Origin of the sequence: Leptospira wolbachii serovar Codice str. CDC (genome assembly GCF_000332515.2) — a bacterium.
GTDB lineage: Bacteria > Spirochaetota > Leptospiria > Leptospirales > Leptospiraceae > Leptospira_A > Leptospira_A wolbachii.
Genome location: NZ_AOGZ02000014.1, coordinates 1,739,395 through 1,797,065 on the forward strand (window position 1 = coordinate 1,739,395; position 57,671 = coordinate 1,797,065).

General features: G+C 38.0%; 53 protein-coding genes and 1 other RNA gene (1 of these 54 running past the window's edge). 26 read left to right on the forward strand and 28 right to left on the reverse strand.

Annotated elements, in window-relative coordinates; genetic code table 11:
- Positions 1 to 194 precede the first annotated feature (194 nt).
- The 4 genes from LEP1GSC195_RS13575 (at position 195) to LEP1GSC195_RS13590 (ending at position 2,615) form a co-directional block, all read left to right on the forward strand.
- The gene (locus tag LEP1GSC195_RS13575; RefSeq protein WP_015681081.1) at positions 195 to 665 is read left to right on the forward strand and encodes a hypothetical protein; all 471 of its coding nucleotides are present in this window, start codon (positions 195 to 197) and stop codon (positions 663 to 665) included.
- Between the two features lie 3 nt (positions 666 to 668).
- Complete coding sequence (locus LEP1GSC195_RS13580; protein ID WP_015681331.1) at positions 669 to 1,250, forward strand: DJ-1/PfpI family protein; 582 nt, start codon at positions 669 to 671, stop codon at positions 1,248 to 1,250.
- A gap of 367 nt (positions 1,251 to 1,617) precedes the next feature.
- Positions 1,618 to 2,070: a hypothetical protein gene (locus tag LEP1GSC195_RS13585; RefSeq protein WP_232227795.1), complete on the forward strand. Its 453-nt coding sequence runs from the start codon at positions 1,618 to 1,620 to the stop codon at positions 2,068 to 2,070.
- Positions 2,067 to 2,615 carry a hypothetical protein gene (locus tag LEP1GSC195_RS13590; protein ID WP_015680652.1) on the forward strand — a complete coding sequence of 183 codons (549 nt, stop codon included), beginning with the start codon at positions 2,067 to 2,069 and terminating at the stop codon, positions 2,613 to 2,615. The genes LEP1GSC195_RS13585 and LEP1GSC195_RS13590 overlap by 4 nt, the downstream gene beginning before the upstream one ends.
- A gap of 92 nt (positions 2,616 to 2,707) precedes the next feature.
- On the opposite strand, the gene LEP1GSC195_RS20295 is transcribed toward LEP1GSC195_RS13590, so the two are convergent.
- From LEP1GSC195_RS20295 to LEP1GSC195_RS13610, 4 genes are read right to left on the reverse strand one after another with little or no spacing between them, the layout of a single operon-like run.
- A complete protein-coding gene (locus LEP1GSC195_RS20295) occupies positions 2,708 to 3,280 on the reverse strand; it encodes an LA_2478/LA_2722/LA_4182 family protein (protein ID WP_040506745.1) in 573 nt (190 codons plus the stop codon).
- 23 nt (positions 3,281 to 3,303) lie between these two features.
- Entirely contained in the window at positions 3,304 to 4,041 is a 738-nt protein-coding gene (locus tag LEP1GSC195_RS13600; RefSeq protein WP_015681606.1) for a flagellar motor protein MotB, read from the reverse strand.
- Positions 4,038 to 4,691 carry an FFLEELY motif protein gene (locus LEP1GSC195_RS13605; protein WP_015681110.1) on the reverse strand — a complete coding sequence of 218 codons (654 nt, stop codon included), beginning with the start codon at positions 4,689 to 4,691 and terminating at the stop codon, positions 4,038 to 4,040. The genes LEP1GSC195_RS13600 and LEP1GSC195_RS13605 overlap by 4 nt, the downstream gene beginning before the upstream one ends.
- A 6-nt stretch (positions 4,692 to 4,697) precedes the next feature.
- Positions 4,698 to 5,834, reverse strand: coding sequence for an LIC13341 family surface-exposed protein (locus LEP1GSC195_RS13610; protein WP_015681989.1), 1,137 nt, complete (start codon positions 5,832 to 5,834; stop codon positions 4,698 to 4,700).
- A 97-nt stretch (positions 5,835 to 5,931) separates the two neighbouring features.
- On the opposite strand from LEP1GSC195_RS13610, the gene ssrA reads away from it, so the two are divergent.
- Both ssrA and LEP1GSC195_RS13615 read left to right on the forward strand, forming a co-directional pair.
- Positions 5,932 to 6,283, forward strand: a transfer-messenger RNA (tmRNA) gene (gene ssrA, locus LEP1GSC195_RS19575).
- Positions 6,284 to 6,549: 266 nt separating this feature from the next.
- Positions 6,550 to 6,909, forward strand: a complete 360-nt coding sequence (locus LEP1GSC195_RS13615) for an MliC family protein (RefSeq protein ID WP_040506748.1) — start codon at positions 6,550 to 6,552, stop codon at positions 6,907 to 6,909.
- A 46-nt stretch (positions 6,910 to 6,955) separates the two neighbouring features.
- On the opposite strand, the gene LEP1GSC195_RS13620 is transcribed toward LEP1GSC195_RS13615, so the two are convergent.
- The 5 genes from LEP1GSC195_RS13620 to LEP1GSC195_RS13640 form a co-directional block, all read right to left on the reverse strand.
- Positions 6,956 to 7,333: a hypothetical protein gene (locus LEP1GSC195_RS13620; RefSeq protein ID WP_015682374.1), complete on the reverse strand. Its 378-nt coding sequence runs from the start codon at positions 7,331 to 7,333 to the stop codon at positions 6,956 to 6,958.
- 33 nt (positions 7,334 to 7,366) lie between these two features.
- Positions 7,367 to 8,029, reverse strand: a complete 663-nt coding sequence (locus LEP1GSC195_RS13625; RefSeq protein ID WP_015680937.1) for a DUF1554 domain-containing protein — start codon at positions 8,027 to 8,029, stop codon at positions 7,367 to 7,369.
- Positions 8,030 to 8,405: 376 nt separating this feature from the next.
- Positions 8,406 to 11,459 carry a chitobiase/beta-hexosaminidase C-terminal domain-containing protein gene (locus LEP1GSC195_RS13630; RefSeq protein WP_015682309.1) on the reverse strand — a complete coding sequence of 1,018 codons (3,054 nt, stop codon included), beginning with the start codon at positions 11,457 to 11,459 and terminating at the stop codon, positions 8,406 to 8,408.
- A gap of 161 nt (positions 11,460 to 11,620) precedes the next feature.
- On the reverse strand, positions 11,621 to 13,039 hold the full coding sequence (locus LEP1GSC195_RS13635) for an OmpP1/FadL family transporter (protein ID WP_015680535.1): 1,419 nt from the start codon (positions 13,037 to 13,039) through the stop codon (positions 11,621 to 11,623).
- Between the two features lie 242 nt (positions 13,040 to 13,281).
- Entirely contained in the window at positions 13,282 to 14,145 is an 864-nt protein-coding gene (locus tag LEP1GSC195_RS13640; RefSeq protein WP_015681045.1) for an AraC family transcriptional regulator, read from the reverse strand.
- Positions 14,146 to 14,357: 212 nt separating this feature from the next.
- On the opposite strand from LEP1GSC195_RS13640, the gene LEP1GSC195_RS13645 reads away from it, so the two are divergent.
- Both LEP1GSC195_RS13645 and LEP1GSC195_RS13650 read left to right on the forward strand, forming a co-directional pair.
- Positions 14,358 to 15,113 (forward strand): SDR family NAD(P)-dependent oxidoreductase, encoded by a 756-nt coding sequence (locus LEP1GSC195_RS13645; RefSeq protein ID WP_015682592.1) that lies wholly within the window; start codon positions 14,358 to 14,360, stop codon positions 15,111 to 15,113.
- Between the two features lie 261 nt (positions 15,114 to 15,374).
- Complete coding sequence (locus LEP1GSC195_RS13650; RefSeq protein WP_015682446.1) at positions 15,375 to 15,875, forward strand: DUF1579 domain-containing protein; 501 nt, start codon at positions 15,375 to 15,377, stop codon at positions 15,873 to 15,875.
- A gap of 162 nt (positions 15,876 to 16,037) precedes the next feature.
- Here LEP1GSC195_RS13650 and LEP1GSC195_RS13655 read toward each other — a convergent pair whose 3' ends face one another.
- Together LEP1GSC195_RS13655 and LEP1GSC195_RS13660 are read right to left on the reverse strand one after the other, a co-directional pair.
- Positions 16,038 to 17,048, reverse strand: a complete 1,011-nt coding sequence (locus LEP1GSC195_RS13655) for a type I restriction enzyme HsdR N-terminal domain-containing protein (RefSeq protein ID WP_015681644.1) — start codon at positions 17,046 to 17,048, stop codon at positions 16,038 to 16,040.
- Between the two features lie 276 nt (positions 17,049 to 17,324).
- On the reverse strand, positions 17,325 to 17,903 hold the full coding sequence (locus LEP1GSC195_RS13660; protein WP_015681584.1) for a hypothetical protein: 579 nt from the start codon (positions 17,901 to 17,903) through the stop codon (positions 17,325 to 17,327).
- A gap of 124 nt (positions 17,904 to 18,027) precedes the next feature.
- On the opposite strand from LEP1GSC195_RS13660, the gene LEP1GSC195_RS13665 reads away from it, so the two are divergent.
- Positions 18,028 to 18,624: a TetR/AcrR family transcriptional regulator gene (locus LEP1GSC195_RS13665; RefSeq protein ID WP_015681166.1), complete on the forward strand. Its 597-nt coding sequence runs from the start codon at positions 18,028 to 18,030 to the stop codon at positions 18,622 to 18,624.
- Positions 18,625 to 18,653: 29 nt separating this feature from the next.
- Positions 18,654 to 19,514 (forward strand): alpha/beta hydrolase, encoded by an 861-nt coding sequence (locus LEP1GSC195_RS13670; protein ID WP_015681683.1) that lies wholly within the window; start codon positions 18,654 to 18,656, stop codon positions 19,512 to 19,514.
- A 24-nt stretch (positions 19,515 to 19,538) separates the two neighbouring features.
- Here the strand turns inward: LEP1GSC195_RS13670 and LEP1GSC195_RS13675 are convergent, their stop codons facing one another.
- Complete coding sequence (locus LEP1GSC195_RS13675; protein ID WP_015681964.1) at positions 19,539 to 21,104, reverse strand: methyl-accepting chemotaxis protein; 1,566 nt, start codon at positions 21,102 to 21,104, stop codon at positions 19,539 to 19,541.
- A 195-nt stretch (positions 21,105 to 21,299) separates the two neighbouring features.
- Here LEP1GSC195_RS13675 and LEP1GSC195_RS13680 point away from each other — a divergent pair, with 195 nt between their 5' ends.
- The 8 genes from LEP1GSC195_RS13680 (at position 21,300) to LEP1GSC195_RS13715 (ending at position 31,620) form a co-directional block, all read left to right on the forward strand.
- Positions 21,300 to 21,710: a hypothetical protein gene (locus tag LEP1GSC195_RS13680; protein ID WP_015680974.1), complete on the forward strand. Its 411-nt coding sequence runs from the start codon at positions 21,300 to 21,302 to the stop codon at positions 21,708 to 21,710.
- 306 nt (positions 21,711 to 22,016) lie between these two features.
- The gene (locus tag LEP1GSC195_RS13685; protein ID WP_015681611.1) at positions 22,017 to 24,008 is read left to right on the forward strand and encodes a methyl-accepting chemotaxis protein; all 1,992 of its coding nucleotides are present in this window, start codon (positions 22,017 to 22,019) and stop codon (positions 24,006 to 24,008) included.
- A 317-nt stretch (positions 24,009 to 24,325) separates the two neighbouring features.
- Positions 24,326 to 26,026: a porin gene (locus LEP1GSC195_RS13690; RefSeq protein WP_015681673.1), complete on the forward strand. Its 1,701-nt coding sequence runs from the start codon at positions 24,326 to 24,328 to the stop codon at positions 26,024 to 26,026.
- Positions 26,027 to 26,035: 9 nt separating this feature from the next.
- Complete coding sequence (locus tag LEP1GSC195_RS13695) at positions 26,036 to 26,515, forward strand: LA_3150 family lipoprotein (RefSeq protein WP_015682277.1); 480 nt, start codon at positions 26,036 to 26,038, stop codon at positions 26,513 to 26,515.
- A 276-nt stretch (positions 26,516 to 26,791) separates the two neighbouring features.
- Positions 26,792 to 27,685 (forward strand): bile acid:sodium symporter family protein, encoded by an 894-nt coding sequence (locus LEP1GSC195_RS13700; protein WP_015681322.1) that lies wholly within the window; start codon positions 26,792 to 26,794, stop codon positions 27,683 to 27,685.
- A gap of 2 nt (positions 27,686 to 27,687) precedes the next feature.
- Entirely contained in the window at positions 27,688 to 28,653 is a 966-nt protein-coding gene (locus tag LEP1GSC195_RS13705) for an NAD-dependent epimerase/dehydratase family protein (protein ID WP_015682752.1), read from the forward strand.
- Positions 28,643 to 30,424, forward strand: a complete 1,782-nt coding sequence (locus LEP1GSC195_RS13710; protein WP_015682105.1) for a Vgb family protein — start codon at positions 28,643 to 28,645, stop codon at positions 30,422 to 30,424. Before LEP1GSC195_RS13705 ends, LEP1GSC195_RS13710 begins: the two co-directional genes overlap by 11 nt.
- Positions 30,421 to 31,620, forward strand: coding sequence for an MFS transporter (locus LEP1GSC195_RS13715; protein ID WP_015680604.1), 1,200 nt, complete (start codon positions 30,421 to 30,423; stop codon positions 31,618 to 31,620). Before LEP1GSC195_RS13710 ends, LEP1GSC195_RS13715 begins: the two co-directional genes overlap by 4 nt.
- 4 nt (positions 31,621 to 31,624) lie before the next feature.
- Here LEP1GSC195_RS13715 and LEP1GSC195_RS13720 read toward each other — a convergent pair whose 3' ends face one another.
- From LEP1GSC195_RS13720 to LEP1GSC195_RS13765, 10 genes are read right to left on the reverse strand one after another with little or no spacing between them, the layout of a single operon-like run.
- Complete coding sequence (locus LEP1GSC195_RS13720; protein ID WP_015682263.1) at positions 31,625 to 32,854, reverse strand: DUF2804 domain-containing protein; 1,230 nt, start codon at positions 32,852 to 32,854, stop codon at positions 31,625 to 31,627.
- 29 nt (positions 32,855 to 32,883) lie between these two features.
- A complete protein-coding gene (locus LEP1GSC195_RS13725; protein ID WP_015681573.1) occupies positions 32,884 to 34,446 on the reverse strand; it encodes a methyl-accepting chemotaxis protein in 1,563 nt (520 codons plus the stop codon).
- Positions 34,447 to 34,448: 2 nt separating this feature from the next.
- Entirely contained in the window at positions 34,449 to 35,234 is a 786-nt protein-coding gene (locus LEP1GSC195_RS13730) for an enoyl-CoA hydratase/isomerase family protein (protein ID WP_015680929.1), read from the reverse strand.
- Positions 35,235 to 35,245: 11 nt separating this feature from the next.
- On the reverse strand, positions 35,246 to 37,171 hold the full coding sequence (locus LEP1GSC195_RS13735) for an AMP-dependent synthetase/ligase (protein WP_015680903.1): 1,926 nt from the start codon (positions 37,169 to 37,171) through the stop codon (positions 35,246 to 35,248).
- Positions 37,172 to 37,179: 8 nt separating this feature from the next.
- Positions 37,180 to 38,010, reverse strand: a complete 831-nt coding sequence (locus LEP1GSC195_RS13740; RefSeq protein ID WP_015682713.1) for an SDR family NAD(P)-dependent oxidoreductase — start codon at positions 38,008 to 38,010, stop codon at positions 37,180 to 37,182.
- Positions 38,003 to 38,992, reverse strand: coding sequence for an NAD-dependent epimerase/dehydratase family protein (locus tag LEP1GSC195_RS13745; protein WP_015681799.1), 990 nt, complete (start codon positions 38,990 to 38,992; stop codon positions 38,003 to 38,005). Before LEP1GSC195_RS13745 ends, LEP1GSC195_RS13740 begins: the two co-directional genes overlap by 8 nt.
- Position 38,993: 1 nt before the next feature.
- Positions 38,994 to 40,121: an acyl-CoA dehydrogenase family protein gene (locus LEP1GSC195_RS13750; RefSeq protein WP_015681305.1), complete on the reverse strand. Its 1,128-nt coding sequence runs from the start codon at positions 40,119 to 40,121 to the stop codon at positions 38,994 to 38,996.
- Positions 40,118 to 40,999: a bile acid:sodium symporter gene (locus LEP1GSC195_RS13755; RefSeq protein WP_015680551.1), complete on the reverse strand. Its 882-nt coding sequence runs from the start codon at positions 40,997 to 40,999 to the stop codon at positions 40,118 to 40,120. Before LEP1GSC195_RS13755 ends, LEP1GSC195_RS13750 begins: the two co-directional genes overlap by 4 nt.
- A 7-nt stretch (positions 41,000 to 41,006) precedes the next feature.
- Complete coding sequence (locus LEP1GSC195_RS13760; RefSeq protein WP_015681179.1) at positions 41,007 to 42,545, reverse strand: GMC family oxidoreductase; 1,539 nt, start codon at positions 42,543 to 42,545, stop codon at positions 41,007 to 41,009.
- Positions 42,538 to 43,101 (reverse strand): hypothetical protein, encoded by a 564-nt coding sequence (locus LEP1GSC195_RS13765; RefSeq protein WP_015681490.1) that lies wholly within the window; start codon positions 43,099 to 43,101, stop codon positions 42,538 to 42,540. The genes LEP1GSC195_RS13760 and LEP1GSC195_RS13765 overlap by 8 nt, the downstream gene beginning before the upstream one ends.
- A 168-nt stretch (positions 43,102 to 43,269) precedes the next feature.
- On the opposite strand from LEP1GSC195_RS13765, the gene LEP1GSC195_RS13770 reads away from it, so the two are divergent.
- The gene (locus LEP1GSC195_RS13770) at positions 43,270 to 43,851 is read left to right on the forward strand and encodes a TetR/AcrR family transcriptional regulator (protein ID WP_015682550.1); all 582 of its coding nucleotides are present in this window, start codon (positions 43,270 to 43,272) and stop codon (positions 43,849 to 43,851) included.
- 3 nt (positions 43,852 to 43,854) lie between these two features.
- On the opposite strand, the gene LEP1GSC195_RS13775 is transcribed toward LEP1GSC195_RS13770, so the two are convergent.
- Positions 43,855 to 45,051, reverse strand: a complete 1,197-nt coding sequence (locus LEP1GSC195_RS13775) for an EAL domain-containing protein (RefSeq protein WP_015680814.1) — start codon at positions 45,049 to 45,051, stop codon at positions 43,855 to 43,857.
- Positions 45,052 to 45,204: 153 nt separating this feature from the next.
- Here LEP1GSC195_RS13775 and LEP1GSC195_RS13780 point away from each other — a divergent pair, with 153 nt between their 5' ends.
- The 3 genes from LEP1GSC195_RS13780 to LEP1GSC195_RS13790 are packed head-to-tail and all read left to right on the forward strand — an operon-like array spanning position 45,205 to position 47,927.
- A complete protein-coding gene (locus LEP1GSC195_RS13780; protein ID WP_015682204.1) occupies positions 45,205 to 46,533 on the forward strand; it encodes a hypothetical protein in 1,329 nt (442 codons plus the stop codon).
- A gap of 49 nt (positions 46,534 to 46,582) precedes the next feature.
- Positions 46,583 to 47,296: an RluA family pseudouridine synthase gene (locus LEP1GSC195_RS13785; protein ID WP_015680521.1), complete on the forward strand. Its 714-nt coding sequence runs from the start codon at positions 46,583 to 46,585 to the stop codon at positions 47,294 to 47,296.
- Positions 47,286 to 47,927: an HAD family hydrolase gene (locus LEP1GSC195_RS13790; RefSeq protein WP_015680892.1), complete on the forward strand. Its 642-nt coding sequence runs from the start codon at positions 47,286 to 47,288 to the stop codon at positions 47,925 to 47,927. Before LEP1GSC195_RS13785 ends, LEP1GSC195_RS13790 begins: the two co-directional genes overlap by 11 nt.
- A 7-nt stretch (positions 47,928 to 47,934) precedes the next feature.
- Here LEP1GSC195_RS13790 and LEP1GSC195_RS13795 read toward each other — a convergent pair whose 3' ends face one another.
- Together LEP1GSC195_RS13795 and LEP1GSC195_RS13800 are read right to left on the reverse strand one after the other, a co-directional pair.
- A complete protein-coding gene (locus tag LEP1GSC195_RS13795) occupies positions 47,935 to 48,864 on the reverse strand; it encodes a response regulator (RefSeq protein WP_040506751.1) in 930 nt (309 codons plus the stop codon).
- Entirely contained in the window at positions 48,861 to 50,477 is a 1,617-nt protein-coding gene (locus tag LEP1GSC195_RS13800) for a sensor histidine kinase (protein ID WP_015682573.1), read from the reverse strand. The genes LEP1GSC195_RS13795 and LEP1GSC195_RS13800 overlap by 4 nt, the downstream gene beginning before the upstream one ends.
- Before the next feature lie 101 nt (positions 50,478 to 50,578).
- Between LEP1GSC195_RS13800 and LEP1GSC195_RS13805 the strand changes: the two genes are divergently transcribed.
- A complete protein-coding gene (locus tag LEP1GSC195_RS13805; RefSeq protein WP_015681034.1) occupies positions 50,579 to 51,652 on the forward strand; it encodes a quinone-dependent dihydroorotate dehydrogenase in 1,074 nt (357 codons plus the stop codon).
- Positions 51,649 to 52,869, forward strand: a complete 1,221-nt coding sequence (rlmD, locus tag LEP1GSC195_RS13810) for a 23S rRNA (uracil(1939)-C(5))-methyltransferase RlmD (RefSeq protein ID WP_015681755.1) — start codon at positions 51,649 to 51,651, stop codon at positions 52,867 to 52,869. The genes LEP1GSC195_RS13805 and rlmD overlap by 4 nt, the downstream gene beginning before the upstream one ends.
- Here the strand turns inward: rlmD and LEP1GSC195_RS13815 are convergent.
- From LEP1GSC195_RS13815 to LEP1GSC195_RS13825, 3 genes are read right to left on the reverse strand one after another with little or no spacing between them, the layout of a single operon-like run.
- A complete protein-coding gene (locus LEP1GSC195_RS13815) occupies positions 52,862 to 54,415 on the reverse strand; it encodes an FAD-dependent oxidoreductase (protein ID WP_015681543.1) in 1,554 nt (517 codons plus the stop codon). The two genes, rlmD and LEP1GSC195_RS13815, sit on opposite strands and share 8 nt — an antisense overlap.
- 1 nt (position 54,416) lies before the next feature.
- Positions 54,417 to 54,944, reverse strand: coding sequence for a hypothetical protein (locus LEP1GSC195_RS13820; protein ID WP_015682257.1), 528 nt, complete (start codon positions 54,942 to 54,944; stop codon positions 54,417 to 54,419).
- Complete coding sequence (locus tag LEP1GSC195_RS13825) at positions 54,928 to 56,076, reverse strand: carbon-nitrogen hydrolase family protein (protein ID WP_015680718.1); 1,149 nt, start codon at positions 56,074 to 56,076, stop codon at positions 54,928 to 54,930. Before LEP1GSC195_RS13825 ends, LEP1GSC195_RS13820 begins: the two co-directional genes overlap by 17 nt.
- A gap of 81 nt (positions 56,077 to 56,157) precedes the next feature.
- Here LEP1GSC195_RS13825 and LEP1GSC195_RS13830 point away from each other — a divergent pair, with 81 nt between their 5' ends.
- The gene (locus LEP1GSC195_RS13830) at positions 56,158 to 57,366 is read left to right on the forward strand and encodes an argininosuccinate synthase (RefSeq protein ID WP_015682288.1); all 1,209 of its coding nucleotides are present in this window, start codon (positions 56,158 to 56,160) and stop codon (positions 57,364 to 57,366) included.
- Between the two features lies 1 nt (position 57,367).
- A protein-coding gene (gene coaD, locus LEP1GSC195_RS13835) for a pantetheine-phosphate adenylyltransferase (RefSeq protein WP_015680748.1) crosses the window boundary here: on the forward strand, positions 57,368 to 57,671 show its 5' portion. It continues 179 nt past the right edge of the window; the window shows 304 of its 483 coding nt (coding positions 1-304); its start codon is at positions 57,368 to 57,370; its stop codon lies beyond the right edge, outside the window.

Consider the following 57,671-nt stretch of genomic DNA (forward strand, 5'->3'; position numbering starts at 1 on the left):
TTTATTTTGAGATTCAATGGAAAAAGAATTTAGGTTGGAGCCCAATTCCTAAAGCAATGAATTACATTCGGGATAATAAACTAATTGAAGATAAAAATTTACAGAGGTATATTTCGAAAATCACTTTATGGAAAGAGATTCTCATGCATTCGTATAATCTTATAAAGTATATCTATCAAATAAGGAAATGACCTATGAATCAATATGAAGTTATACTCAATCAAGTCATTGGGGAACATAAAAATCTTTTTGGCAAATCGGCAAATGTAACCATACCGTTTGAAGGTCAAAAAAAAATTCAAAAGAACATTCGTCTTTTCGATTGGTATCAAATGAGTAAAAACAAAAAAATCGATTTCTATGATCGGTTTGGTGATATTGAAGAAGAGAATGTTCTCGGTAAATACATTGTTGATCATGGAGACGATGAAATATTTGCACCAGAATTACGCGATGGAGTTGTTCCTTTTGCTTATATTCTCGATGATGGAGCCTCAGGAAACGATTACCAAGTGGAAGGAATTTTGATGATCGATCTTCGAGTCGCAAAACGTCCCGTTCTTATTGCTGAAGTAGATGGTACGATTGATGGACAAACACCATTTAAAATGGTATCTTTCGAATCCTTAAAGATAACGTCCGGTAAAATCAAAGTAGATGATTAGATTATGAAAAAAGTATTACTCCTGCTAGCAAAAGGTTTCGAATCTTTTGAAGCCAGTGTTTTCATCGATGTCATCGGTTGGAACCTAGTCGATGGAGACAAAACAACAAAACTTTATACATGCGGTTTTACTAAAGAAGTCACTGGAGCTTTTGGTGTTAAACTCAATGTTGATTATTTAATTAATGAAATTGATATCAATGAATTTGAAGCTTTAGCAATACCAGGTGGTTTTGAAGAATATGGTTTTTATGAAGAAGCGTACCATCCAGAATTTTTGGAATTGATAAGACAGTTTAACCAAAAAGATAAAATCATAACATCCATTTGTGTAGGAGCTTTACCAATTGCAAAGTCTGGTGTTTTGAACGAACGAAAGGCAACGACTTACAATCATAAAAAAAGTGTCAGACAAAAACAACTAGAAGAACTAGGTGCTATTGTTCAAAATTCTCCCATAGTTATAGATAAGAATATTATCACTAGTTGGAGTCCTGCGACGGCAATAGGTGTCGCGTTACTTCTTTTAAAAATGTTAACCACTGAGGAAAACTCAAATCATATCAAAGGATTAATGGGATTTTAAATCCTCTATTCTTCACCGCCAAACACAATAAAAAACTGAATAAGAATACTCATTTTTCTAAAAATTTATCCCAAATTACCATCGGTTCTTTGTTATATTGATAGACAAAACGTAATATTTCAAAATCAATATGCCAATGCATAAACTAATCGTCGTATTATTATTCATTTCCACTTTTAGTTGTAAAACGTTTAACTACAAATGGAATTTAAACGGAAGAACCTATTTACCAATAAACAGCTCGTACGAAGACGAAAGTTGGAAAATCATCATCAATGAAATCAATGAGACAGAAGAGTTAGATAACACGAATAAATACTTAAAAATAAAACTCACGTTTCAAAATAAGACCAAGAAATACAGAAATTTGAAACTAAGACAAACTTCATTTTCAGAATACAATTTTAATTATATATTAAAAAACAGTTTTTCAGGAATTGTGGATGTTTATAAAAAAAATCCAGATCTTGTCGATTTAGAACATTTTTACCGTGAAGCTGGCATTACCGTTAAGCTCAAATCTAAACTGAAAGATATTCCAGAAAGATACGAAAGATACAAAGAGAATGCAGAAAAAAATTCAGGGTTTATTACGCTTTCTTGTGATGGCAGCAATTCGGGAAACGAAGCGAGACGTCCAGACAGTACATCAGATTGGCTTGCGCCTGGTGAAACTGGAGAAGATTATATAAGCTGTCCTTTACCTCAAGGATTGACATTGGTTAGTATATTCTCAATTGGAGACTTCGAAATTCCTATCAAAAGTGAAATTTTTTATCACAAAGATATAAACAATACTTACGGAGATTTTATCAAATGAAATTCATATATAAATTTTTAATCGTTCTTTTTTTTATTAACTGCAATAGTTCTTTTTATACCTACTCAATAAAAGAGAATAATATAAAGTATTCTTCGAATTTACAAACTAGCTCCGCATCTAAAAAGAATATTCTTTTCTTAACTGACGGTTACCTCGACGATTTGGCAGATTTATTAGTCAAACGTGGTCATAACGTTGATAGAATGAAAATATCCAAAGAAAATTTCCAATTACGTAACAGTTACGATTTGGTTGTAATTTTGAATAGTAACACCTTAGACATAAATAAGGAAGTTTATTACGAACTTCCAAATCTTTTCTCCTTAGGATTAATACCTTATTATTCAAATTTTAATAGAAATTATGAATTTATTATTTTTCAGGACAATAAGCCAACTAACATTAACTATAGCTTATCATTAACTCAATATCGCGGATGGCCCATGCTGTTAATAAATCTTTTTAGAGAGGAAAAAAAAGCATTATATTTTCCGAATACTGAGCTAAATATAAAATTATCAAATATTATCGAAAACAAATAATATAACAATAGATTTACGTTAACTAAATTACTAACTAAGTACTTAACCTTGCTTAATAAGTAATTTAGTTATTCTTGTAAAACTAGTATATCCTAATTTCCATTCTGGATCTTCTGAAACATTTCACAAGATGAAACTGTCTCAATTTTTCCTTCTTGTAAATCCTTACAACTAAACTGCAATATTTTTAAATGACATTCTTTATATGAAGTTTGTATGACCAAAGGATCAGCTCCAATCAGTTTGTAAGCATTACTTTCTCGGAATCGTTTTTGGCATTGTGATTCTTCCAATCGACCTTCCGTAAATTTCTTTAGGTTCTCGGGAATGGATTTCCATTCTTTATCTGCACATTCTCTGTATTTTGCACAAATCTCGGCCGTTAAACTCAAAGATTCATTCTGCCATTCTACGTTCACAATGCCTTTATCTTTTTTACAAGATACCGCAGAAACTAATATCAGAATCGATAGAAAAGTACGTATGCCCTGTTTTAATTTTGGCTTAGGAAGTAAGTGGCAAGTTTGCGAGTTAATTGTAATACGTTTAACAACCCGAGTTATTTGGGTTTTAACCGTATTACGTATAGTCGCGAAAGAATGTGCAATATACGCAGCACTTTTAGCTTCACAAAAAATTAAATCGAGTGTATTTCTGAATTTCATAGATTCTTAATATATTCCTTTTATTATTTCGGATTTTCTAATGTTTCTTTTTTACGAATGAGAATTTCGATTCGCTCTTCTTTGGCTTTTTTTTCCGGGGTGTCTGATTCTTTTGCTTTCTGAAAGACCGCATAACCTTGAACAGAAACCTGTTCTTTGGGAATGCCATATTCGTTGACTAATTTTTCAGCAAGTAAAGAAGCTCTATGGGAATGGTAGTCCCATGAATTTTGAAATTTCGATTTATCAATTTGTGATTCATACGGAATTTGTACACGAACGACTATGTCTATGTCCATCCCTTTGGATAAAACAGCTAATTGTTCAAAAGCAAATTTAAGATCTGGATCTGCTTTTAATATATCATCCGAATCCAAATCGGAACCAGCAAAAGTCAACTTGAGTTCTTCCGTTTCCGCAAGACCAAGTTTCAACTTTGCTTTTTCGCGAAGTGCCTTCAAAGCAAAACCAATCCGTTCCCAAAGCCGAAACACTTGTGACTTTGGCTCCATCGTGTCATCATCTAAAATTCCGGATCCACCTTCTAAAATGGCTCCAACCGAACTTACATTTAAGCCAAAACCTCGTTTGATATCTTTTGCTACTTCTGTTAGGCGGTTGGCATCAACTTTACTGATGGCATAGAGTATAATAAAAAGCCCAAGTAACAATGTAATCATATCGGCATAGGTCAATAACCAGCGATCATGTGCCTCTATATGTTCTTCTTCTTTTGATACAAATCTGGAACGTCTTCTCATGTTTCCTCTTTGAGAGTTGGGAAGGCTTTATATAAAAATTCCCATTCCTTTTCCTTTACTTTTGTATAGAACTCGTTAAATAAATCTTGGCCGACAGGTAAAGTGGCATAGTATCCCTGTTCCACTTTTTTAAACAAAGGATACACTCCAAGTAAACGAGACATCATAGCGGCTGGTTTAATAATATAAGCACTCACTGGTTTGTGCGCCAATTCATAGAATTTTTTCAGATTAAAGAGTACAACTTCTAATTGTTTTTTTCGAGTCTCTCTTTCATCCAATTCGCAAAAAAGTGCAAAGTATTCCTCTTGATCCATTTCCTTTCCAGGTTGCCACCCTTTCGAAAGGAGAAGTTTCGCCATTTGGATGTCCAGTTCATCCGTAATGGTATTGAGTTCCATAAGTCGTTCGACACTTTCTCTGGTGCCTTCCTTCATCATGTTTTTGACTTTATCATAAGTAGTAAAAGCCAACTCCTCCCATTCTTCCTTTCCATCTAAATTATAAACTGTTTCAAAGAAAAATTTTGCCATCTCAATGGTTTCTTTGCGGTGGAAAAAATCATAATAATAAAGATGAAATCGATCCACCTGGACACGAACAATCTCCCTCCTCGCAAGTTTGACTTCTTCCGTCAATTGGTGTTTCATTTCAGTTTAGTTAGCCGGTGCTCCCAAAAGGTAGGAAGGAAATCCTTGTTGGTCACGTTCAAAGGGAGCAATCGAAAATTGATTCGGAATCGATACTATCTCATGATAAAATTTATAAGTAGAACGAAATAAAATCTTTGGTGTCATTGATTCTTTCGGAGTATAAAAAAACTTAACCCCATAACGAAAGTTATTGGCCCAACCCTCCTTTGTTACTTCTAATAAAGGATACTCTGCAGGAATTTTCTTATTTGAGACAACATTATAAACAATATCTCCCTTTTTATACAAACGAACTCCTTGGGTTTCCCCCGCGAGTCGAACGTTTCCCGCTTCTGGGAAAGACAAAGAAAGATATGCCAAACTTACATAGTTTCCACGATTCTTAAGTTGCAATGTAACTTGGGATTCTTTACCGATCTCAAATTTTGGAACCACTTCTAAGGATACAAAAGAAGGCACAGGTTGCATGGGAAGGTTTGCAATCATCTCCCAACCATTGAAGACAAATTCCTGAGAAAAATTTGGATTGGTTGGAAAAATACGAAAGGATTTGTCCTTAACACTGTATTCAAAATCCACTCGTTTGCTTCGCTTTAACTCTTCGTGTTCTTTAAGTTGAAATCCATCCCAAATTTTTTTGCCTTTGCGGTATCCCATAGGAACGGAAAATAAACCTAACGGCGGTTCTTCGGCAAGTACTTCAATAAATACAGAATTAAAATTATCTCCAGGAAGTTCCGCAACTACAATCCGGCGAAGACAATCCCCAGCAAAGGTATTTTTTTCTTTTCCTGGTGCCGATCCCGAAACCCAGGATTTCAGTTTGGCATCATAAAACATGGGCCCTAGGTTTTGTAAAAAATATTCCAACCTCCAAAGAAAGGTCCAACTCGAACCTTCTTTACGAAAGGCCGCAAGCACCTCGCTTGTCCCCGATTGGAACAAAACCAAAGTTTCCATTTCGGGTGATTCGTCCAAATTGATTTGTTTTTGGCCTAAAACCCGAATGATCTGTCCACCATCCTTTCCGTAAACTGCCTCCCGAATTTCAACATCAGAAGGAAGTTCCTTTTGGGAGCAAGACAAGGCCAAAAATAGAAAGAAAGTCGCTGTAAATGGAAGCCGAAGGGATAAATTCATAGGAATTCTTTCATTCCATCATACCAAAACTCCAATTCAACCTTTTTTGCTTTTCCTTCCTAACTCTTCCGATATACTCGTCTAAGTAGTAAGAATTGGGGACGACATTGGTTTCGACTGTTGTTGGCTTGGATTCAGTGGCACGTAGGGGTGAGGGTCCTCTTAAAAACCTTCAAAACAATAACTGCAAATAACGAATTTGCTCTAGCAGCTTAGTTTTAAGCTCTACGGTTTCCATGGCTGTTTCCTTAGGTGGCCAAGAAACCGACACCTCTCTAAGGACCTTTCGGAACTGTCGCCCGCTTCGGGCCGAATTGAACTCTAAGTAGGATAGGAATTAGTCCCCCGTTTGTAGGGTAAGTCTTTCCGAAATTTATTTGCAAACTAAACGTGTAGAAGCTGCATTTGAGGACGATAGGACCCGGGTTCGACTCCCGGCGTCTCCACGTTTCGACGTTCGCTTCTCGCGCTCAACTGGCCCTCCGTGGCCAGATTTCGCGCCCGCACCCATCCCTGGGTGCTTTTCGAAGCAAACGCCTCCACCGGGTTATTAGCTAAAGTATATTGGAATTTCTTTCTGTATTCAAGTTTTAGACATCATTTAACAGACAATTTGCGACGATAGTAGAACGGCTGCGAGAGCAAGAAATAGTTTGGAATTCTTTTTTCCTATTTGAGTTTTGTCATTTGATGCGATAGAATTGGGTGAATCAAATTGAAAACATATTTCCATTCGAAATTCATCTCTCATATTACTATAATAGCTACTGTTTGCCTAACCTCATTCCTTTGTTCACCTACTTACGAAGAAATTAAAGTAGTTTATCAAGATAGCAATGGTCAAAAAGTTACGGCCGTGTATCACAATCCTTCAGATGGGAAAGATACATACTCTGTGACTTTAAAAATTCCGAATCGCCAACCTATCATTTTGAAACAAGGATTCGCAGCATCAGGAGTTCGTTATACTGATGACAAAACTTTGGTTTGGTGGACAAAAGGTGGCGAAGCTTTTATGATGGAACTGGATGGGAAAGGCGATTGGGAAATCACTAATAAATATAAAGAAATTTGATTAGATCAAAATCATTGATAAAATAATTGCTTCATTAATGTTTTATTCATAGAAAAGATGCAATTTTAATCTTTGGCCAAAAACCAAACCAAGTGTGAAAATAAAGCATATAGAATCCATATGATATTCCGCATAATATAAGTAAGACAGCTGATTTACGAAAGACCAAAAGATTTCCAATTTCCACGGTCATTTTCAGAACAAACTTTGTTAACTTATCAATAATAGAGAACAAAAAGAAAAATAGCAATAGAACGACACCCATACCAATCAAAGTTGCCACAGGTTTTTCATAAATACTCGCTAAACCCAATACCTTTCCGTTGATAATTGTGACAACCAAATCAACAGCTAGAATACAGAGCAGTCGAAAATAAAAACCTAAAAACCAATGAAAGAGAGATTGTTTCGGTGAAGAGGACAAACAATGGAAACAGATAATAAATTTTAAATCCCACTACTGTTCCACACACAGGATAACGGTTGGGGTAACGCAGTAGTTTCCACCTCCAGTGATTGTCAAATTATTGCTCGAAGAAAGACCCGTGATACCAGTTGTTCCTTCTGTCCAGCTAACACAATGCCCACTGGAACGAGTGATCCAACCACCTGCACTAAAGCCAGTTATAATTTGAGAAACTGTTGGATTTTCTGCATCACCTGGTTGGGTTGTAAAGATTCCCTCACCATTCGTAGTCACTATGGTAACTCCATCCACTGCCCTTTTATAAGTTGTATCAGGCTTTAATACCCAATCCACATGTTCAGATACTCCGCCAGTACAATTCGCGGTTGTACAAGCAATTCGATTCACATCATCTACTAGAAAGGCTTTGAAGACTGCTCTTGATGGTTCCACCGGTTTTTTTGCATCATTCATACATATGGCATCCGCTCCAGCGATCCCACCTCTATTGCCATTGTAAGTGATGCTCGTAGAAAAAAACCGACATTCGGTACAGACTGGAATCGCAGCTTGGCATGCTGAAACTTTACCTGTGAGACAAAGGAGCACTTGATTCTCCAGATAAGAATCAGTCCCAAACTCACTTTGGTTGTTGAGTCTTGGTTCATTGCAATAAGAGAAGATGGTAAGTATGAGAAGAAGCCGGAAGTGCATCCTTACATTCTATCCTGATTCACTTTCGGATCAACCAGGAAATCAATACGCAAAAATGGAATTACTCAACTTGTGTTGGTAATGTTTTTATTATCTCGGACAAACTATAAATGGAATCGTTTTAAAATTCAAACTTTCGAGATACGATCAATGTTCATAACCAAATTAATGTTATATGGTTCAATAATCAAATCTAGAATCACAAATCGCAATTATAAATAATTGCAAACAATTGATTTGAAAAAGTAATCTTGACAATGATGATTGCAATGAATAACAATAACCGGTGGACCGACCAGGCCAATAGAATTCATTGTTCAGTGTCCTTGATTTTGAGAGAAGATTTTCTTCTAGATTGAAAATCCATATCACTTATCTAAGGATTTGGATTCGTTACATTGATTAATCCTAATTTATCTAACGTAAATTCAAGTTCTGGATAATAGGTACCGCCAAAATTAACATTGGATCCACTACCATCCGTATCGCAATATGTATAATTCAGTCCACCATCGATTGAGAACCTAGCTACATAAGAAAACTTAGTAATACCAGGATAGACAGAAACTTTTGCAGCGTATTCCGCATTATTGATATGATCAATAAAGTCTGTTGGATTAAATTTTGCAGGAACAAAACGCCAACTACTACTTGTTCGTGGATCAGTACCGTATGTTCCGATTCCAATATGACCAGTTACTGCTGCATTCTCAACGAGATAGTTTGTCAGTCCAGGATAATACACCCTAGCATAAATCATCTCAGAATCTCCCGGCACAGGTTGAGTAATAGATGTCGGATATTTAATATAACAATAAGGAATTTCTCCGTTAGCTTCACCCGCACCGTTTTTTACAGCCGCCATTTTAAACTTTTTTGGATACCTAAAAGTATGGAATGGAGGAGTTTCTGTAACAACCAAATCCATCAGATACCCGTTTGCGTTATTAATCGGCGTAAAATTACATAAGTAACTACGGTTGAATTCATTCCAATTATACACCTTAGCACAAGAAATCGGAATGTTTCCATTTGGTGTTTCGAAATGAAACTGTGCCTGTTCGCTAAACCAACCTATCAAAAATAATTTGTATTGAGCTGATAAACCCATAATACTTGGATCAACACTGGCGTTTAACATCATTGTATAAATTTTATAATTTACTGTAGTACCTGTTGGACTGATTAAAGTCAATTCTGCCGATAATTGTCTACCTTCCATATAAGTTAAATGTACCGACTCGTCATCCGGTTGAAATTCAATTAATTGCGGAAGAGCATGAGTATAGACTATGGAAGTAGTATTTTCGGTTGTGTAGGTCGGTAGTATAAAGGGATGCATGGGATTATTAATGTGCAAAGTGATTGATTTTTCCGTTTCATCAATCACACCTTTCATTCCATATTCTGGTGCATCAAACGATGTAAACTTCGGAATCAACTCTCCAATCGTATAATTTCTAACCAATTCTCCCGATACATTGCCCGCATGGTCTCTTGCAAGAAACCGGTATTCTAATACGGCATTATTAGGTGTGATAATAGAACCAGTATACAATTGACCATTCACGATCGTGCCAGAGGCATCGAAAGCCGGTGTGGTTCCATTGTTTGTATAAATGATTTCATGGCAGCCGGAGTGGATGTCAGTACAACTAATTGTAAGAGTCTGCGGTGTGGTATAAGTTCCAGTGTTTACTGAGGCAGCGATAGTAGGAATTGTAAAATCTACGATTATATCGACAGAAGTCCCCCCTTTGGTTCCCACCAGATTGGAAACACAAACAAAAATAGATTTGGAACCTTCCGCACCTAAGGAAGAAACAGGAATTTCCGAAGTGGTACTGACATTTGCCGATACATTTCCAGTGACATTCGTCCCTGTGAGAGTGGTTCCCGTAGCACAAGAAGTTCCGAGTTTCACTTCGTAACCACCCTCTTTATCCGACTTCCAACTGATAGTAGCTGTCTGACCTGACATCAGATAAGTGGATGGAAGTACACTGTTGATCGTAATCGTAGGAATGATAGTGTCCACCGTATACGATTCGCTATAGACAATAGATTGGTTTCCTGCATTGTCACAGCTTTTAAATTTGTATGTAGTCGTCGTTTGGTTGGGAGTTGTCAAAGAACCTGTGTATTGTGTTCCATTAGAAATGGAACAATTGGCGTTGAACGCTGGTGATGTGCCATTAGATGTATAAACAATTTTAGAACAACCGGCTCCACCGGTATCAGAACAATTCGCGACAACAGACTGAATGGTTCCAAAACTTCCGCCAGAAGGTAGGACAGTGACACCCGGTGCTGCATCATCACGAGTCACTGAAGCCACACCAAAACCTGTGACTCCCGCACTAATCACACAAACCCGAATTGCGTTTGTTCCCAAGTTTAAGGAAGAAGCCAATATAGATCCAGAATTGTTGTTAACGTTAGCTGTTACATTTCCAGAATAGATGATAGTTCCCGTATTACAATCAGCAGCGTTTTTTCTAATGGAATAGGTTCCTGTTTTGGAAGAACGCCAAGTAAAATCTGTAGAATTGATAGATCCATTGGTCGCACTAATATATGCAGAACTAATGGAACTTACAGTAATGACAGGCCCAAGGGATGGAACCATCGGATCTTCAAAGTTAGGTGCTCCGTCACCATCAAAATCAGCGGTTGGAAAGGCTGCAGTAATGGGGTCGGTCCCCAAAACTGCCACCAATTGATTCAGAAGGGGACCCAAAACCCCAGCATTGGCTTGGTAGTATTCGCTAACACTGGCATATCCGTAATCAGCATAATTAGACAATTCATCGATGATATTATTGGCAATGTTGGTAACCACTGTTGGGTTTGTTATGATACCGCTGGATACCAACCAAATTTGAATGTTTAGACCTACTCCAAAAGAAAAATGAATCACCTCTACCTTGATGGTATTGTTGGAATAGTCCACTGCTACCTTTTTCATTTTTTCCAAAGTAGAGTCGTCTTTGATATAATACATTCCCAAGGATCGTTCTTCGATACCTGCTTCGACAAAATTTCCCTGATTATAGGTAACAGTGAGAGTGGCAGGTTTTGAAAACTTCAAACCTTCTGGTTCAAATTTAAATATGGGAGTTGCTGAACCATATTCAGCAGGAATGGAGCCATTGGATGATGCGTCACGGGAAATGGTAATGACTTTTGTCTCTGCCAAAGCACCAGGAGGAATCTCAAAAGAAAAACTACCATCGGAGGCCTTCAAAGATCCACCGGCAGGACCAACTTCTCCCGAAACTGTTCGCACATTGTTAGGGTTTCCCCAAAAGAATCCCAGTAACGACTGGAACATTGATGGATTTTTTTGTTCTTTGTTAGGAAGTAAAAATCCTATACAATTAAAAGAGAAAATACCTAACAATAACACAAACAATAGTTTTCGATTCATTCCAAAGTCCTTTTTCAAATTCAAAATCATTTTCCACTTGGGTACTCAAAATTTCATCTTTAGAAAAAATTGTCAATGTATTAGTTAGGTGTTTAGGACCAATAGAACATCGTTTAACATAGGTCTATTGGTCCTCTTCAGAAGAACCGCTTTTCGTCACCTCATTCAAAAGATCTTGTAGCACCTAATGTAACGTTCACGAAAGAAGACTCAGCATTATAACTATATCCTAGACCATTAAAGGAAATAGGTCCTGTCCGAATGTAGTGGGACAAATCCCAGTCTGTTCCTTTGGCACCAAAAATTTTGTTTCTTGGGCCGTTGTAACTAATCCCAAAATCAAGACTCCATTTATCAAAGAGATAACTAAAACCCGCAGCCACCACATGGTGTAAGGAAAAAAATCCTCCGGTAGATCCACCTAACCCATTACTTTTGATGGGAAGTGTATTGTAACTATACCCCAATCGGTAGATCCAACTTTCCGTTACCTTATGTTCTAGTCCAATGAGGGCAGCAAACTGATCTCTAAAATTCAATTGTGCATCCCCTGCTTGTACGTTACCAATCGGTGTGGCAAGCCATGGATCTTCTAATTTCTGAGTCACTTTCCGTAAGTAAGATCCATAATTTGTATAAACAAAATCCAATCCAACTTTGAGATTGTCCGCACCAAAGGCAAAACCCAAGGAATGTTTTTCGGGCATATTGAAAAAATAAGAAACTCCCGTTGTCCTGTAATAAGCAGGATTATTGATACCTACCGTATAATGTCCGTTCATTGGAAGTGCAGCATGGGCTTGGTAAGAATAGGCAATTCGTAACCAATCATTTACCTTATAGTTAAGTCCGAAAATTCCCCCTAAGGCAAAGGATTTTTTACTACTTTCATAATAAGATCCAGTACCAGGTACTTCTAAAGATCCTGTTAAATCATAATATTTCTGATTTAATCTTTGGTATCCATATAACCCTTCAATACTAATTCCAACAGAAAGTTTTCCAAAATCATAAGAGATTCCATTCACTAATCTGGCAATGGCAAACTCATTGGAATTGGATTCTTTGACCTGCGGATTGTCTCCGATCCCTGCTGGTAGATTCAAACCGCCCCAATCATTTAACGTCTGTCCGGTGGGAGTGTTTCGGGTGATTTTATCTACTCCACCTTTGGCTCCTCCAGAAACGTAAAATGCAATTCCATAATGTAGATTTTCTGTGACCTGCGTTTTGAATGCAATATAGGGAGCAGGAGCATTGATGGCTGATTTTTTATCGTTCGAATAAACATACTGCGGATTTGCATCTAAAAAACGATCTTGGTATCTTGTGTAAATAGTTGAATTCGTAGCTCCAAATTCCAAAAGTTTCCCTTTTTTTAAGGATAGATTTGCAGGATTGAGTGCAACATCAATCGCCGAACCTCCCAAAGCCGTATTAGTTCCGGCAAGTCCTTCATAACGTGCGTTAAATGCATTTCTAGTGAGACCATCTATCGCCTCAATGCGAGTTCCAGTGAATATTCCTAGAACCAAAATTACTAAGTAATAGGTGTAATTTTTATCTTTTTCTGTATTCATTTGATTTCCTTAGGAGACAAAATGTACGGAAACAAATTATCACCTAAATACAGGTTGGAAGCCAATCATCCAATTTAAAGAAATATAAATCCAATATAACAGATATATATTTCATTTTATCTCTATATTTTGGACAAATTGCGTAGTATCATGCAATCCTTACGGAGAGAGAAAGGCTAAAAAAACTAAATAGTAAATCCCGTCCTAACGTTTTCTCACCTTCTGTAGAACGGGAAAAATATTCACATCACCAAATCTCTTAAGTCCTTTGCGTCTTTGGCGGGTGAGGCACCAAAAAAACGACTATATTCTCGACTAAATTGAGAGACACTCTCGTAACCAACATCTAACGCGGCATCGGTAACAGAGTAACCACTAAACATCAAAAGTTTTCTCGCCTCCAACAGTCGTAACTGTTTTTGAAACTGAATCGGACTTAAACCAGTGATTGATTTGAATTGACGATGAAAGGTGGTAATGCCCATACAAGCTCTGTCTGCCAATTGTTCAATTTCAAATGAATTGATAAAATTTTGACGCACCCACTGGATTGTTTGGTGGATACTCGATTCTTTATCTCGTGATTGGAAGAGTTGCCGGAGTCGCCATCCATCGGGACCGATGAGAGCATGATATAATATCTCCCTTTCGTAGACGGGAGCGAGCGCAGGAATGTGTTCTGGAGTTTTGAGAAGCCTAAGCATTCGTAGGCATGACTCCAAAAAGCCAGGTGTGGCAGGACAGGCTGAAAATTCACTAGAACCATTTCTCAAATTTATATTGTTAGGTGGGATATCATTGAGTAAGTCCAATAACACTGTTTGATCTAACTGTATCCCAACGGATAGGTAAGGCAAACCATTCTCTCCTTGTCTTACAAATCCCGTCGCAGGCATTTCAGTAGGGATCACAAAGTAAGAAGGTGCCTCAAGATGAATCACTTGAGTACCTATGGAGATCGTTTTTCCTCCCTGCAAGACAAGCCCAATGATCGGTTCATATATAGCAGCAAGTTGATGGGCTGGCACTTCCCCTTTGATGATGAGCACTCTCGGTAATTCTGTCTTTGTTGGTTCGGTTGTTGCCTTTCCACAAAGTTCAATCATCTCAGTCAGTATTTCTTTCACCATTCGATCATAGCACAAATGATCCTTTTAGGCATTTATTTGATTCAAAATCTTCATTTTTTTAGCAAATGTAGCCCTAATTTTTTCCACATTGGCAGTTTTAGGCAAACAAATGGCACGATCCGATCTTGTGAAAGTTCTCCAGATCCGCTATGGTAAGAACCAGGAAAACAAAGGAATAGGAGAAGATTATGAAAATAGCAATCATCACTGGTGGAAGTAATGGTATTGGCAAAGCAACGGCACTGGAGCTCGGCAAACGAGGTGTAGGTGTGATCCTCACTTACAATTCTTACAAAGATCGAGCCGAATCTGTAGTGAGTGAAATTGAGAAAAACCCAGGAGTGCGTGCTGTTGCTCTGAAGTTGGATCTCACAAAAAAAGAGACATTTGCAAAGTTCGCAGAAGATGTAAAAAGTAAACTCTCTGAGATTTGGAACCGAAACAGTTTTGATTACTTAGTGAATAACGGTGGCATCGGTGGACCAATGACATTCACAGACTTAACAGATGAATACTTCGAACAAATTCTCAATACCAATTACAAAGGCCCAATATTCTTATCACAGAAACTTGTTAGTTTTATGGAAGATAACGGTGCCATTGTCAATACCTCAAGTTCATCCAGTAGTAAAGCATTTGTAGGATATTCAATCTATGGATCTCTAAAAGCAGCACTTTCTACATGGAGTCGTTATATGGCAAATGAGTTAGCTCCTCGCAGAATCCGTGTTAATACAGTATCTCCTGGCCCAACTCATAGCAATTTTGGAGACGGGGTATTTGATAAATATCCAGAGTACATCAAACCTTTGGCCGATCAAACTGCCTTTGGCCGTATTGGATTACCAGAAGATATTGGAAAAGTCATTGTGAATTTACTCTCTGATGATTTCGGATGGGTCACAGCGCAAGACATTGAAGTATCCGGAGGACATTTACTTTAAGACGTTGTTCGACCTATAAAAATAAAATGCTGTTACAAAATATATTTTCGCCCGGTTCCGAATGCCGGGTTTGAAATTAATAAAATGGCGACTAGGAGCAAAAATTTTTCCATAACACTTGCGTTTTGTTTTCTGATAAAGACATTTCTATTTGCATTCCAACAATCAATATCTTTTCTACTTGAATGATTTCTGCTTCCATACACAAATTAAGAAAATACCAACTTTGGTTTCAATATTATTATTTATAAGGTTTACTATATGTCAAAAAGCAAATTCGAACAGTCATTAGAGAATGGACCTCACAACCAATTACAAAACCTGCTCGGCATTTGGAGCGGAAAAACAAAAACCTGGTTTGAAAAAGATGTTTTAGCAGATGAATCCGATGTTGGAGCAACTATCACCAGTTTGCTGGAAGGAAGATTTATTTCTATAGATTATCACAGTAGTTTGGAAGGGAAACCGTTCGTGGGAAAAATGATCCTTGGTTTCGACATTCCCTACCAAAAATTTACAAGCTCCTGGATTGATAGTTTCCACATGGGAACACAAATTATGTTATCCAGTGGTGATGCCACGGAGAACGGATTTTCTGTAACAGGTTCTTATGGAAACCCTGAGTATGGTGACAAACTTTGGGGTTGGAGGACCGAGATTCAATTCATCAGTGACAAAGAATTTTCTTTGACCGCGTTTAATATTTCTCCCGAAGGAGAAGAGGCTAAGGCTACGGAGACATTTTATAAAAGAGTTGGGTGATGGGGAACTGAATCCATTTATCGAATATATCGGTAAACAATTGATTCACTCATTAGAATTGATGGTCCGTGGTGAAAAAAGTCTAGCCAACCACTGACTTCAAGGTTTGAAAAATACGTAACAGGTAAGATCTCAATTTAATTTAGGCTTACTCAAGATTTTTCAACTTCCAAAAATGCTTTCTAAAATTTCTTCATACTCTTTAAATATCTTAGTCTGATTATTTTTTAATGTATAGGGGGAAGGTCCATTTTGATCCATATATAAAAATAAGGATGTTGCGATCTCATGATGGTGTCTAATTTCAATCGCCTTTTCAAAGAGATTGGAATACCATTTGTCTTTGGTTAACTTACGAATCTCGTCTTTTCTAACATTGTCAAAATGTTTTTTACTCGTAGGATCTGTATAAGCATTATTAAATAGTATCGGCAAAACTTCAGGTCCACCACCTTTTCTCTCTATCCAAACTTCTGGGATAAATTTATCTATAACTTGTACTGCATTATGAATTGCTTGCGCAGCTTGATAGTTAACGGGGATTAATACCGCATCCGAAACGGAAACACCAATTTTACTGAAGAAACTCCAGTTTGTCGGACAATCGATGAGTATATAATCAAAATTCCCCGTTGTTACCGTCTTTCCCACTCCTCCTTTATTATTGTAAATAGAGACTATAAGTGGTGTTTTTTTATTCTGATAACTCGATGGTTTTTTTAGAATTTTTTTGAGAAGAGAAATTGTTTTGTCTGTATCATTTTCTAAGTTTAGAATTGCCGTGAATGGAAATATAACTTTGTTTTTCCGTTGGAATACCTGCGCATTTTTTCCATTGATTAGGAGTCCATACGGAACACCGGACAAACTATCTGAATTCATATAAGTGAAGAGTTGAAACTTTGCCTCTAAATAAGATTTCGCACTAGGGTCAGATAAATTGACTGTATTTGATTTTGCCTCAATGGCAAGATAAGGATTTTGATCCACGTAACAGATAAAATCTGCCTCTCCAACTCCTTTCAAAGTAATTTTGTCTTTGAAATTCTCACCCGTGTAACCTAGGTGATGGATCAGGGGCACAATGAGGCGAGTTTCAACTTCAGATTCACGTCCACCTTGCCTCAAGGAACGGATGATGGCAGTAAACTCACTTTCTTTTTTTGGCGGCATTGTATCTCCAAAAAGATGTTTCCTTTTCGTTTTTCATTGAAGTTGGCGAGATTCAACTATGAAAATGGAAATTTAAAAAAACTCAAGTACATATTGATTTTCCATTCGTGCGTTCCCAATCTCTACTAACAGTAGTCATTCTACTAAAACAGGGCCAGGCTCCTCCGGGGTGCGCTAACGCTCCCGTCCCCCACCATCTAACGATGGCAGGTGACCAAGCCCTCCGTATCCTTAACGCTTAGCATTGGGGTATAAATTTAAGCACTAGTCCAAATACTAATTTTGTCTACCTTCAATGATTTGTAACAAAATTACGATTGCAATTCCCATCCTTCGATCTAGTGAATTGGCATTATCGGAAGAAAAGTCTATATTGAATTGAGGAACAAAAGGATTGAAAGTTTGTTGCAAAACTCCCACCTGATTCTTGTTTAATGTAATGAAAAATTTTTGAGGAATTAAATTGGTTAAAAAACGACGGAGAATCGCCTTAAACATACTATCTTCATCAATAGAACCAACCACTTGGTCTTTTGTATCCAGTATTTCCCAAGAATCTTTTAGTATAGATTTAAAACCTTTTCTACGAAGGGATCCAATTGCCTCATTCGAAGTGACATCTACCACATCGTAAATCGCAGAAAAATCGATTACGCTACGTGCTTTTATTTTTAAGAGTTCTTTTGTTTTGGTTTCATCTGCATAAACCGTAATATCTTCTTTTAATTTAAAAGCTTTCTGTTTTACGAAAAAGAGAAGGTTGTTTTTGTTCTCATCAAAAATACGAATTTCACCACCAAAGATTTTCAAAAAACTCTTTTTAGCAAAATATTTGTTAAATGTGTACTGCTGCATAGGCCACGATTGTATCAAAACCTTACCAAACTCAAGTCAAAAAATAATTCAAATTTGCAGTCCAATATTGCAAAACCTCCAAAAAATGCTTTACAAATTTAAACGAACGGTCGTACTTTTATTTATGAGCAAAGGTGAGGACACAAAATCTGCGATTTTGGAAAAGGCTGTCCAGGTGGCCAGTGTCCAAGGATTACAAGGACTCACCATTGGAACCTTAGCCGATGAATTGGGGATGTCCAAAAGCGGACTCTTTGCCAAATTTGCTTCCAAAGAAAACCTACAAATCGAAGTGCTGAGAGTGGGAAGTGAACTCTTTCGAAGAAATGTAGTTTATCCTGCACTGAAAACCAGACCAGGGCTACAAAGACTCAAAACTGCGTTTCAGATGTGGTTGTCATGGGCCAATACTTCGGAACTACCTGGGGGATGTTTGTTTTTATCCTCTAGTTCTGAGTTTGATGATAGGCCCGGCGTTGTCCGAGATCATTTACAAAAAACGCAACTCAGTTGGCAAAAGACTCTAAAACAATTTGTTCAAGATGCAAAAGACACTTTAGAGTTAGATGCAAATACAAATGTCGATAAGATGGTGCAAGAAATTTGGGGACTCATTTTGGCCTTTCATTTTTATAACAGACTTTTAGAAGACAAAAATTGCGAAAAAAGAACCAAACAAAGTTTTAACGAATTAATCAAACGATTTCAGAATGAAGATTAGAAGAATTAACAGGAAAAGAGGAATTAGTAATGACTACAAATAGCACGATCGTTCGTACTTTAAATAGAACCTACCCTATCCCCATGGAAGAAAAATGGGCCTTTGCTAAAAGAAAACCCATGTTTTTTGGTTATGTGGCGGCACAGTATTTTCTATCCACTCAGAAACAAAAAACATCACGCAAAGAAATGGATCTGTTGGCACTCGCAGAACAAAAAGAATTTCAAGAGAATGAACATCGCATCCAATACTTTCATTGGAAGGGAGAAGGAAAAACTATTCTTCTCGTTCATGGTTGGAATGGAAATACGGGAAATTTTTCGAGAATAGTCCCTGCTCTTTTGGAAGAAGGTTACAATGTGTTTGGAATCGATTTGCCTGGACATGGACTTTCTTCTGGTCGTTATTCGAATATTGTTCTTTCAGCAAAGATGGTGCGTAGGCTTGTCGCAGACATTGGTAATCCTGATTTTATCATCACCCATTCATTTGGTGGGGCAGTAGCAACCGTAGCACAAGAATTAGGTGTTATTGCGAGTAAGTTAGTTTATATTGCACCACCCTTACGATTGGAAATCTTAAGAAAGAGTTTCAGTGAATACTACCAGCTGACTGAAGAGGAACAAGAATCCATGCGTATCCTATTGGAACGAAAGGTGAAACAACCATTGAGTAGTTTAGATTTAGGAGCTGCAGGTCCTAAGTTTAACAACTCACTTCTTGTCATTCATGATGAAGATGATGTGGAAATTCCATTTTCTATGGGCCTTGCTGTTTCCAAAGCATGGAAAAAATCTAAGTTAGTACCAACAAAAGGTCTCGGCCACAAAATGATTTTGCGAACCGAGAGTGTTAAAGAAGAAATTCTAAACTTTTTAAAAGAGGATTAAGTATCTAAAGGCCAGAGTTAAGAACTAACTCTGGCTCATGGATGCCAATTTATTGGCTTCATCTTTAATCATTTCAATATGTTCTTCTAGATCTTTTGAGGCACGACTGATTTCGTTGACCTCCATTTCTAATTGAACAATTCCTTTGGATGCTTCTTTTTGTCCAAGTAACTGTTCTTTGGTGGATTCGGAAATTTGTTTGGATAGTTCTCGAATTTGCCCTAGTTCCAACAAAATGGCAGATAAAGTATTTCTTTGTTCCAAATACAATTGGTTCATGTCTTGGATGGCAACCAATGTTTGGTTCAATCGATCAATTTGAGATTTTGCCAATTCCCCTGTGTTTTTGGATGCATTTCTAGCATTGGCTATGATTTCTTTGGAACTTTTGACAACGATGGAAATTCGTTTTACGTTGTTTTTGGTAAACTCAGCAAGTTTACTCACTTCATTGGCAACAACGGCAAAGCCCTTTCCAACATCGCCGGCTCTTGCTGCTTCAATTGATGCATTTAACGCAAGTAGGTTAGTCTTTTCACCAATTTCTGCAACTATGTTATTGATCTCATTGACTTGGTCAAATGAAGATTGAATGGCTTCTAAATGGGCCGCTGTTTGGTCCGCCACTTCAGTAACAGACATACTTTCTTTTTTATTGATCTCAGCTATTTCAACTAATCGTTCACTTTGAACAAGGATTTGGTCTACCGTTTCTTTTAATATCTCGGTATCGGATACCATTCCTTGGACTTTGTTATTTTGCTCCTCAATAGAAGACCCGTTGGATTCAAAAGAACTAGAAAGTTCGGAAATGACTGCGGTGATTTCTTCTAAGGATGCCGCTTGCGATTCGAGTTTCACAGAAGTTTGTGAAACAAAGTTACTAAAATTGGTAATAGAACTTTCTAGTTTGACTGCGGCATTGGCAGAAATTTTATTTCGTTCTTTGGTTTGATTTAGAAGAAGTTCTGCTTCATCTGCTTTGATCTGGGCGAGAGTACTAATCTTTGTTAGAAGTTGAACAAGCAAACTAACAATGTACCCAGCGATCATAATAAAAACTGGTTTTAGGACTTCACCTGCCATACCGACATAACCTAACTGGCGGGACAACTCAGGGTCTACAGAAAGTTTGATTCCTGAAATAGTCACTGCACAATACAAGGCAATTGCTGAAGTAGTGGCACCAATAAATGAGTTTAATAGAACAAACTTACGATCGCCTAAAAATCCGGAATAAATGGCATTAAAGAAGAAGATAAAATAAACCGCTGCATTTGCCAGTGCTGCCTGGGCCTCTTTTAAACTTAAAGTGCAGTCCAGAATGATGGTGCCACCGAGGACTAGAGTATCGAATAGAATTAAGAGTTTATGAAACCAAGTAGGTGGGTTGGTTTTTCTTTCTAAGACATAAGCAACGGCACAGTAAAATCCCATGGTGCAAGTTCCCACCATGTGGATCACAAACATCTTTGGTTGGAACTCGTCCTTTGCCCCAATCATGGCCAGAAGGAATAAAAGAACCAATCCAAATCTGATTCTGTTGATTATAATTTTCCCTTGTTTCCAAAGATCTGCAATTGTTAACACTAAATACCCTCTATTCAATGAAATCACCGGAATGGCGATTAGGTGCAATATTTTATTGGTCTTACTTCATCTACGAATCAAAATCTAAGGAAATCATCTGCATTTTTCACTTTTTTCTACGAAACTTAGATTTTTAATTGTGAACAGTACTTTACCGATGTAATTAAAAAGATTCCTCATTCATGGAAGAGATTTATGACAACTGGATATTCAGGAAAGCCACTCGTGGAAAAATTGGGGATCAAAGAAAATATGATCCTTCATCTGATCAATCTCCCCTCAAAAGATTTTATCAAAGACTGGGGAACTTTTCCCAAACAAGTCCAAATCCTAGACAAACCAAAGTCCGGATTAGACATGATTCACTTCTTTACAGTTTCATCGAAAGAGTATCGTCAAAAATTACCTAAACTTATGAGCTGGATTAAACCAGCAGGAATGATTTGGATTTCTTGGCCGAAAAAAACTTCAAAGATTCCATCCGATATGAATGAAAATCTAATCCGAGATTTTGCACTGGAACTGGGACTTGTCGATATTAAAGTTTGTGCTGTGGATGAGGTTTGGTCCGGACTGAAATTGGTTATCCGTAAAGAAAATCGGTAGGAAAAGAAATTTAGTACTTTATAAATATCTAATATTTACACCTGACCAGAATTAAGTCACATAAAGCTAAAGTAAAAAAACTTACTTTAGAAAATCTGAAAAAAGACCATATTCTTTGAATACCTTCATAAAGCATTCGTACTTATCCGAAGATATAGTTAGATGGTAAAAATGCAGATTCCTCAAAAATCTAAAAAGAAAGAGGATAGAAAGATTTAGTACAAATCGTCCTAATATGTGGTTTGACAAATCCGATTCAAAGATCATGAAATATGATTCTATTTATTTTTGCTAGGAAAAGAAAAAATGAAATTTAATAGCCTAAAGACTGTAATTGTCGCTTTGAGTGTGGCCGTGATTATGGTCCTTGCCTTAGGAATCTCCTCGTTTGCTTACATCATAGGCAAATCCTACATTGTAGATGCTTATATCGGAGAAATGAAAAACGTCGCAAGGCTTTCCGGCAAACAGATCCAGAATTTTTTTGATCAACAATTTCTTTTGGCAGAATTTACTGCCACTAACCCCGAATTTGCCGAACGTTGCATCAAAAAAGATCGTAAGTATCTAGACCCTCTCCTTGCTAATTTGAGCCAAAAATTCGGGGTCTATGAAAATGTTTTTTTATCTACAGCAGAAGAGAATCCGATAGTTTTTTCCGATGCAACGGGCAAAGCCATCGGATTTCGTTGGGGTAACACGGGTTTCGATGAAAATATAAAAGCCGTTCTGCAAGGAAAACCTCTCTTAAGTAAAGTAAACCGTTCCCCAGTCACTCAAGAACCAGTTGCAGTCTTAACAATGCCTGTATTCCAAGGCAAACAAGTTGTGGCGATCTTTGCATTTGCAGTTTCTTTAAACCAACTCACAGATGAAGTTGTGAGGGATGTTCGGATTGGAAAAGAAGGTTTTGTTGCCATCACTGACAGAGAAGGCCAAGTCATTGGACATCCCGATAAATCCTTAATCTTAAAACTGGATCTTAAAAAACTAGACTGGGGAAAAAAGTTACTCGAGTTAAAATCAGATGAGCACATGGAATATTTTTTCGGCAGAGAAAAGATTGCAACAGTATATGATTTAAACCAATACAACATTCGGTTGGCAACGATTGCTTCCAAAGGAGAGATTCTAACCGTTGTTCATGATATGTTGTTAAAAATTGGAATTTTTGCCATAGTTATATTGAGTATTTCCATTTTTGCACTTTCTCGACTCATCACACAAAGACTAAAACCTATTTCGGGCCTTCGTGACCTCTTTAAAAAAATGTCTACGGGAGACCTAAGCCAATCATTAAAAATCACACACGATGATGAAATTGGTGAGCTCAGTGGAGATACAAATTCCTTTTTAGTAAGTCTTAGAAAAATTGTTTCCGAGATTCAATTTATATCGCAAGAACTTGCCTCCAGTGCGGGCCAACTTTCATCCAGTTCAGATAGTTTTTCGGGAGGGGCACAAGCAACGGCTGCATCCACCGAACAGATGTCAGCCACGGTAGAAGAAATGTCTGCCAGTATGGAAAACATCACTGGTTCTATCGATATCCAACACAATAACATCTCCCAATTTCGAAATAAAATCCAAGAGTTAGCGAATAGCGTCAAACAAGTTGCAGACGAAATCAATCATACCCTCAATCGCATGAAGTCGATTTCTAACCAAGCTAAAGAAGGGGAACAATCGCTTACCGGTATGAATGATATGATTAGCAATATATTGAAATCATCAGATGAGATGAAGGCAATCATTGCGATCATTAATGAAATTTCAGACCAGACACAACTTTTAGCACTAAATGCGGCGATTGAAGCGGCTCGTGCGGGAGACGCGGGAAGAGGATTTGCTGTTGTAGCGGAAGAGATCTCTAAACTTTCCATCCGAACCGCATCTTCGATCAAATCCATTTCAGAAATGATCAATAAAAACTCAAAAGAGTTGGACGGTGGTGCAAAAAGTATCCAGTCTTCGACATCCCTCATCCAAGAGATCATTAAAAGTATCAATGATGTTTCCAGGGCAATGGATTCCCTCTATAGCATCATGGGTTCTCAAGCGGAAATCAACCCATCGGTTTTGGAAAACTCTGGCATTGTCAAAGACGAATCGGACCAAATCAAAGTCGCTGCAGACGAACAAAGAGGTGCTGTAAGGGAGATTACCGATGTGATCACACAAATCAATGAACATACCATCAATACAGCTGCGGGCGCAGAAGAGATGTCCTCATCAGCAAAAAATCTCTCGAACACAGCCGACAAACTGAAAGGGATTTGCGACCAATTCCAATTGTGACCTACTAGCGGAAGGGATCGTAGCGGAAATCCTTTCCTTAGGAAAGATTGAAGCGTAGAGCCCGGTCCGTGTAAGCGGATCCGCCCCCGTAGAATCGTGATGATTCTGTAACAAAATATCCTTCCAATTATGACAAACCCAGTTTTTGGCAAAAAAATGTATAAAAACTGGGCGACTTCTGGCCTTGTAACCAATTTGTAACATTCCTGTCATCCAATCCCAACAGTACTTCAATACGTTTGTAACTAGACTGAAACATTGAATCGGAGGTTCGCTTCCGTTTGTAATAAATCCAAATCAGTCGTAACCAACTGCGAATGAAGACTATCTCAAAAGCCATCTTGGCCATTCTATTCTTTGTAAGGGCCGTTTCTGCTGAATCAGAACCTTCCCAAACCAAGGAACAGGTCCCGGCGGGCACAACCCCCACAGAAGCCAAAGAACACAAAAAAGAATCAAAAGAGCCACAAGCGAAAGTATACCGAGAACTCTATGAGGATTCAGAATCGGGCCAAATTTTTACAAAACCGGGTCCTAACCGAGTGAAGGTGGATTACAACCGTCCCCTAAATGGAAATACAACTACCCTACCCGACGCCTTTGCCCATAGACCAGATGATACTGCTAAAGAAAAACTGACGATCACAGGTCGTATGCAGTTTCGGGGCGTTTCTGGTTCGGAAGATTCTCTCTTCAATAATGGACATCGTGATTTTAATACGGTCGATTGGAACTTTAGAAGACTTCGATTGGGTGCTCAATACGAAAACGATTGGTGGGGTGCCAACATCCAACTTCGTTTAGAAAACATGTTGAACAGACCCGACGTAGTTCAAACAACAAATACATTAAACTATTTGGATGCAAACGGAAGACCGGCTACAACAACTTATGTAACCAACACAAGAATGAAGGATAATCGCGGTTATATCCATGAAGCCTTCGCTTATGCAAAAATTCCTTACGGTGGATTACGATTTGTGTTTGGACAATTGCCAACTCAATTCAGTAGAGAGTATTTACAATCCTCTGCTAACTTTGTGACTTTAGAACGAAGTATGATTGTGAATGCCATTCCTCAGTTTGATAACGGTGTGATGATCCAGGCAACTCCTTTGAAAGAGATTGATCATAAATGGGAAAGATACCTACAAGTTTCCCTTATGGTGAGTAACGGAAAAGGGGGCGGTGGAGACTACGGAACGGGAAGACGACAAGACCTAACAACCGCTAATCGATATGGCACAGTGAACACTTCTCCTATCTACTATGCACGGGCTCAAGTGAATGTGTTTGGTGGACTCAAACGAGAGTCTGATGGTAAGATGGTGAACTGGCAAGAGGGAGAAGAAATTTTTCAACGTGAGTTGAAATGGTCTGTGGGTGCAGGTTATGTGCAGACACAGAATTTGATTACCCCAGCACTCTATGTTCCAGAATACACACCTGGCACAACGAGTGGAATCCAATTACTCACTGCCCAAGGATCCAATCCAGACCGCGGTAGTTTGGATGCCAATGGAAATCCTAATTTTTTAGTTCAAAACTCTATTCCTACTTTGGGTAGACCGAAAATGGGGCTTATCGGACATACTTATGATAGTACCTTTACTTACAAAGGTTTCTATTTATCCGGCGCCTATACCACATTTGGTGGAGCTGCTTCCAATGATTTATTTGGATATCATGGAACAGTAGGTTATAACATTCCTATTTTGGATAAATACCACATCATGCCTGTTTTGAAGTATGAATACATCCAAGGTGATTTCAATCGGAATGGGAAAGTAGATCCAACGGACTCTTTACGAGTGTATTGGGCGGGTTTAAATCTTTTCGGCGATAAACACCACTTTAAAGCCCAATTGTATTACCAAGTTCTTGGTAATCAATTTGATGTGAATCCCAACACCGGAAATGCAATGCCAATTGATGACAGAAGAGTTTACCTACAATTTCAGGCAAACTTTTGGACCGGAGTTGTTTCTCCTGAAGCTTATAGCTATAGACCCAACTAAGAGGAAAACATGAACTTAAAAATTAATGTAATGATACGATTCTTTATGATTCTAGTGGTTTCGATCTTTCTTGGGAATTGCCAATCCAAAGAACAGAACCGGGAAGCGATCTCATCCCTTGTGATCAACAATTTGCTGAATGGTGTGGCTGATCGGAACAAATCATTGGTGGTGATGGAAGTTGCTGATCTTGGTGGTTCGTATACAGGAACTTGTTATGATACCTTCCAATTAAATGGAGGCAATGTTGGTTCCACAGCTTACTTTAACACACCACCCGGTGGTGCAGGTGGCACTCTTAATACCAATATCAAAAAGTATGCAGTATCCACTTCCTCTTGTTCTGATTTAGGATTTGCCAGTGGAACTAATTTTGGTTCTACATCACAAAGACCAAACCCTAATGATGTGTTCACTTTTAAAATGTTTACTTGTGATCCAAATAACAATCCTTGCGCAAAATCTGCGATCACAGCAGCGGGATTTTGATTGGATTGAATATATAGTTTGTATTGAGATTCCCTTCACAAAAGGATAAAATCACTATCCTTTTGTGAATTTTGTAAGGATCTCAACTTAGTTTTTGAATCGAATCTACTTGGAAAAAAAGTTAGTGTTCAGAAATAACTTACCCTCCTCTATCGTTTCCCTCAAAAAAAGATAGAACCTAATTTTCCTTAGAAGAAGATAACGTCCTGCGAACCATCTTTTTATCAAAGATGTGTTCTTTATTGGATACGTTTTGTTCTATAGGAATCAAAAAGGATGAATTATAATAACGACTACCAAATCGTTTTAGGTCTTGTTTTGGCACTGATGATCTTCGGTGTTGCATTAGAACTTAGGTTCATTGCTTTTAAAGCGGTACTACAACGTCCAATCTCTGCTTTAGCAGGACTCATAGGTCAGACTATATTTTTACCTTGGATCACACTTCTCATAACATTGTTCCTCGACCTACCCGCAGGAATTGAACTGGGTATGTTGTTAGTTGCTGCAAGTCCAGGAGGCAACTTATCCAATATCATTACTCATTTGGCCCATGGAAATACGGCTCTGTCTGTGAGTATGACCGCAGTCTCCAGTGCTTTTGCCATTATCACTTTACCACTTAACTTTACCATGACGGCAAATTTGAATCCTGTCACTCAAGCAATGATTTCTGGAACGGGAGAATTGCATATCGATAGTATAATGATCATTAAAGGTCTTGTGATCCTTCTTTTGTTTCCTTTGGCTCTTGGAATGTTAATTGGAAATTTTGCCACAAAAGTAGCTCACAAAATCACTCCCTTTTTCAAACGAATCTCTTCGATTGCTTTTCTTGTGTTTGTTGTTGTGGCCGTTGGCGGAAACTGGAAAGTATTTTTAGACAATATGGGATTTATTTTCCTTATCGTTGTCTTCCATAATTTGGTAGCTCTTACGATTGGCAATTTAATTGCTAGAGCTTTTCGCCAAGATCCTTACAATCGACGGGCCATTACCATTGAAGTGGGAATGCAAAACTCGGGCCTTGCTCTCGGCCTAATTCTGACACAGTTTCAAGCAGAACCAAACATGGCTTTGGTGGCTGCATTTTGGGGGATTTGGCATATTGTTTCGGGACTGTTACTGGTTCTGTATTGGCGAAAGTTTTCACCCCAAGAAGGAACTTAAACTTGAGAATATTTATCACTGGTGGTGCCGGATACATTGGCACCTCGCTGATCCAACATATAACAAAATCTTATCCAAATTGGAAAATTCTGACAACCGATATCAAACCACTAAAAGGATTAGATGGTATATCCAATCTAGAATTTCAGATTTTAGACATTAGCAACCGTGACGAAGTAATAAAGATAATTCAAAATTGGAAACCCAACTCCATAGTTCACTTAGCTTCCATTTTAAACCCACCGCCAGGGATGAGTGAAGAAACCCAGCATAAAATTGATGTGGAAGGCACAAGGAACGTGTTAGACGGTGCAGTTCGAGCCAATACAGAACAAATCATCATCACAAGTTCTGGCGCAGCTTATGGATATCATAAAGAAAATCGAGATTGGATTGAAGAAACAGATCCCATCCGTGGGCACTCTGCTTTTGCTTACTCTAGGCACAAAAAGGAGGTGGAAGAAATTCTTTCTGAATACCGCCTCCAATACCCTGGCTTAAAACAACTGATTTTAAGACCAGGAACCATTTTAGGTGCATCGGTGAACAACCTAATCACTGATATGTTCCGAAAGCCATTGGTCTTTGGGATCTTGGGATACAAAAGCCCCTTTGTATTTATTTGGGATGAAGATGTGATTCAAATCATCATAAAAGGAATTTTAGAAAAAAAAGAAGGGCAGTTCAATCTTGCGGGGGATGGTGCACTGACTTTAAAAGAAATTAGTTCTATGATTGGTAAACCCTACGTTGCCATTCCCGCATTTATTTTACAATCGATACTCTTTCTTTTGCGAATCTTCCGGCTGACTCAATATGGTCCGGACCAAATCGATTTTTTACGTTATAGACCTGTTCTATCCAACAAACAATTAAAAGGTGGATTTGGATATACACCAAAATTCACATCCAAAGAAACATTCATTTTATATTTAAAAGCCAAAGGAGTTCCCTATCATGAAAACTAAACTAATCCTCTTTCTAATGTTTATCACCTATTTACCGTTAATTGCCATTGAGATAGAAGTGAAAGATACTTCGGGAAAACCTTTAGATTTAGTTATGGTCACTGTCAAAGCCGAAAAACCACAAGTGGCTCCGAGAGATGACCATGGATATCCACCCGAAGGTTTGGTTTTTAACATCACACCAGAAGTGACTATGTTTACCAATCCCAATGGAAGGGTGCAAGTTCCCTTTTCTTATGCGCCCTCTGTGATTGTTCGCCTGCGCAAAATTGGATTCAAAGACCAAAACCTTCGTGCTTTTCCTTCTGGATCGAGCCAGTCCTTTCGGATGGAGAAGGTAGTGGATATGAATGCACTTGTTAGTCAATACCCTTCCAATAGTTGGGTGGCCGCTTTAGATTTTGGGGAAGATAAGGATTTAAGAAAAACCTATCTCGAACAATGCGGGTTTTGTCACCAACAAGGAAGTTTTTTTATGCGTCGGGCTTTTACGGAAGGAGATTGGGAAGAGATCATCAATCGTATGATGGGGTATGGGGCAAGGCCTCATGGCAAGGCCAAAAAAAAACTCCCAGGCCTTCTTTCGCATGCTTATGTAGATTTGCTCAAACATCCTGAACGTGTGAAACCAGGACGTATCTGGGGAAAAGAATTACATGGAGCTGTGATTCGGGAATGGCCGATGGGTGATAGTTTTTCTCAGATGCATGACCTTTTGTATCATAAAAAAACAGGCCTTGTGTATGTTGGTGACAATATCCAAGACAGACTTTGGGAAATTGATACTAACACCGGTAAAACGGTAGTGTATAAAGTTCCGAAACAACCAGATGACGAACTGGGAGGCCTTCTTCCTGGAAGGTTACGTTCCTTCCAAAAACATGAAACCTATGTGGGTCTACATTCCCTAGCAGAGTCACCAGTGGATGGGCATATATTCATTACACCGTCTTTACAAAAACGCATCACCGAGTTTGATCCTGTGACAAAAAAATTTACTGACCATGTATTTGCTGATGGATTGTATCCTCATACCGTTCGTATTGATGAAGAAGATCGAGTTTGGTTTACATTGGCACTTTCGAACCAAGTGGGAATGTTTGACCGCAAAAAAAATACATTCAAAAATTATACTCTTCCTGCAAGAACTACTAAAGAAAGTTTTAGTTTATGGATCAGTGGGTTCATTGTGAAACTGATGAACTGGGGATTTCCAATGCATTTATTACCTGTGGACGAACGAGTGAGTGGGATGCCCCTTCCTTATGGTATCGATATCGCACCTAACGGCAATGTATGGTTTACACGTTTGCATGCGGATACAATTGGTGTGATTAATCCGAAAGATGATAGTTTTCAATTGATAGAAACTCCGTTCCAAGGACCAAGGCGTCTACGAATTGATAAAGACAATCATATTTGGATTTCTGCCTTTCCTGAAGGTGCCATCGCTAAATACACTCCCGAAGACGGAAAATTCAAACTCTATCCATTACCCACTGCCGTGGATGGAGTTGAGACACCCTACTCTCTCAATGTTGACCGACAAAGAAATCTTGTTTGGGTAAATGGGACTTCGTCTGACAACCTCATGGCAATGGATATCAAAACCGAAGAATGGAAAGTATATCCTATGAGTCGAAAAGTTACATTCACGCGGGATGTAGAATTTGGACCGGATGGAAAAGCTTATACCTGCAATGGGGCTTTTCCCAGTTGGCATATTGAAGATGGACAACCTACATTAATGGAAATTAAACAATCAAAATGAATTCAAAAGAAAACTTTAGCGAAGGCCAAATCATTCGATTTTTGGCTGCATCTTTTTTAGGATTTTTAGCAGGTCACCTAACAAATTATAGTGTTATTTTGTATGCACAAGACGTTTGGAATGCAGATGCACTTGCAGGATTAGGATTTGGTTTGTGTTTTGGAGTTCCACTCCTCCTTGGTTGGTTTGCAGGTGCGTGGTGTGATTCTTATTCTCCCCAAAAATTGGCGCAGGCTGCCCACCTATCGTTTTTAGTTTCTTTGGGTTTGTTGCATTTATCTTCTCGATTGCAAGGAGAGGTATCTGTCATTATTTATCTATTAGGTGCTGCTTTTGCCGGAATCGGCTGGTCGGTCCTTGCTCCTGCTCGTATGTCCCTACTCGGAAGACTTGCGGGCGAACGTCAGGTAAAGTTGGCCGTTGTCTTCAATATCCTTGTAATGCTTGGATTTGGGGCTGCACCTCCCATCCTTGCCTTTTGTCGAAAGATTAATTCTTGGGAAATGGTCCACCAAACGGGAGCTACACTCTTTCTGATTGCGATGATTCTCCTTGTCGGAATCCAAACAAAAGGTCTTGGAAAATCTTCATCAGCATGGGATCGAATTTTGAGAGGGGTATCTTATGCAAAAAATCATCCTCTCCTCAAACAAACCTTACTATTTTCCATTGTGATCTATTGTTCCATGGGCCCAGTACAAGTCATGATGCCACGGTTTGCCAAAGGAGTTTTGGAATTAGGAGAATTGGAACGAGGTTTCTTTCTCGGTGGACTCGCTCTTGCCTTGTTAGTTGGTGGTGGAGTTTCTTTAAAATTAGCAAAAATTATTGGTTATGGTAAGATGATATTCCTTTCTGGCCTTTTTTGCGGTTTGGGATTTTTTGGAATTGGATTTAGTTCAGTTGTATGGGTCTCAGTTTTATTTTTACTTTTTAGCGGGTTTGGTGCAGGGGCTAGTATTAGTCTCATCGTTGCAATACTGCAATCAGAAGTGACTACAGAGTATAGAGGGAGGCTCGTGAGTTTGTATACCATCACAAGCCAAGTAGTGCCTGCGGTATCTGGTTTATTGTCTGGGTTATTGCTTGTAAAAGTTCCCATTACAACGGCAGTCATCACTGCGGGAGCTACAATCACTCTGATTGTGGTTTTAAGCACAATCAGATTAGATACTCTTAGGAACTATGAACGTTAATTCATTACCACTGCTGGTACATTTGTTCGGCAAAACCAGCAAGGTCTTTTACTTCTAATTTTGTTCCATTGTCCAACACCACATAACCGTTGTAATGACCAAAAGCTTTATTCAAATAAGCTTCTGTTTTGAGGAGGTCTAAAATTTCAGAAAAAGTAAAGTTTTGGTACAATTGTTTTAAAAATCCAATCATTCCCATTAAATCAATGTCTGAATGTAAAAGATAAACGGGCGTAAACTCTAATTCCAACCGACCTTCGTTGCTTGAAAACTTCCAAGGTTTTTTGTAATCTGTGACATCATACTTCCAAGTGACTTTATCGAGTTTATGGACTTTACCTTTGTAAACAATTCCATTCTCAGTGGCATTGTTTGGGATTCCAAAACCATAGCCCAAATTCAAACTGAGTAATTCCCCTTGCACAAGACCTGCACCAGCAGCCCACAGCCATTTGTTTTTTTCGGGCCACGTCCCTCTTCCCCAATCAAGCACCGCATAACTTTTGTCATTAAACTCGTAAGTTACGTTGTTGTATTGGATGGAACCTTTACAAAGTAAACTAGGCATTTTGTATTCATAAAAAAAAGTAGATTCTGAAAATGGAGTGATGACAGCCAGGGCTTCTGGTGCTTTTTCTACTAACTCAAAATTTCCTTTAATGAACTCAGAATGAGTATCTCCAATGATGGAGTATTCTATGGTTCTTTTATCTTTTAGTTTTATGATTCGAATGAACTGATCCCCTTTTTTGAATTCGATCGGATCCGTTGTATTGGTCGGAAAAAAGATTTCTCCAGGTCTCACTAGTTCTGTTTTGGAAAAAAGAACTTTGCCGGTAGCAAACTCTAAAAGTTCAATACTACCCATTGCTAAATTTCCAATATCAGTGATGGTCACAGCTCCACCGAATTTTTCGTTATAAAATGTATAATGTTCCCAACGTTTGTATCGTTTTGGATCGGCTTTAATAAAAGATTCATTGATTTGAAAATGAGGGTATCTGGACCAACCAGAGACATTTAATTTTCCATCTGCCAATAAAAGTGGAATCGAACTTTTGATTTCCTTTTGGCTGGTAGGATTGGAACCAGGTTCCGGAATTTGGACGATGGTTTTTCCGTGTTGGTCTACAATTTGACCAGGTTCTAATTTAGCATTAGAACAATTGAATATGCAAAAACTAAGGAAAATTATTCCTAAAACGTTTAGCAGTTGCGGTTTGATTTGAAACATAAATGTTCTCCAAAAAAATAAATCCTATATTAAGAGTCACTCAAAGTCAATAACTCTTGAGATTGGAATCTAATTTGTTCCACATACTGTTCTAAATTTCTGGAGGCATCCGAAATTTGGCTCACCTCGTCTTCTAAAGCAAGGATTCCTTTATTCACTTCTGTTTGCCCCGAAATTTGTTCTTTGGTACTTAAAGATATTTGTGAGGACAAATCATTGATTTCATTCAGACGACCCAGGGTATCAAAAATAATTCCTTTTTGTTTTTCAAAAAGTACGTGCATATAACTTACTTTTTCAGTTGTTATTTCTAATTTTTGAATTTGATTTGTAGTTAAATTCCCTGTTTGTGCAGATACTTCAGCAGCATTGAATATAAACTTTCGCGAATTCCCCACGACCTCGGAAATGATCTTTGCATTTGTTGCGGTGAAATCTGCAAGTTTACTCACTTCACTAGCAACCACAGCAAATCCCCTGCCTACGTCTCCAGCTCGTGCGGCTTCAATGGATGCATTTAGGGAAAGTAGGTTTGTTTTCTCTCCAATTTCTGCGACAATCTGATTGATTTCATCTACTTTATCAAAAGAGGATTTTATAGAAGATAAATATTCACTCGTACGTTTGGATACGACTGCAATTTCAGTAGTATCTTTTTTGTTTTCGTTCGCAAGCGAAATCAACTCTTGGTTAATGGAACTTATTGTAGCGACCAATTGATTGAGATCATTCGATCCTGAAAATAAATCTGTAATTTTTATATTTTGATCATTTATGATTTTTGCATTGGACTCGAACGAAGAAAAAAGTTCCGTGTTGATTGCTGTCACTTGCTCTAAAGATGCCGCTTGAGATTCTAATCTTTCTGCTGTCTGGGATATATAGTTTCCACAACTTTGAATGGAAGATTCTAAATTTTTGGCAGCACCTTGTACCAAATTTTTCTGTTGGACTGACTTTAAAAATAATTCCTCAGATTCTTTTGCTTTCTCAATTCCTTTATCACTGATTCGAATCAAAAGGGCAATTAGCCTAGAAAGTAAAACACCACTTACGATTATAAATATCCCTTTAATAATCTCAGCAGAAGTTCCCACATACCCTGTTTGGATATACAAAGTAGGATCTTCAGTAGGAATTAATCCACCGTAAGAGATGGAAATAAAATATGATAAAAATACTCCCATTCCCGCCAAACATCCATTAAATAAAACAAAACCTGGGTTTCCCAGAAAACCAGAATAGATCAAATAAAAATACACAACCAATAAGACTGCGGTATTGCTTAAAGCAGACTTTGCTTCCATGGGACCCATACTACAATCAATGGATGTATTAATTAAATGGATTCCTATGTCTAAGATAATGAGTAACTTATGAAACCAATCGGGAGGGTTGCCGATCCTCAGCCAAAAAAAACATAGAGTGGCATAAACTCCCATAATCAATGTTCCAGTCAGATGGATCGCAAACATTGCGGGAGGCATACTTTCTCTTGCTCCAACCAATGCGAAAAAGAAGATAAAAAATAAAACAATCCTGATTCGATTGACTGTTACTTTACCATTTTGCCAAAGGCCCTCAATGCTCATTGTTAATTTCCGGTAAAAACTGGTTTGCGATGATTTGAGAAACTATCCAACGCTTCTTTTAAATCGGAAGAATCTAAAATCTTCGACTGCAATTCGATCTCTAATTCCAAACTTTGCTCTAAAGGAATTTTATCTCCTTGTCTGATAATTTGTTTGGTAATTGCTATGGTTTTCGGAGGTAAGGACTTAAATTTATTTGCAAATTGTTTTACAGACTCATCTAATTTTTCTTGTGGAACTACTTTTGTTACTAAATTCAGTTGGAGAGCTTTTTCTGGATTAAATTTTTCACCTAACAGAACAAGTTCATTTGTCGCTGCAATGCCAGCATTTCGAGTGATCCTGTTTGTTCCCATAAGAACCGTTAAACCTAATTTTACCAAAGGAATTGAGAAAACTGATTTTTCACTGGCAATTCTAAAGTCACAACATTGGCCTAACATAAACCCACCACCCATACAAAATCCTTGGAGTTTTGCTATTGTAGGTTTTGAAATATTCTCAAATGTTGTAAAACAACTCTGCATCTCTCGCATATTTGTCTTGAATTCTTCTGCACTGATTTCAGCTGCTTTACTTAAAATATCAATATTTACTCCAGAAGAAAAATGTTTTCCTGCACCTTGCAAAATGATGGCCCAAACTTCATTATTTTCCTCTAGTTCTTTACTAATTTTCTTTAGTTCAAAAAGCGATTCCATATTCATTACATTCAAATCATTGGTATGTAATGTAATGGTTGCAATTCGATCTTCAATTTCTATATTCCATGATTGATACGTGTTCATCCAAAATCCGCCTATTTGCGATACATAGATTCTATTTCGTTATGATACTTTTCTTGAACTCGATTTCGTTTTACTTTTTGTGTTTGAGTCAATTCATCATGCACAACAAAGGGATTTTGTAAGATATAAACATTGGTAATCCGTTCAAAAGACTTAAACCCATTTTTATCGGAGACAAATCTTTTGACTTCTTCCTTCACTAACTTCTGTAAATGTTCATTTTCATTGTAGAGACAATTGTTTAAATCCAGAGAAATAGAATGCAATTCCAAGTAAGACTGTACTTTATCAAAATTTAGTAATATTAAAGCCGCTAATGATTTTTTATCTTGTCCCACAACAACTGCTTGGTCTATATATTCACTTTGTTTCAAACAAATTTCGATAGGCTCTGGTTCTACATTTTCGCCTCCAGAAAGTACAATTGTGTCTTTAGCTCGTCCCGCAAACTTCAATGTTCCTTGGGCAGTATAAACAAGTAAGTCACCAGAATTTAGCCAACGATCAGCAGTTAATACTGCTTTTGTTTTTTCTTCTTCTAAGTAATACCCTTTCATATTATGAAATCCATGATGATGAGCGACACCTTTGATTCCAGGTTTAGTAACTTCCTTTCCAAACTCATCAATGAGTTTGATTGAGACTCCATTGATTGGTTTCCCAACATTACCCACCGAAAAGTCATTATAATGTCTTATCGTCGAAACACCCGAGTTCTCCGTCATCCCATAGACTTCTAAAATAGGCATACCGATCGCATACATAAATCGATCCACTTCTGCTTGCAAAGCTCCCGCACCAGCGAAGGCATATCGCAATCTACCACCTAATACTGATAATATTTTCGCTAGAACTAATTTCGAAATAGGGAGTAGAGGAAGGTAAATGATTAATTGAATGAAATGAAGAATTTGTGATAAAATCTGAAAAATGGTTTTAGGAGAATTTAACCTCGGAATTCTATCAAAGGCAAGGTCATAACAAATGGAAAAATTAACTGAATTCCAAACAAGTAATTTCAGAAAATACTTTTTGAAAACATTACTTTTGTTAATTGTATCTTTGATTTTGTCATAAAAACTTTCCCAAACACGCGGAACCGTAAATAATATTGTTGGTTTTGCTTTCGCTAAATCCTTTCCAAGTTCAGGAACTGTTGTGAACGCAATTTTGATACCGGAATAAAAACAGATGGTTTCAAAAATTCTCTCACCACTATGCCAAGGAGGAAGAAACCCTAAAGTCACATCACCTTCACCAACATGAACTCCTGTTTTTCGAAATTCTGCTACAAGTGAATTGATTTCGAAAAGAATACTTCCATGGGTAAGCATCACACCTTTTGGTTTTCCTGTTGTGCCAGAAGTATAAATGATTGTCGCTAAATCTTCTTCCTGGATTTGTTTCCCTCTGGAATGAAATTTATCTTCGTCAATGGAAGAACCTACTTTTCTTAAGTCCGAAAAGTTTAAGATAGGAAATCCTAACTCAGTATTTTCACTCCTATGATCTCCAAATAAAACGACGGTTTCTATTTGTAGTTTTTTTAGTTCAGGTAAAAATTTGAGTAAAGCTTTTTCATTTTCAATAAAGACAATCTTACATTCCGCATGAGTTAAAATATAACTGATATCATCTAAGGTTGCATCTGTTCCCCGAGGAACATCGACACATCCAATATTTGTAACTGCCATACTCACTTGTAACCATTGGTGTCCCACATCAGCAATGATTCCAATTCTGTCCCCAGTCTTTGTGTTTAGGTAGAGTAAACCTTTTGACAATCCTTCCACAGAAGAAACAAAATCATTATACTTAACGTCATGATACTCTTTCTTGTTATCTTTATAACTCTGAACAGGAAGATCGCCATACAAACGTCTTCCTTCTTGCACTAAGTGATACAAAGTTTTCTTTTCTAAATGGGGAACCTTCATACTTCTTCCTAAATGTTTATATTCATGTGGTTTAATAAAATTTTATCTTTAATTTTCTGCGGTAAAAAACGATTTAATCCCAAAAAGAATGTACTCATAAAATCAACTTGATTGAATAACTTTGGTTTATTAGAAACAATTACTTTTACAATTCTTTCTGCAGCTTGTTTTGGATTAGTGGCTGTTCTAATCAAATCATTGTCTCGATTGATAAAACGAACACAACGATCATAATAGGGTGATTCCTTTTCCGGTAATTTTTGTGCTTTGGCTGCGAAGTTTGTAGATACTTGGGCCGGTTGGATCATAGCCACTTGGATCCCGAAAGGAGTTACTTCATAACGTAAGGAAGATACCATTCCTTCAATGGCAAATTTAGTCGCTGAGTAAATGGACTCAAAAGGAAAAGGAACTTGGCCCACGAGTGATGACATAACTATAATTTTTCCTTTCTTTGCAACACGCATAGAAGGAAGGAACGCTTGCAATAGTCTTGCACATCCCATAACATTGATATCAAAACATTGTAATGCCTTGTTCAAATCAACTTCTTCAAATGGACCAAAAAAACCAATTCCAACATTGGATACGACTGTATCTACGTTACCGAATTTTTTTAAAACAGTATCTTTGAATTTTATTAGTTTGTCTGAGTCAGTGATACTCAATGGCTCTAAATGAAACTTTGCATTTAACTTTGATAATTCATCAGAAAGACTATCTAAATATTTTTTTTCAATATCAAATCCGCAAATGGTGTACCCTTCTGTCGCTAACATGAGAGACACTTCTCTGCCCATTCCCTGTGCAATTCCGCTAATTACAATTACCTTACTCATTTTTTTCTCCTTTAGAAAAATATTTCATTTTTAAAATAGAACTTTTAAAATCTGGATATTTTAAACTATAACCAACGGATTTAAGTTTTCGATTATCCATATAATAATCGTTATATAAATATTTGATTGCATCAAATTCTAAATCAGGAATCTTCCCTCTGAGTTTTGCAATTGGTGCTTCCAATTTCGCCAAAACTTTAAGAAGTCCCAGAGGAATGTGTATTTTATTAATCTTCGATCCAAATGCTTCGGCGGCTAAGTCCAAAGCTTCTTCCAAAGTTGGATGACTATTATCTGCTAAATTAAAAATCCCACCAAATACCGTTTCCCTTTCAGACAAATAAATAGCGGCAGATGCTACATCTTCCACTCTAACATTCGCTAACCTTTGTTTTCCATTTCCAGGAATCCCGGCGATCTTTCCATGTCTTGAAAATACTTTTCCTGCACCATCGTTACAACCAGGACCATAAACTGTGCAAGGCCTTAAAATGACTGTATTCAGCCCCTTTCGTATTTTATTTAGTACAATCTGTTCGCCATCATATTTACTCTTTCCGTAAGCATCTAAAGGATTACAAAGATCGGTTTCTTGAAATGGAGATCCATTATATGTTCCATAAACACTCGAAGAACTAAAATGAATATATGCTTTTACTTTATTTTCTAGTGCAAAATTAGTAATTTTATCAACTGCATTCACGTTGATGGGTTTTAATGTTTCATAAGGAGTGCTTAAATTACAAATTCCTGCTACATGAAATACACGATCCACCCCAGCAAATAAAGCTCGAAGTTCTTCCTCTTTCCGAATATCAGATTTAACAAATTCAATATTCGAATTCTTTAAAGTTAGGATTCGATCATTCCGTAAATCCGTAACACGAATTTTTAAAGATGGATCCTTTGAGAGCTCTTTTAAAAGTTCAAAGCCAATAAAGCCATTCGCACCTGTAACTAAAGTTGTAGCTGTAAATTTCATATTAGTAGTGATAAGAAGGTCTAAGAATTTCTCGAGCTACGTTATTTAACATTACTTCCGAACTACCTCCGCCAGCTAATAGTGATTTCACTTCCCTAACATAACGATCGTAGGGACGGTTTCTATAACAAGCATGAGAGCCTGTGAGAGTGAATGCTTTATTAACTGTTTCATCGGCAACAACGCCAGCAAGATACTTCGCAATGGAAGTTTCTAAATTGTGGTTCACTTTTTGATCATGTAACCAGGCAGCTTGGTTCCTTGCCAGTTTCGCCGCTTCTAATTCAGAGGTAAGTTTTGCGATGATCCATTGAATTCCTTGAAAGTCAGAAACTCTGTTTTCGCCGACCTTTCTGGATTTTGTAAAAGAGACTGCATGTTCCAGACATCCTCTAGCAATTCCAAGTAACTGTGATGCAACACCTAATCGACTAAGTTTAAAGATAGCCATAAAGGTTTCGATCCCCCTTCCTTCCCTTCCTAAAACAGTATCTGCTGGGATTCGACAATCTTCAAAGTGAACATCATACATTGGTGCTGATCTTAAACCAATGGGATCTTGTTTTTCGTAACGAATTCCCTTGCTATCTTTATCCACCAAAAACTCAGTTAATCCTTTGTCTGTTTTGGCCAATACCATCATCAACTGAGCTTCTTTTCCCAAATTGATATGGACTTTTAATCCATTTAACACCCATTCGTTTCCATCCTTCACAGCTGTTGTTTGAATGTTTTGAAATGAAGATCCCGCATCTGGTTCAGAAATTGCTTGGGCAGCCATAATCTTTCCCTTTGCAAGCTCAGGTAGCCATTTCCTTTTCTGTTCTTCTGTTCCTACAGCTAATAATCCTTGTTGGGCTTGAATTAAATTCTGTGGACCATAGACTAGTTCTTTGGCCGTTTCTTCCATGATGATTGTATATTCCATGGCCCCTTTTCCCATCCCGCCGTATTCCTCTGGTACAATCACTCCAGTCCAACCTTTATCACCTAATGCATTCAATACGTCCCATGAAAATTCGCTATCTCGTTCTTCAATATCCCTTTGTGGATCTGCACCCGCAATCTTAGCATAAGCGGCCACTGCCTCTCGCAATTGGTTCTGTTCTTCTGAAAAATAAAAATTCATCTAAGTAATTCCTTTTGATTCTTTTTTGATGTTAAATAAAAATATAAAGTCGCAAGCGAGGAAGTGATAGGAACGAAAAGAGCGTATAACAAGGGCATCCACAATATCTCATTTACTAAATTCGGTGGAAAACTTAGCAATATCACTGCAATCGTGAGTGGTCCATTTTGGATTCCTGTTTCTAAGGAAACGGTTGTACTTTGGCGTTCGGTTAGGTTTAAAATCCGACTAAAGGTATATCCAAATAGATAACCCAAAACCGTAATAAGGATTGCAGAAATGTACATCGCCATTGTTGTTTTTTTGAGAATCTCTATATTTTTAGGGACCATGACTACAAGAAGAAAAACGATCATAAGAATTCCCAAAAAACTTCCTACTTTCTCAATCTTTAACGCCAATTTCATGTTAGCTGATCTTATTTTAATTCCAATCAAAACTGGTATAATCAGGATAAAAATGGAACCAATAATACTTTTATAAGGAATTTGAATCTGTTCTGTATTGAATCCTGAACAATACAACCAAAACAAAAAAGGCATCATCACAATCGCAAGAATTGTAGAAGTAATGGTCATACTAATGCTCAAAGCTACATCGCCTTTAGCATAATAGGTTAGTAGATTTGAAGTAGTACCACCGGGGGTACATCCAACCAAAATCAAACCAATAGAAAATAATGGTGAAAGTCCAAATCCAATTGCTAACCCAAAGGCAATTAAAGGCATAAACCCAAATTGAGATATCATCCCAATCAACAATGGCTTTTTCGAATGAACTGCTTTTTTAAAGTTTTCTACGGTTAAGGTTGTACCCATAGCAACCATCAGAAAAAAAATCATGGAAGCAAATAAAATCTCTTCGACTCGTGTTAACATAATTTTACTAAAATTCCTCAACCAGCTGAGTCGCTAGTTTTGATGCAATTGCATAAATCGTAAAACTCGGATTCACTCCAAGACTCGTGGGGAAAATAGAACCATCAATCACAGATAAATTTTTAATATGATGATGTTTTCCATTCGTATCTACTACCGATGTTTTAGGGTCCTTTCCCATGGCATTACCACCTAACGGGTGAGTTGAATTCACCACTGTGTTAGGAGATTGGATTGTCATTGACTCAATACCTTTTTTTGCATCTAACCAAGAAGAATAGGGGTTCACTGCATTGTTTGCGGGAACCACAGTTTTAGCACCTGCTGCAAACTGGCACTCCGCCATTGACAAATAAGATCTTCGTATCCCATCGATCATAAAGTCATTGAGAGGATAATCAAGGATTGGATAACCGGCTTCATTTAATGTTACAGTACCACCTTGGCTGTCTTCGTTAAATCCATCTCGAATTTGAGAGACTAACACATGCAAGTTTGGATAACTTTTTACATACGCTTCAAATTCTTCTCCGACCAGTTTACGCAAATTCATTAAAACAATGGGTTGAGCACCCACAGCTTCTATATTGTAACCGGCCCTTCCTGTAACTCCATCCTTCCATAAAAATTCGTCTGAAGCAACTGATTGCGGTGCCCCAAAAAAACCAAATACGGAAGAAGGCATTTCAGCCACCGAATAATTGTGTAACTGCACAAAAGTTCTTTTACCGATCAGTTGGTATGGGTCTGGAAGTTTGGAGCGTAAAAGTAGAGCTGGCGAGTTAATAGCGCCAGCACTAGTAATGAAATGTTTTGCAAATAATCGTATTTTTGGTTTTATCTCTCCTTGGGTCACCGCAGGAGAACAAACTAAATGATCAATGGAATTTTCTTTCCACTCATAACGGACAGCCTTCGTATTGTACAACAATGTAGTTTTTTCTTTGAGGGCCGAAGGAATCGTAGTAACTAACTGGCTTTGTTTGGCATCCACTGGACAACCCAAGCCACAATAACCTAACATACGACAGTTTTTAACATTTCTTGGAATGGAACTATAACGCCATCCTAAGTTTTTGGCACCTAAACTAAGTAGATTATTGTTTTGATTATGAGCTTCCCATGTCTCGATAGAAAGTCTTTTCGATGCCATTGCAAACCAAGGTTCCAAATCATCCGAACCGTAACCTTTAATCCCTAGCTGGTTTTCCCAATATGTCAATGTTTCCTTGGGAGTTTTAATGCAAGTGGTCCAATTAACAACAGTAGATCCTCCGACTGTCCTTCCTTGAACCACGGTGAATGCTTTGTCTTTAGTAGGACGAGTTGCACCTTCGAAGTATAACCGATTGAACGTAGAAAGTTCCTTTAAATCAAAGTCCTTACTTGTTTCATAGTTTCCTTCTTCTACAATGATGACTCGGAATCCCGCTTTAGATAAAATTTCTGCACTGGTTCCACCACCAGCACCGGAACCAACAATAACAAAATCTGCTTCTAGATCCAGATCCTTCTTTAAATAGGAAACATTAATTAATTTATCCATGACGTAATCCTAATGCATGTTTTGGGCCAGGATACCCAACATGTTTCCAGGAATAGGATGTTTCAAAAAAACCAATGGTAATCATTGATTGTAATAGAAAGAAAATAGAACGAAATAAACTTATATAAGACATCTTCCATTGATTTAAAGTTTTAATGACTATATTTCGATCCGTCTGTTCCCAATGAGAAGCAGATCCGAATAAATACCATCTAACAAGTTTTAAGTTTAAAAATTGGATGGCCTCCAATATCTCGTCTTGTGTATGAATCGGAAGAGTATATAAATAAGAATCAATTCCGAGGATCACTTCATTGATGACCTCTTCCTTTTCTAAGGGTTCTTTGGGAAGGAACTTGAATAGGAGAGCCTCACTCAAATGAGAAAAAAACTCCTGGGCTTCAGGATCTAAAAATTTGCAAGAGAGACCTCTGCCAACGATCACTGAGGTGGTAGGTTTGCATTTCCAAGTGGAAAGAAACAGAAAAACTGCACCAAAGGCAGAAGTTTTGACAACAGTTCGCCTAGAAATTAGATTTTTTCTCGAAATTGCCATCGTAAATCCGTAATATCCTCACGAAATAATGAATGAATATTCATTCCTTTTTTTACTTTACAAGTACTTTTTTAAAAAAAGAATGAAACGAAAGAGATTCTGGGATTGAATGATCCCAATTGAAAAAGGAACAATTCATCCAATTTGTTTGGATGGTAGTGAGTACCATTGATCGAAAAGTCTTTAAAACTAAATAAGAGCGAAGAAATCCTTACAGCTGCATTAGAATTATTTACTGCAAAAGGATTTGATGGAACAGCTGTTCCACTCATTGCCGAAAGAGCCAACGTTGCTGCAGGTACAATCTATAGGTATTTTGCGAGTAAGGAAGAATTAGTGAATAGTCTCTTCCAACGCTGGCAAGAAAACTTATATGATAAAATCAAAACTGAATTTCCAATGAATGGAAATCCAAGAGAACAGTTTCACTTCATCTGGCACTCTATGGCCGAATTCCAAAGAGAAAATCCACTCGCTTTTGATTTTTTAGAAATGCAGTACAACCTTCCCCATTTAGATAAAAAAAGTGTAGAAAAACGGGCATTACTATTGAAATTCTTAACTCGATTTGCACATAACAACCGTAGTTTATTTAGAAATTTACCACCCGATGCACTGATTGCAATTGTTTGGGGCGCTTTTGTGGGTTTGGTGAAAGGATCAAGAAACGGGAAAATTAAACTAGATTCAGCATTTTTAAAGGAATCGGAAGAATTGATGTGGAATGCGATTCAGTTACCCACAAAATAAATTTTAATCTAAAGTTAAATCTACAAAAAAAGAATAACCTAGTTCGTTCACCCGCGAAAAGACAATTACATTCTTTTTTAATTCTTTATCCCAATAAGGATCACTGACCTGCCAATTCTCTGAATCTCTAAAAACTTGTTTCACATGTTTATAGAAGAAAGGCATATATGACCAGTTTTTCTGAATTAATTGCAGGTTTTCAGTAAAACCCGTCTCACTAGTCCTTTCATAATATGGCGAAACTTGAGTGCCTAACCAATCGGTTACATAAACTCTTTTAATATGAGAATCTAATTTGAAAAATGAATGTGGATCGATAATCACTCGATTATCTAGTTTAATTGTTTTTAAATTGATAGTATTGAGTTTAGTTTTTATTTGTTTTTCAAATTCAATCTCGGTAGCGACCTCCTTTCGTTTTATTTCGTGATACAATTTTAAGTGTGGTACCACAGTATCACAAATACTTTGTTTATCTTGATTTAGTTCAGAAGGTCTTCCTAAAAAATACCCTTGTAAAAGACTTGCTCCAGAACTAATTGCACGATACAACTCTTCTTCTGTTTCAATTCCTTCAAACAATAACTGGGATCCAATACTTAGTGAGATCTGTTTCAAATATTCCAAAATAGATTGGTATTCTCTTTTTTCGATGGATTTTTTTAATAAATTTAAATCAATCTTAATGATATCAGGTTTAATAGCGCCTAATCGTTCTAAGTTGGAAGATTCAGATCCAACATCATCCAATGCAATTCCAAATCCTTGTTCTCGCAAAAGTTCAACACCAGCAGCCAAAACATCTGTTCCGTAACTTCCTGATTTTTCGGTGATCTCAATTACAATTTGATTCAAAGGAATCCCATAACTATTCACTAAATCAGAAATTGGTAATGTATTAGACCGACTTTCTTCATATTCCAATATGACTTGGTCAGGTGACATGTTTACAAACAATAGATCCTTCGTTGATTGTATTTTTGCCAATGAAAGCCCAAGTAACTGTCTATCAATAATACTCATTCGCAATGCAGAAACATGCGGATCAGTAAACTCCGGAACTGCCACAAGGTTCCCCGTTTCATCTCGTTTCCGACCCAATGATTCGTAGGCAACCACCGTCTGTTCCTCAACGGAAAAGATGGGCTGGAGTAAAGGGACATAATGGTTTACTTGCATAGATTCAGCTATCGATTCCAAAGTGTTGAGGTTTCCTTCCAACCATTATCTGTTTTAACGGAATAAAATTCAATAAATTAAACATTTTTCTGACTTTCAGCAAATTCCCACCTTAGGTTTGGGGATCGATGGACAAGTCTTGACCCTCTTTCCGCCTTTTCTTAGACTCAGACGATGCGGCACTACCTCCCCCTTATTGGAATTCTCTTCCTTTCTCTTTGGGCTAACCCAACACCTGGATTCGGATTTCCAACGATCAATCGGGAAGGTAGGAATGCCACTGATCCAAATGCAGCCTGGCAAATCCAAAGTCGAATCACTCCCGAGATCGATGGACAAAACATTTTTAGCATATTATACCATTCAGATGGAAAGTCAGCCATCATTGGCACAACTGATTTTTATATTTACCGTATTAACTTGTTAGATGGAAGTTTGATTTGGAAAGTACAGGCTAAGATGTACTACCAAAAAGAATTTGACGGACCAACGATTTTTGATGTATCTCCCGATGGGAAAACTTTCTTAAGTTTTGGACAAACTGATCCAAATCTCCAATCGTCAGAACGTTTTTTGGTGATTCGATCATCAGATAACGGTAACATAACAAGAAAATTCCCTGCTGAATTTTCAGTTTTTTATTCTCACACTGCTGATATAGACTATCGTTATCCAGGCGATGAGAGCAAACAAAATAGAGAAGCCGCAGGACTATCACCTAACTGGATACAAACAATAGATAGTGCCAAATACATTGATGGTGGAAAACGAATCCTTGTTTCCTACAAACACAATATGGATGGACCTCATTTTTATGATCGAAGATTGGTAATTTATGAAACAAACTCCGGCAAAAAAATAAATGAATATCAGTTAACATCCGATCCAAACTCAGCGGATTGGACCCAACCTGCCGGATTCGAAATCGCACACCTTCAATTTCCATACCAATATGTTAATAAACGAAATACAATTATATACGGCAATGCCCACGGAAGAATTCACGAAATCAATGAATCCATTATGGTTCAAAATAGTAACATTCCGCTTGTAGAAGAAAAATTTGCAGGTCCCATTGTTTATATTCCTCTCAGTAGTTCGCCGGATTTAGAAACCAACGATAGGCAAACTATTCGTTCCCTCACAGTTTCCCCTGATGGAAAAATGTTATATTGTTCTGCTGGAATCGAAGGTGGTTATATTCAAGTTTATGGATACAATCTAGAAACCAAAAAAGAAATGTTTCGATCTTCCTTTTTTGACGCAGGGGAATTAGTATCTCCATCAAACGACATTCTCGTAATTGGTGGCTTGTATTCGTCAGGAAGATTCCATATCGTAGATACTAAAAAAGGAATTTTACTTTTTGCATCGAATGACGAAGACAATTATATACATCCCCATCTTTTTTCTGTACATCCGAAACAAAGAGAAATACTGGCTCTTTCGTCAGGAAACCAACTATTCATCCTTCGTCCCCAAGGACCAGTATTACCATGGTAAAAAACTGACTTCCCATTTTTATTAAGGTAATCAAACTATTAAAACACGAATGAAACAAAAGACCAACACTCGATTTTTACCGAAAGGCCTTTCCATTTTACATGAAGATAGAGACATTCTCGTAGTAGACAAACCTGCAGGACTCCTCACCATCGCCACCGAATCAGAAAAATCAAAAACTGCCTATGCCGCACTTATGGACTATGTGAAAAAAGGAAGTGAAAGATCAAAGAATCGAATCTTTATCGTCCACAGATTAGACCGAGAGACTTCTGGAATTTTAGTTTTTGCAAAAACAGAAATGGCCAAACAAACCCTCCAAGAATCTTGGGAAAAAACAAAAAAAATCTATTTGGCTGTAAGTCATGGAGTTTGGAAAGAGAAGTCCGGTACTATCCAATCCTTCCTTGTAGAATCCAAGGCCCACCGCGTGTATTCCACTGACGAGCCCGAGTTAGGAAAACTTTCTAAAACAAAATTCAAAGTTTTAAAAGAAACCAACTTATATTCTTTATTGGAAATAGAACTACTTACTGGTCGCAAAAACCAAATCCGTGTCCATCTTTCTGACAAAAAACATCCTATCGTTGGCGATACAAAGTACGGAAACGATGTGAGAACTTATCCTCGTATGGCCCTTCATTCTTTTTCTATCCAATTGACGCATCCGTTTAATAAAGAAGTACTTACATTTGAAACCAAGATCCCAAGTTTTATCACTGGTCTTGTAGGCGGTTATGAAAGGAATACAAATGAAACATAAAGGATTTATTTTTGATATGGACGGAGTTGTCGTTGATAACCATTCCTTTCATTTCAAAGCATGGATGGAATTTTCTAAAAAGTATCATTTCCCCTTAAACTCAGAAATTTATAGAGATACCTTCAACGGTAAAACCAATGTTGACCTCTTCCGAATGATTTTTGGAAATATCTCAGACAAAGAAATAAAACAGTATGGAGATGAAAAAGAAAGTTGGTACCAAGAATTATATAAAAATGAAATGAAACCCCATACTGGTCTTATGGATTACTTACAATTTTTAAAAGACAACCATCTAAAGATTGCTCTTGGTACCTCTGCTCCCACAATGAATGTAAATTTTACTTTAGATACTTTATCCCTACGACATTTTTTTGATGTGATAGTAGATGGACCTATGGTGAGCCAAGGTAAACCCCATCCACAAGTATATGAACTTTGTGCAAAGGAATTGGGACTAGATCCTAAAGATTGTGTGGTATTTGAAGATTCTCTCGCCGGTCTACAATCGGGAAAATCGGCAGGATGTTCCATCATTGGTGTGGCCACATCTCATACCGAATCAGACCTAAAAAGTCATGTGGAACAAATCATCCATGACTTCACCGACCCTGCTGTCTTTCATTTATAAACAAGTGTTATTCTTGAAAGTCGGTGAGTAGATTTCCTTGTTTGTTTGAGAGATCAATGCGAATGACTGCAGTTCTACCTTCATCCGTGTAAGACAAGTCATCAAAAGACAATTTACGAGCCATAAAAATTCCACGACCATGAGTTTTAAAGGCATTTTTTGTCATCGCTTCCACAGACAAATACCTTTGCCAATCAAAGCCTTTGCCTTGGTCACTCACTCGAATTTCTATATGTTGATCATTTTTTTCAAAAGTGACTTTTACAAATTTGTCCTTAAATTCGGGAGTTTCTAACCTTCTAAAAATTTCTTCCATAAGTTTGTCATTATCATGGAGCTCTGATTTTTCCTGATAGGATATACCCAAATTTCCATGTTCGATGGCATTGTTCAAAATTTCCATAATCCCAGTTAACACGCGTTCTGGATCAGGACAAGCATTGGCAAGTAAAGGTGCCAACTCATGAGACTCACGAATGGATCGAATCCGAAACTCCCCCGTAATCATATGCCGAAGAGCACCCATACCTTTGTGAAGGTCTTCTTTCGCTCGTTGAAGTTTGATAAAATGTTCTACCGCTGTTTGTACGATACGAACTAACAAAGTTCTAGAGTAAGGTTTAGTTAAATAATAAAAAGCACCGGCATCCAATCCTTCCGTCATATCGGTAACAGAACTCATAGCTGTTTGAAAGATAACAGGAATGTCTTTATACTTTTCGGAACGTTTGATTTTTTTTAAAAGTTCAATTCCATCCATCTTTGGCATGAGTCGATCTAAAATAATTGCATGGAACAATATTGAATCTGAACTAAGGATTTGGAATGCCTCTTCCCCATCTCTTGCTTTGACAACAGTAAAGCCTTTATCAGAAAGAGACTCATCAATGATCATCAAATTGATCATTTCGTCATCCACTGCTAGTAAGTTAATCATCGGAGTCCTTCACGAGAAATAGGAATTAACATAGTAAAAATTGCTCCCTTTTCTTCATGGTTCTCGGCATACAACAATCCGTGGTGGTCATTGACAATTTCTCTGGAAATGGACAAACCGAGTCCCGTTCCTTTGGTTCCTGCTTTCACTTGTTTGGACTGGATGAACTTTTCAAAAATTTTATCCAAATCTTCGGGAGGAATTCCCGGTCCAAAGTCACGAATTTGTATTCCGATACCATTGATATACGACTGAGTTTTTCTCGGAATAAATTCTCTTCGAACCATACTAATTTCAATATTAGTGTCATTTGGAATGAATTTTAATGCATTTGATAAAATATTTCGTATCACCTGTTGGATTCTTTCGTAATCAAACTCAGCTTCCCACCGTTCTTCCTTATCTAGTAGAACAACTGTGATCCCTCTTTTTTCCAAAATTACGCGCATTTCATTAATTACAAATTTTGTAGTTTCTTTCAGACAATTTTTCTCAAATAGATATCGCATCTTACCGGACTCTAGTTTGGCGATATCTAACAAATTCTCTAGTAGACCTAACAGTCGTTTTCCTGAAGAATCAATAATTTGAAAGTATTCTTTAATTTTTTCTGGAGGGACAGATGCTGATTTTTCTTCTCCAAGTTCTGCATAACTCAAAATGGCATGGATCGGTGTTTTTAGTTCGTGTGAGATATTGGCAAGAAAAAGCGACTTCATATACGATGCCTCTTCTGCAATATTTTTGGACATCTTTAGGTCCATGGTTTGGCTTTCTACCAAATCTTCTAAATGATTTCGATACTGATAAAGTTCTTGTTCTTGTATCTTTCGAAGACTAATGTCTCGCAAAATTCCCGTAAACATTTTGCCTGTTTTTGTTCTAAATTCTCCGACAGACAGTTCACAAGGGAATACTTCACCTGACTTTCGTTGTGCGACAAGTTCCCTTCCTACACCAATGATATGTTGGAGTCCTGTCTCTTTATATCTTCTCAAGAAAGTATCATGTTTCCCCTTATATCCATCGGGTATGATAATGGTAACGTTTTTACCGATAACTTCCTCATGATTATAACCAAAGGTATTTTCTGCTGTTTTATTAAAAAACTGAATGATACCTTCATCATTGATAATGATAATTGAATCGGCGGCATTCTGTGCCATAGACAGAAACCTAGACTCACTTTCTAAAAACGCATTTTCCAAACGTTTTCTTTCAGTGATGTCCCTATGGTTGGACATGATGTATCCTTCATAGAGAACAACAAAACGGACTTCCACATAACGAATATTTGGTTCTATTCCATAAGAATACTCTTTCCAAAATACTTGGCTCTTCTTCTCTGATAAGTAAGCAAGGGCTTCTGCTGTGATTTCACGAAGATTGGGAGGTAGGCCTACATCAATGTGTTTACCCAAAAGAGTTTCTGGTTTATCCCCAATATTGACAAATCGAGAATTTTTATAATCAACGATGATTCCATCTCGATTGATTTTGAGCCAAAAATCGGGATTGGACCTGAGAAGGTTTTCCAATTCCCGTAATACAACTTCCGCTGGAAATTCGGAAGGATTCTGCCAAATCCGGGAAAATGAAGAATTAGGTGCCATTTTAGTAAAGTCCTGATAATGAATCTCTGAAAGATCGCTATTTTCGGAAAGAAATTGTAAGAAAAGAGTGCGAAAAAAGAATCAACGTAAGGATTCTTCTCTTGTTCTACAACCACCTTATCAAACCAATCCTGTTTCATTTAGATCCAGAATCGGCACACCATCTTGTGTCAGGTTTTCTTTCGCTTTCTCAAAAGATTCCTTTTTTTCATAAAACCCTTTCCACTCTCTTCGAATACAAATCGGAAAGACTGAAACAAACGATTCAAGGAATTCAGTTTCCAAACCCTCTGGGTCTTGCAGCCGGTTTTGATAAAACAACAGAACTCTTTCCCACAATGATTCACATGGGATTTGGATTTATCGAAGTGGGAACCATCACAGCCAAAGAACAACCAGGCAATGACAAACCCCGGCTCTTTCGTTATCCAATACACAAAGCGCTTATCAACCGAATGGGATTTAACAACCCCGGTGCCGATATTGCAGAATTCAATTTAAAGAACCAACCAAAGTCCGGAGTTCGTGGGATCAACGCAGGAAAATCCAAAGTCACTGAATTAGAAAACGCCGTAAGTGACTATGTATACACTCTAAAAAAATTAGTTCCTTATGGAGACTATGCTGTAATTAATATCAGTTCTCCGAACACTCCAGGCCTTCGTTCTCTTCAAACCAAAAAAAGTCTGATTGAACTTATCGAAGGGATCCAAACTGCTTTCGGTAAAAAGTTCCCCATTCCTTTGTATTTAAAATTTGCTCCTGATTTATCAGAAGAGGAGTTAATTGAAAATCTAAATGTTTGTTTGGATTACAAAATTAGTGGTGTCATTCTCACAAACACTACATTAAATAAAGATGTACTTGGTGAAGAAAATCCACCAGAAGGAGGACTCTCTGGTGTACCCCTTTTCGAAAAATCCCTTCGATTTGTATCCCTTGCTTACAAAACCCTCAAAGGAAAAATCCCTATCATTGGTGTGGGTGGGATTGATTCAGGAGAAAAAGCGCTGCGAATGATCGAAGCCGGTGCCAACCTCGTTCAAATTTATACAGCTTACATTTATGAAGGACCTTTCTTGCCTTACCAAATTTGTTCCTATCTTGATAAAACACTAAAAGAAAAGAAACTTTCGAATATCTCCGAACTTGTAGGAACCGGAAACTCATTATGACAACAACCAAACCCGGTGGAAAAATTTGTACTCACTTCGGAACTTGCGGCGGATGTAATTACTTAGATATTGATTACACCAAAGAACTTCGAAAAAAAGAACAGAACATCAAAGAACTATTCAAAACCTATCGCCATCTAGAATTTCGAACCATTGTCCCCAGTCCTTCTCCTGAATTTTATCGTCACAAAATCCAACTACCATTTGGAAGAAGAATCATTGGAAACAAAACCCTTCTTACCTTAGGTCTCTTCAATAAAGAATCCACATTTGTCTTAGACCAAACCGAATGCGATATCCAAGATCCAGGTCTTACAGAAATTGCTCTGGCCGTCAAACAATGGGCAAGGCGCGAAGGACTCCTTCCATACAACGAAAAATCCAAACGGGGAATGATGAAGTATCTTGTAGCAAGAAAATCTTTTTCTACAGGGGAAATCATTCTTGGGATTGTCACAGCCAAAGAAGACCTACCTCATCCCAAAGATGCTTCCAAAAGACTCCACACTGCCATCCAGAACCGCATTGGCAAAACAGGAAAACTTGGTAAAATTGTTGGTATCATTCATAATATCAATACAAAACATACCACCATGGCTCTTGGCCGCGAAGAACATTTGTTATGGGGTAGACCTTATATCCATGAACATTTTGGAAAACATAAGTTCCGAGTAGGCCTTTCTACTTTCTTACAAGTAAACCCCATCCAAACTCCGAGTTTGTACAATTTAGTATTAGATGAAATCGAACCTGAAAGTCGGGTGATCGATGCCTATTCTGGGATTGGAACCATTTCCTTTTGGATTTCTGGTAACTGTAAAGAAGTAATGGGAATCGAAGAAAATCCCGCTTCTCATAGGACGGCCCTCGAATCGATCAAATACAATCACGTACATAATGTACGATTTCGCAAAGGTAGAGTGGCCGATGTGTTACCTTCTCTCTATGGAAAAAACTACGACACCTTGGTTCTAGACCCGCCAAGGTCTGGCCTCGGTGCCGAAGTTGCCGACCTCGGTGCCGAAGTTGCCGAAACCATTTTGGGAATGGGATTTAAAAAAATTGTCTATGTATCTTGTGATCCCATGAGCCTACGCGAAGACACAAACCTACTTGCCAGACAATATTTTTTAAATTCCGTCCAACCAGTGGATATGTTTCCAAGAACCGATCATGTGGAAACGGTTGCCGTATTTAGAAATAAAAATCTCACATAACATCCATTACAAACTCAGAGGCTTTTTTACTAAAAGCCATAATGGTAAAACTGGGATCCACACTCACCCCTGTCGGAAATACAGAAGAGTCTGCTACAAACAGGTTTTGAAATCCATGAACTTGGTGGCGAGAATTCACCACTGAGTTTTCCGGTGATTTTCCCATACGACAACCACCTGCTGGGTGAGGCGCTGCCATTGGAAATTCCGCAGGCCTCCAAGCTAAGGCATCCATTTCTTCTTTTTTCGGCATTTTAGAATACTTACGGAGTTTCATTCCAGCAAGGAAAACTTCTTTAGCGCCAGCTTCAAAGTTTAACTTCATTTGCTTATAAGTAAGATCGCTAAATATCTGTTTGGTGATTTTACCAAAAGGATAATGGATTTTTCGTTTTCCAGAAAAATCTACTTCGATGGAACCAAGTTCCCCATCCACATCATCAATCCAACCAATGGTGCCGCCTAAATGTTCCATTTGTTTCATATAATGGAAATGTTCTTTTCCAAAACTTGGGATTAGAGCCGCAAGTGTCGCTGGCTGCAATTGGTTTGGCATGAGCATATACCCACCTTCTCTGTAGTTCCCATTTTGGAATCTTGCCAACCGAAATCCTTCCACTCCATAAGCTGCGGGAATATTACGCCACTGGACAATAGGTTCTTCATATAACGCATGTACCATGGGAGAGGGATTGATCGCAAGGAATTGGCCGAGGGCAGGAAGTCGTTTCTTGAAACCATTCCGAAGTAAAAAAGTAGAACTTCCAAAACCACCAGCGGAGACACAAACTGCTTTGGCTTGGAAAGTCACTTTTGTTTTTGTAGGTCTTAAAGTCCGCCGATCAATCACCACAGCTTCCAGTCCTGTGACTTTTTGACCTATGTAGTTTAATTTATCAGCTCGAAGGTCCGTATAAACATCGGTTCCTAATTGTACGGCTCTAGGAATATGAGTCACAAGTTGCGACTGTTTGGCGCCGAATAGACAACCTTGCATACAATGTCCGGACTTTTGACAGTTCTTTCTGGCCTGGGGAACCGCATGACCTTCCCAACCTAACCGTTGTGAGGCACCACGAAACAAACGATTCATAGGATTAAAATATTCTTCCCCAGCCGGTGTTACATGTAGATCATTTTCCAATTCGGGCCAAAAGGATTTTAAATCTTCCGGCAAGTGGTGTTCGATTCCATACTTTCGGTTCCATAAGAGTAGCCGATCTTCCGGTGTGCGGTAACTGTCTGCCCAGTAGTGGACCGAGGCTCCACCCAAATTGTTTCCATACACAAGATTGATCCCACCGTCGGCTGTTGTATGGAAATTTCTCTCAGCGGAAACCTTTCCTCCCATATTCAGTTCATTGTTGTCAAAAGTTCCTGTATGGTAGTTTCCCCCTTGTTCAATGAGGGCAACTTTGTATCCTTTTTTGGAAAGTTCATAAGCCATGGTCGATCCACCACATCCCGACCCAATCACAACTACATCCACTGCAATCGTTTCCTTTGGTCCGTAACTTTTATAATCGCGATACATTCCTGACTTCATCTTAAATCTCCTGTCCTTTCACCAAATTTTGGTAGTGAATCCTTGCCTCACTCCACTTCTCTGGGGGATTGGCAAAGGGGCCTGGATAAGAAATGGAATTCCATGTGGATTTGTGTCCGTAATATACAAGACAAACCAGTAGTTTTAAATTTCCCACTACAGCACGTACAATATCAGAATCTGTTTCTGCTAATTCCAATATTAGTTTTTCTCGTTTTTCTAAAGTAAGATTCGAAAAAAAGGAAAAATGTCCATAAAGTAGAGGAATGTATTCCATAACCATCACCGCGGAATGGAAATCTTCCTGAATTTCTTCGGAGACAAAATACAACTCCTCATCCAATCTTCGCATAACGTTTGCTTCTTCTAAATTGGGCATTCCCGGTTCAGCAATCGGTAAAACGACTTCTGAAAAAGCAGTGACTGTTTTAGTTTCCGAATCACTAAAATAGAAATATCGGATTTTGGATTTTATCCCCGCACAAAAGAGGAGAAGGGCGAGAAAGGATTTTCTAGAGAAAGAGTACATACATTCTTCCTTGGTTTTTTTCTTCTTTTACAACATTCAAAACAGGTTTTCCCCCAAGAGATAAAAAGGCATCACCACTGGCTTTCATATCCCAAATTTCTCCCCGGAAAAACACATTGATACCCGCCTTTACCTTAGGATCTTTCAGGCGACCCAACATGGCATATTTTTTCCAGGCAGTCCGTTCGGAAATAGAACCGATATCTTTGGGATCAATATCCTTTGGATTCGCATAACCGTTGTAACCATTCCATTTGGTAGTCCAAGCATCACTTGGTGAAACAAAGGAAGGAACAGCCAAAAGTTCTGCTTCTGATTTTTTTAACTCTTGATACACTTCCGGAAACCAAGAATCGGCACAAACCATAGTATACAATTTCCCAAGAGAGGTTTGGTAGGTGGGATTTTCTTCTAACTTCCCTTCTTTCAAAAATTCTTTCTCTTCAATAATGGGAAATAGTTTACGAACGATTTGGTCATCCACTCGTCCATCGGGATGAAAATAAAAACTTACATTTTCTAAAGGGCCATCGGTCGGAGTGATTTTTCCTTCAATGACTTTGGGATGAGGAAGTACAATGGAACCCGCCACTATGGCTACCCGATACTCAAGGGCAAGCCGGACAAAAACAGATTGGTATCTGTCAGACATCTGCCATGCCTTCATCCGAAAGAGTGTCTCTTTTAATGTGTCTGAGGAATAAGATGTGCTAAAGAGATAATGCCAAAGGAAAGATCCTAAGTTTTGTTTTACTAGCAATTCCATCGCCTCTTGGATCGTAGTGGATGCAAAAATCGATTTGTCTTCGGCAGTGACCACAAGCCAAGTTCCCAAGTATTCCGGTAGGACTACGATACTGCGATCGACAAAGAGAAGTTCCTTCTCTTTTGCCATTTGAAAGTATTCACGTAAGGCGAGATAAAAACTATCTTCTGTTGCGTAGCTGTACTTACTTAGATAGGGTTCCATCCCTACAAAACTTCCACGTTTTCCCGATCCTTCTGTCTGGATGTATACCTTTGGTTTGGGAAGGAACTTCGTGATTTCCTCCTGAGTTACAACTTGCTTTTGGCACTGGATCGTAAAAAAGGTAAGGCTTACAAAAACGGAGAAAGAAACGGAAAAACGCATTCACCAAATCTACTACACATTTTCGTTTCAGACAATATTTAATTGTGTTCTTAGTTTTTTCTTTTATTTTGACCTTATTCTATGAAAGAGAAACCTGCTCCCAAAAAAATCGTTCTCGCTTACTCCGGTGGACTAGATACTTCCGTCATCTTGGCTTGGTTGAAAGATACCTACGGTTGTGAAGTCATTGCTTTTTGTGCCGATGTGGGTCAAAAAGAAGAGCTAACCGGTCTCGAAGAAAAAGGTAAAAATACCGGAGCTTCCAAAGTCTACATCCAAGACCTTCGTTTGGAATTCGCACGTGACTTTATTTTTCCCGCCATTCGCGGAAATGCAATTTATGAAATGCGTTATCTATTAGGAACTTCTCTGGCAAGACCACTCATTGCCAAAGCGATGGCAGAAGTGGCAACGAAAGAAGGTGCTGATGCTTTCTCTCACGGCGCCACAGGAAAAGGAAACGACCAAGTTCGTTTTGAGCTTACTTTCAAAGCCCTTTCACCAAATTTACAAATCATTGCCCCTTGGAGAACTTGGGACTTTGGTGGCCGAGCCGACCTCATTGAATATGCAAAGAAAAAAGGAATCCCTGTTCCCGTAACAGCCGCTAAACCATATAGCATGGACCGTAATTTAATGCACCTTTCCTTTGAAGGCGGAATTTTAGAAGATCCATTCAATGAACCCAAAGAAGATATGTTTATCTTAACGGTTTCTCCAGAAAAAGCTCCAGACAAACCAACTTACTTGGAATTGGATTTTGAAAATGGGGACTGTGTTGCAATCGACAGAAAAAAAATGAATCCACTTGAAGTGATGGAGACCTTAAACGATTTAGGTGGAAAAAACGGAGTCGGAAGAGTCGACATCGTAGAAAACAGACTCGTGGGTATCAAATCTCGCGGAGTGTATGAAACTCCTGGCGGAACCATTTTACATATTGCACACCGTGATTTAGAATCCATCACTCTCGATCGTGACACCCAACACAAAAAAGACGAACTCTCCCAAGAATTTGCTCGTTATATCTATAACGGCCAATGGTATTCCAACCAAATGAATGCTCTACGGGCCTACATGGATTACACTCAAAAGTATGTCAATGGCACTGTTCGTATCAAACTTTATAAAGGAAATTGTACTGTTGTGGGACGAAAATCCAATAAGTCTCTTTACAACGCAGGACTTTCCACTTTTGAAAAAGAAGAATTGTACAACCAGTACGATGCCGAAGGGTTTATCAATCTTTATGGACTTCCTATGAAAGAGTGGGCAAGGGTAAATAAATAAGATGAAAAATATCGCCGTATATCCAGGTTCTTTTGATCCGTTCACCAACGGTCATCTCGACATTATACGGCGAGCCCATCCGTTATTTGAAGAGATCATCATCGCTGTCGCCATTAACTCCAAAAAAAGCTCTCTTTTTTCACCAGAAGAACGGGTGGAAATGATTGGAAAGGTCTTTAAGGGTTGGGATAAAATCAAAATCGATACTTTTGAAGGACTTACAGTAGACTATTGTAAAGAAAAGAACTCACGTGTCATCTTACGAGGACTTCGGGCCGTCACAGATTTCGACTATGAATATGCAA

Excerpts from the sequence above, each read along its gene's own strand:
- LEP1GSC195_RS13575 (WP_015681081.1), top strand. The coding sequence starts at position 195 with ATGAATCAATATGAAGTTATACTCAATCAAGTCATTGGGGAACATAAA.
- LEP1GSC195_RS13580 (WP_015681331.1), top strand. The coding sequence starts at position 669 with ATGAAAAAAGTATTACTCCTGCTAGCAAAAGGTTTCGAATCTTTTGAA.
- LEP1GSC195_RS13590 (WP_015680652.1), top strand. The coding sequence starts at position 2,067 with ATGAAATTCATATATAAATTTTTAATCGTTCTTTTTTTTATTAACTGC.
- LEP1GSC195_RS20295 (WP_040506745.1), bottom strand. The coding sequence starts at position 3,280 with ATGAAATTCAGAAATACACTCGATTTAATTTTTTGTGAAGCTAAAAGT.
- LEP1GSC195_RS13600 (WP_015681606.1), bottom strand. The coding sequence starts at position 4,041 with ATGAGAAGACGTTCCAGATTTGTATCAAAAGAAGAAGAACATATAGAG.
- LEP1GSC195_RS13605 (WP_015681110.1), bottom strand. The coding sequence starts at position 4,691 with ATGAAACACCAATTGACGGAAGAAGTCAAACTTGCGAGGAGGGAGATT.
- LEP1GSC195_RS13610 (WP_015681989.1), bottom strand. The coding sequence starts at position 5,834 with ATGAATTTATCCCTTCGGCTTCCATTTACAGCGACTTTCTTTCTATTT.
- LEP1GSC195_RS13625 (WP_015680937.1), bottom strand. The coding sequence starts at position 8,029 with ATGCACTTCCGGCTTCTTCTCATACTTACCATCTTCTCTTATTGCAAT.
- LEP1GSC195_RS13630 (WP_015682309.1), bottom strand. The coding sequence starts at position 11,459 with ATGAATCGAAAACTATTGTTTGTGTTATTGTTAGGTATTTTCTCTTTT.
- LEP1GSC195_RS13635 (WP_015680535.1), bottom strand. The coding sequence starts at position 13,039 with ATGAATACAGAAAAAGATAAAAATTACACCTATTACTTAGTAATTTTG.
- LEP1GSC195_RS13640 (WP_015681045.1), bottom strand. The coding sequence starts at position 14,145 with ATGATTGAACTTTGTGGAAAGGCAACAACCGAACCAACAAAGACAGAA.
- LEP1GSC195_RS13645 (WP_015682592.1), top strand. The coding sequence starts at position 14,358 with ATGAAAATAGCAATCATCACTGGTGGAAGTAATGGTATTGGCAAAGCA.
- LEP1GSC195_RS13650 (WP_015682446.1), top strand. The coding sequence starts at position 15,375 with ATGTCAAAAAGCAAATTCGAACAGTCATTAGAGAATGGACCTCACAAC.
- LEP1GSC195_RS13655 (WP_015681644.1), bottom strand. The coding sequence starts at position 17,048 with ATGCCGCCAAAAAAAGAAAGTGAGTTTACTGCCATCATCCGTTCCTTG.
- LEP1GSC195_RS13660 (WP_015681584.1), bottom strand. The coding sequence starts at position 17,903 with ATGCAGCAGTACACATTTAACAAATATTTTGCTAAAAAGAGTTTTTTG.
- LEP1GSC195_RS13665 (WP_015681166.1), top strand. The coding sequence starts at position 18,028 with ATGAGCAAAGGTGAGGACACAAAATCTGCGATTTTGGAAAAGGCTGTC.
- LEP1GSC195_RS13670 (WP_015681683.1), top strand. The coding sequence starts at position 18,654 with ATGACTACAAATAGCACGATCGTTCGTACTTTAAATAGAACCTACCCT.
- LEP1GSC195_RS13680 (WP_015680974.1), top strand. The coding sequence starts at position 21,300 with ATGACAACTGGATATTCAGGAAAGCCACTCGTGGAAAAATTGGGGATC.
- LEP1GSC195_RS13685 (WP_015681611.1), top strand. The coding sequence starts at position 22,017 with ATGAAATTTAATAGCCTAAAGACTGTAATTGTCGCTTTGAGTGTGGCC.
- LEP1GSC195_RS13690 (WP_015681673.1), top strand. The coding sequence starts at position 24,326 with ATGAAGACTATCTCAAAAGCCATCTTGGCCATTCTATTCTTTGTAAGG.
- LEP1GSC195_RS13695 (WP_015682277.1), top strand. The coding sequence starts at position 26,036 with ATGAACTTAAAAATTAATGTAATGATACGATTCTTTATGATTCTAGTG.
- LEP1GSC195_RS13700 (WP_015681322.1), top strand. The coding sequence starts at position 26,792 with ATGAATTATAATAACGACTACCAAATCGTTTTAGGTCTTGTTTTGGCA.
- LEP1GSC195_RS13710 (WP_015682105.1), top strand. The coding sequence starts at position 28,643 with ATGAAAACTAAACTAATCCTCTTTCTAATGTTTATCACCTATTTACCG.
- LEP1GSC195_RS13715 (WP_015680604.1), top strand. The coding sequence starts at position 30,421 with ATGAATTCAAAAGAAAACTTTAGCGAAGGCCAAATCATTCGATTTTTG.
- LEP1GSC195_RS13720 (WP_015682263.1), bottom strand. The coding sequence starts at position 32,854 with ATGTTTCAAATCAAACCGCAACTGCTAAACGTTTTAGGAATAATTTTC.
- LEP1GSC195_RS13725 (WP_015681573.1), bottom strand. The coding sequence starts at position 34,446 with ATGAGCATTGAGGGCCTTTGGCAAAATGGTAAAGTAACAGTCAATCGA.
- LEP1GSC195_RS13730 (WP_015680929.1), bottom strand. The coding sequence starts at position 35,234 with ATGAACACGTATCAATCATGGAATATAGAAATTGAAGATCGAATTGCA.
- LEP1GSC195_RS13735 (WP_015680903.1), bottom strand. The coding sequence starts at position 37,171 with ATGAAGGTTCCCCATTTAGAAAAGAAAACTTTGTATCACTTAGTGCAA.
- LEP1GSC195_RS13740 (WP_015682713.1), bottom strand. The coding sequence starts at position 38,010 with ATGAGTAAGGTAATTGTAATTAGCGGAATTGCACAGGGAATGGGCAGA.
- LEP1GSC195_RS13745 (WP_015681799.1), bottom strand. The coding sequence starts at position 38,992 with ATGAAATTTACAGCTACAACTTTAGTTACAGGTGCGAATGGCTTTATT.
- LEP1GSC195_RS13750 (WP_015681305.1), bottom strand. The coding sequence starts at position 40,121 with ATGAATTTTTATTTTTCAGAAGAACAGAACCAATTGCGAGAGGCAGTG.
- LEP1GSC195_RS13755 (WP_015680551.1), bottom strand. The coding sequence starts at position 40,999 with ATGTTAACACGAGTCGAAGAGATTTTATTTGCTTCCATGATTTTTTTT.
- LEP1GSC195_RS13760 (WP_015681179.1), bottom strand. The coding sequence starts at position 42,545 with ATGGATAAATTAATTAATGTTTCCTATTTAAAGAAGGATCTGGATCTA.
- LEP1GSC195_RS13765 (WP_015681490.1), bottom strand. The coding sequence starts at position 43,101 with ATGGCAATTTCGAGAAAAAATCTAATTTCTAGGCGAACTGTTGTCAAA.
- LEP1GSC195_RS13780 (WP_015682204.1), top strand. The coding sequence starts at position 45,205 with ATGCGGCACTACCTCCCCCTTATTGGAATTCTCTTCCTTTCTCTTTGG.
- LEP1GSC195_RS13785 (WP_015680521.1), top strand. The coding sequence starts at position 46,583 with ATGAAACAAAAGACCAACACTCGATTTTTACCGAAAGGCCTTTCCATT.
- LEP1GSC195_RS13790 (WP_015680892.1), top strand. The coding sequence starts at position 47,286 with ATGAAACATAAAGGATTTATTTTTGATATGGACGGAGTTGTCGTTGAT.
- LEP1GSC195_RS13795 (WP_040506751.1), bottom strand. The coding sequence starts at position 48,864 with ATGATTAACTTACTAGCAGTGGATGACGAAATGATCAATTTGATGATC.
- LEP1GSC195_RS13800 (WP_015682573.1), bottom strand. The coding sequence starts at position 50,477 with ATGGCACCTAATTCTTCATTTTCCCGGATTTGGCAGAATCCTTCCGAA.
- rlmD (WP_015681755.1), top strand. The coding sequence starts at position 51,649 with ATGACAACAACCAAACCCGGTGGAAAAATTTGTACTCACTTCGGAACT.
- LEP1GSC195_RS13815 (WP_015681543.1), bottom strand. The coding sequence starts at position 54,415 with ATGAAGTCAGGAATGTATCGCGATTATAAAAGTTACGGACCAAAGGAA.
- LEP1GSC195_RS13820 (WP_015682257.1), bottom strand. The coding sequence starts at position 54,944 with ATGTACTCTTTCTCTAGAAAATCCTTTCTCGCCCTTCTCCTCTTTTGT.
- LEP1GSC195_RS13825 (WP_015680718.1), bottom strand. The coding sequence starts at position 56,076 with ATGCGTTTTTCCGTTTCTTTCTCCGTTTTTGTAAGCCTTACCTTTTTT.
- LEP1GSC195_RS13830 (WP_015682288.1), top strand. The coding sequence starts at position 56,158 with ATGAAAGAGAAACCTGCTCCCAAAAAAATCGTTCTCGCTTACTCCGGT.